We start from the raw sequence: 55,941 nt of genomic DNA, 5'->3' as shown, positions 1-55,941 counted from the left end.
GGTGGTGCCGCCACCGATCGGACGGGCGGCGGTCTCGGTGTACCCGAGGGAGTCGCCGGGGCGCAGGCTGTCGCTGCGGCTGATGATGTGGTGGGCCCCGGCAGAGGTGGCCACCGAGACGATGTCCGGGTCGATGGCGCCCTCGACGGGCCAGGCGAAGTCGGTGCTGGGCTGGACGCCCAGGACGGTCTCCACCGTGAGGGCGGAGACCTCGGTGGCGGTGCGCAGCTGGCCCAGGGCGCCGGGGACATCCTTGCCGCGGTGGGCGAGCGAGGCGAGATCGGGGTCGCCGAAGGGCAGCGCGATCACGTCCTGGTCCCGCACGGCGTCATCGAGGGCGGCGAGCCAGCTGCGGGCGGCCTCCTGGCCGGTACCGGGCTGGAGACCGTCCGGGGTGTGGATGCGGTAGTCCTCGGTCATGGCGTCCACCGAGGCGAGCAGGTCGGCGTCGATGACCCAGGTGACGGGGAGGTCGGCGCCGAGCGTCACCATCTCGTGCAGCCGGCCGCCGGGGGAGATGTCGGTGAGCAGGGAGTTGTCGCGGAAGGCCGGGGTCTGCTCCTCGTCGGCGTCGGTCTCGGCCGTGAGGTGGGTGGAGGAGATCAGCGGCCACAGCACGGTCAGCTGGGTGCTGGAGCCCGCGTCGCCCGACCCTTCCTGCCAGGGCAGCAGGCTGCGGCCCACGCCGAGGATCTGGTCCCAGGACTCGGCCTCGGTCTGGCCGGTCAGGGTGACCGCCAGCTGGTAGACGCCGTTCGCGCCGAGGTCGAGATCGGCGACCGGCAGCTGGAGGTCGAAGGTGGCGGACATGCCCGGGGCGATGGTGCCGATGTCCTGACCGTGCTCGTTGACCAGCCGGCCGTCCAGCGCGGAGTCGAAGCCGGTCCGCGCCAGCGCCTCGCTCAGACCCTCCCGGGAGTCCAGGAGAGTGCCGGTGCGGGGAGCCAGCCGACTGCCGGTGATGGCGGAGTCGCCCTCATTGGTGATGGTGCCGCGCAGGGTGAGGGTGTCGCCCTGCGCCGGGACATCGGGGGTGATCTCGGTGAGGGAGATGCTGGCGGTGCGCTGGCCGCTGCCGACGTCCTGGGCTGGTGCGGCCTGCGGCGCCTGGCTCACGGCGGTGACCAGGGGGAGCACGACCAGCAGACTGAGCAGCGAGGCCAGGATCAGCTGGGCACGGCGCAGAGCGGGGCCCCGGCTCCGGTCCGGGTGGGCACGGGAGATCATCGCCGGCACCTCTGTCACGCGATTGCCCCGTTCCCTCGTCCCAGAACCCGCACTCATGGTAACGATGCCTGACGGGGCTCCGTGCCGGGGAGCGGGCCGGGGAAGCGGCGGTTCGGTGAGGGTGGGCCACGTACCCTGTGATGTTGTGCCGAACGACAGGAAAGACACCCACGCCCCGCAGTCCCTCCCCGTGCTGAGCCAGGTGCAGCAGCAGGCCGTGAGTGAGTTGTTGCGGGTCTCCCCCATCGCCGATGATCTCGCCAGGCGGTTCGAGGCAGCGGGCTTCTCACTGGCCCTGGTGGGCGGCTCGGTGCGCGACGCGCTGCTGGGGCGGCTGGGCAACGATCTCGACTTCACCACGGATGCCAGGCCGCAGGACGTGCTGCGCATCGTGCGGCCCTGGGCGGACGCGGTGTGGGAGGTGGGGATCGCCTTCGGCACGGTCGGCTGTCGCAAGCGGGCCCCTGAAGCGGGGCAAAACGCCTCGGGCGATGGTCATCGTGACTATCAGCTGGAGATCACCACCTATCGGTCGGAGGCGTACGACCGGGACTCCCGCAAGCCGGAGGTCGCCTACGGGGATTCCCTGGAGGAAGACCTGCTGCGCCGGGACTTCACCATCAACGCGATGGCGGTGGCGCTGCCGCGCAAGGAGTTCATCGACCCGCACCACGGCCTGGAGGACCTGGCCCGCAGGGTGCTGCGTACCCCCGGGACCCCGGAGGCGTCGTTCTCCGACGATCCGCTGCGGATGCTGCGGGCCGCCCGGTTCGCCGCCCAGCTGGACTTCCAGGTGGCCGACGAGGTGCGCGCCGCGATGACGGCGATGGCGGACCGTATCGCCATCGTCTCCGCCGAGCGGATCCGGGACGAGCTGAACAAGCTGGTGCTGGCGGACCGCCCGCGCCGGGGACTGACCCTGCTGGTGGACACCGGGCTCGCCCGCCATGTGCTGCCGGAGCTGCCGGCGCTGCGGCTGGAGCGGGACGAACACCACCGGCACAAGGATGTCTACGAGCACAGTCTGACGGTGCTGGAGCAGGCCATCGCGCTGGAGACCGAGGGCCCCGATCTGACGCTGCGGCTCGCGGCGCTGCTGCACGACATCGGCAAGCCGAAGACGCGACGCTTCGAGAAGGACGGCCGCGTCTCCTTCCACCACCACGAGATGGTCGGTGCCAAGCTGACCAAGGCTCGCATGATCAAGCTGAAGTACCCCAATGAGCTGGTGAAGGACGTCTCCCGGCTGGTGGAGCTGCATCTGCGCTTCCACGGCTACGGCACGGGCGAGTGGACCGATTCCGCGGTGCGTCGCTATGTACGGGACGCCGGCCCGCTGCTGGACCGGCTGCACAAGCTGACCCGCTCGGACTGCACCACCCGGAACAAGCGGAAGGCGCTGGCACTCTCCCAGTCCTACGACGGACTGGAGCTGCGGATCTCCCAGCTTCAGGAGCAGGAGGAACTGGACGCGATCCGTCCGGACCTCAACGGCAACGAGATCATGAAGATCCTGGACATCGGCCCGGGGCCCGAGATCGGTGAGGCCTACCGCCACCTCCTGGAACTGCGCCTGGAGCACGGCCCGATGGAGCACGAGGCGGCCGTGGCCGCACTCAAGGAATGGTGGGCGTCTCGGGGCTGACGGGCGGCAGCGGCGGTGTTTCACGTGAAACAGTGCCGCGATGCAGCCGGAAGATGAGGGCCGCGGTGATGGCGAAGAGGGCGGACACCAGCAACAGCAGTTGTGCGGAGCGTCCGTCGGGCGGGAGCATCAGCGCGGCCAGCCCGGCGGAGCTGACGAAGGCGATGTTGAACAGCATGTCGTAGAGGGCGAAGATCCGGCCCCGGTAGACATCGTCGATCGAGGACTGCACCACGGTGTCCGTGACGATCTTCGCGCCCTGCGAGGTCAGCCCGAGCACGAACGCGGCGATCAGCATGGGCACCGGGTGGAAGGGCAGCCCGAGGGGAGGCAGCAGTACGGCGGCGGTGGCGGCGCAGAGGGAGAACCAGCCCAGCCGTCCCCACCGCGCCACCGCGCCGGGTGTCAGCACAGCGGCGGCGAAGAAGCCGGCGCCGGTGCTGCCGACCGCGAGTCCGAGCAGCGTCATGCCGTTGCCATTGCCGTCGTTGCCCCAGGAGTTGCGGGCCAGCATCAGCAGCATCACCAGCAGCGCGCCGTAGCCGAAACGCATCAGCACCACTCCGGCCAGAGCCCAGGACGCCAGTCGGCGCTGGGTGAGATGCCGCAGCCCGGCGGCCAGTCCCCGCGCGGTGGAGGCGACCGCGGCCACCACCCGCGGCTGAATCTCAGCCGGGTTCGGCCCCAGCAGATCCCGGCCCATCCGCAGGGCGGCGACGCCGGCGGCGCCGTAGATCAGCGAAGCCGCGATCAGCGCCAGCGCGTCCTCACTGACGGCGGTGTGGGTGAGTACCTGGGTCACCAGGGTCACCCCGCCGCCCACCGTGGCGGCAAGGGTGCCAGCGGTCGGGGACAGCGCGTTGGCGACCACCAGACGGTCCGGATCCACCACCCGTGGCAGCGAAGCGGAGAGTCCGGCCAGGATGAAGCGGTTGACCCCGGTCACCGAGAGCGCCGAGAGATAGAAGAGCCAGTTGGGCACGCCGTGGATCACCAGGGCACAGGTGACGGCCGCCATCACCGACCGCAGCAGATTCCCGTAGAGCAGCACCTGGCGCCGGCGCCAGCGGTCCAGCAGGACACCGGCGAACGGGCCGAGGAGTGAGTAGGGCAGCAGCAGGACGGCCATGGCCGCCGCGATATCGCCCGGGGTGGTCTGCTGCTCGGGGGAGAAGACCACATAGGTGGCCAGCCCGACCTGGAAGGCGCCATCGGAGAACTGGGAGAGCAGCCGGACGGTCAGCAGCCGCCGGAAGTTGGGGAAGCGCCACAGCGTCCGGAGATCGGTGACGACAGTCACGCGTTCCGCCCTTCATGTTTCACGTGAAACGCCCCAGTCGATGGCGGAGGGCCGGCGGCGCAGGGTGAAGACATCGGGCGCACCGTCCAGGACACCTCCTCCTGGGTCGTCGGACCCACCGCGGCGGATCACATCATGATCGGGCCGTAGCGCATCGCGAACGATCATCACACAGAGATAGAGCGTGCCCAAGAGATGTGCTGCGATGGCCAGCTGGTAGCCGCCCACTGGAAGCCCCTCATTGCCGTCGCCGGTGATGTACGCGAGATACATCCAGATGCCGAAGAAGTAGAGCACCTCACCGGCCTGCCAGATGAGGAAGTCCCGCCAGCGGGGGCGGGCCAGAGCAGCGAGGGGGATCAGCCAGAGCACGTACTGCGGTGAGTAGACCTTGTTGGTGAGGATGAAGACGGCGACGACGAGGAAGGCCAACTGCGCCAGCCGGGGCCGGCGCGGCGCCCGGAGAGCCAGCAGCGCGATCCCGGCGAAGCCGAGCAGCGTCAGCACCGTGGCGTAGGTATTGACCGAGTCCAGCGGGAAGTCGGTGCGCTGGGCGAGGATGAGCCAGAACGAACCGAAGTCGACGGGCCGCTCCTCGCTGAAGGCGTAGAAGGTCGCCCAGCCCTCCCAGGCCAGCAGCATCACCGGACCGTTCACCACCAGCCAGGCCCCGGCGGCGCTCAGCAGCGTGGTCGCGAACTCCCGCAGGCGCCCGGCCCGCCAGCACAGCAGGAACAAGGGGCCGAGCAGCAGCAGCGGATAGAGCTTGGCGGCGGTGGCGAGCCCCAGGAGCACCCCGGTGGCGAGCGGCCTGCCGCGCGACCACATCAACAGCGCCCCGCACAGGAGCGCCCCGGCCAGCAGGTCCCAGTTGATGGTGGCGGTCAGCGCCAGCGCGGGGGCGAGCGCCACCAGCAGCCCGTCCCAGGGCCGGTCCCGGTGGATGCGGCTGACACAGCCCGCGATGACCGCCGCACAGATCAGCAGCATCCCCGCATTCACGAGCCAGTACAGCTGTGCGGGCGCCGGGGTGGTGATGGCGGCCGGGGTGAGCCAGGCGGCGACCTCCATGAACAGCCCGGTGAGTACCGGGTATTCGAGGAAGTTTTTGTCAGGGGAAAGGGTGTCGGGGATGCGGTCGAAGTAGGGGATGAGCCCGTCCGCGAAGCCCCGCCCGTAGTAGAGGTGCGGGATGTCCGAGTAGCACGCCTGGGTGTACTGGGCGGTGGGCCCGCCGACCCAGCTGTCCGTGTAGCAGGGCAGCTTCTGCACCATGCCGAGGGCGAACATCCCGATCATCACGAGCACGATGACCCGGGCCGGGTTCCACCATCCCCGCCCCGGGGCGACCCGCTTCCCCGCGGGCCCCCCGATCAGCTCACTGCCGGCGGCGGCCACCTCATCATGCGTGGTGGGCCGTACGGGCACGGGTGGGGTGGTCGGTGCCATGCCCACAATCCTGCCGTACGACCCACCAGGGTCAGCCGATGACTCGGCTAGCTGTCGGAACCGCTAACCGGTTCCTCCGCTCCACCAGCCTGAGGCTCCGCTGTCGGAATCCCCGCTGGAGTCGGTTTCTCCGGAGCCCGCGTCCGCTCCGGCGTCCGCTCCCGCGTCCGCTCCGGAGTCGGTGCCGCTGCCGCCCTCGATATTGCCGGCGTTGCCCCCGCCCGGGAGGCCGTTCCCTCCGCTGTCGCCGCCCTGGGAGCTGCCACCGCTGGCGCAGTTCTGGTCTCCGGGCTGACAGGAGTCGGTCGGGTCCGGGTCCGGGTCGGCCGGCGGGTCGGGCTCCGGGTCGGTCTCCGGCTCCTCGCTCTCGTCGACCTCGGGCTCGTCCTGCTCCTCGGTCTCCTCGACCGGCGGCGGGTCGGGCAGCTCGGGCTCGGTGCCGATGCCGCGGTACTCCTCGCCGACCTTGCCGGGCTTGGGGAAGTCCTCGACGGGGTCGTTCTTGGTGGCTTCCTTCATGAAGCCGAGCCAGATGTCGGCGGGGAGCGACCCACCCGTGATCTTCTCCATCCCGGCGGTGCCGCGCATGGAGAGGAACTTGCGGTCCGCGGGGTCGATGTCCTCGGAGTCCGGGAAGCGCCACATGCCGATCGCCGTGGAGAGCTGCTTCGTGTAGCCGACGAACCAGGCGCTGTTGTTGCCGTCCGTGGTGCCCGTCTTGGCGGCGACGGGTCGCCCGAGCGCCTGTACCTTCCGGCCACTGCCCTGTTCACCGGTCACCACATTGACCAGCACATCGGTGACGTTGTCGGCGATGTTGGCTTCGAAGTGCCGTTCGGGCTTCGTCTCGTGTTCGTAGACGGACACGCCTTCGCGCTCCGCGTGGGTCACGAAGTACGGGTCGGCCTGCTCGCCGCTGGCCGCGAAGGTGGCGTACGCGGTGGCCATCCGGATCGGGCCCGGGGTGGAGACACCGAGGGCGAAGGAGGGAACGCTGTCGTCCGCCGGGCCCAGGGTGCTTTCCAGCAGCCCCGCGTCCATGGCGGCCTCTTTGACCTTGGCCGGGCCGACGTCCATGCCCAACTGGACGAAGGGGGAGTTGGAGGAGATCTCCATCGCGCGGCGAATGGTGATGTCTCCCTCTTCACCGGCCTCGAAGTTCGGCTGATGCCATTCCTTGTCCTCGCCCGTCTCGGGGTCCTCGCCGTACCAGATCTCCCCGTCGTAGTTGCGGATCAGCAGATTGTTCTCGCTGGAGTAGACGCTCTCCGGCGAGATCGGGGTGCGGTCCTTGTCCGGCTGATCGGCCGGCTTCTGCGGATCCCGCACGCCGTCGCGCATCGCCGCCGCCAGGACGAAGGGCTTGAAGGTCGAACCGACCTGGGCCCCTGCGTTGTTGGCGTTGTTCAGGTAGTGCTCGACCGCGTTGTGCCCGCCGTAGATGGCGACCACCGCACCGTCACCGGGGACCACCGCCGCGCCGCCGAACTGGACGTGCTCGTCCTCCTCGCGGTTCTCCGGGTCCAGATTGTCGTCGATGACCTGCTGGACCGCCTCCTCCATCTGGCGCACCATCTCCTGGTTGAAGGTGGTGTGGATGGAGTAGCCGCCCATGGCGAGCTTGTCCGCGTCGACGTCGATGTCGTCGTTGTTGATCAGGTAGTTGTCGGCCAGTTCCTTGAGGTAGCCGATCTGGCCGGCCAGGTTGGTGGCCGGCTTGAGCTCCTGCGGCATCGGGAACTCGGTGTACTCGTCGCGTTCCGACTTGTCCATGTTGCCGACCGCGACCCGGCGGTCCAGGACCGTCACCCACTGGTTGGTGGCCCGCTCGATGTTGGCGGGGGCGCGCTCGGCGCCGCCAAGACCGCCCGAGGTGTCGTAGAGGTCGGCGCCCTTCAGCAGGGTCGTGAGGTAGGCACACTCATTGGCGTTGAGGTCCTTGGCGTCCTTGTCGTAGTACGCCCGGGCCGCCGCCTGGATGCCGTAGGCCCCCCGGCCGAAGTACGCGGTGTTGAGGTACCCGGCCATGATCTCTTCTTTGGGTACGTCGGAGGACACCTTGACCGAGATCAGCAGTTCCTTGAACTTACGGCTCAGCGTCTGGCTCTGGTCCAGGTACATGTTCTTCACGTACTGCTGGGTGATGGTCGAGCCGGACTGGGTGTCCCCGCCCTGGGCCATGTTCACCACGGCGCGGGCGATGCCCTTGAGGTCGACGCCGGGGTCCTCCCAGAACGTCGCGTTCTCCGCGGCGACCACCGAGTCCACCATGTCGGTGGGGATCTCGGTGAACGGGATGATCTGCCGGTTGTAGTCACCGCCGCCCGCGACGACCATCTCCGTGCCGTCGTCCCAGTAGTAGACGTTCTTCTGGCTCTCGGCGGCCCTGTTCGGGTCCGGGATGTCGACCATCGCGTACGCCAGGCCGACCAGACCGACCAGCATGCCCATGAAGATGATCGCCGAGCCCAGGACCTGCTTCCAGGAGGGCAGCCAGCGGCGCGCGCCCGTGTGCTGGGCGCGCGGGTAGTCGATGAATCGCTTTTTCGGGGGGGGCTCCGGCCGACGCCTGGCGGCGCGGCGGCCCGCGCCTTCGGCCGCGTTCGCGGCTGCCTCGCGCCGATGCCCGCTCCCGCCGCTCTCCTCGCGCGGCGGCGGCGGCGCGGCCCGGCGGCCGGAAGGCGCCGCGGCGCGGCGGCCGCGCGATTGCGGCGGCTTGCGACGGTGCTCGCTCATGGACAGCTACTCCTCGGACAGACGTGAGACGTCTGCTGCGGCAATGACGTGTGGTGTCTTGCAGTCCCCCCGTTGTGCGCGGCCCGGCCAATGGCCTGGACGCACGTCACCGTGAACGAGGACGCTGAATTCGGCCCCAGGGTTCCCGGACAGTGATCCGCACACGGGGTTCAGGGTACGCAGCCCCAAAGGCCAATTTTCCTGGCATAACAGCCACTTCGGTCATTTAACTTTCAGTGAAGCGAAGATGTGATCCCCTTCACCAGGACCCCTCTTGCAGCACCTCTCGGGCCGTTCTATCGTGGCGATGTATCGGGCCGATACATCGACCCAATACATCGCATGAGCGATACAGACCGTTCAGACACAGCACGACACGACAGGCAGTCCACCCGGGAGGTGATTCCAGCCGTGAGCCGACGCTCCGGAGTCCTGGAGTTCGCCGTACTCGGGCTCCTGCGGGAATCCCCGATGCACGGGTACGAGCTGCGCAAGCGGCTCAACACCTCGCTGGGCGTCTTCCGGGCGTTCAGCTACGGCTCCCTCTACCCCTGTCTCAAGACGCTGGTCCAGCACGGATGGCTCGCCGAGGAGCCCGGCAGCGACGCGGAGGACCCACGGGCCACCGCGCTGTCGGGGCGGCGCGCCCGTATCGTCTACCGGCTCACGGGCCCCGGCAAGGAACGCTTCGAGGAGCTTCTGACCCAGACCGGCCCCGACGCCTGGGAAGACGACAACTTCGGTGTCCGGTTCGCTTTCTTCGGCCAGACCTCACGTGATGTACGGATGCGGGTGCTGGAAGGCCGCCGCAGCCGCCTGGAGGAGCGTCTCGCCAAGATGCGCGCCTCCCTGGCCCGTACCCGGGAGAAGCTGGACGACTACACGCTGGAGCTGCAGCGCCACGGCATGGAGTCCGTGGAGCGCGAGGTCCGCTGGCTCAATGAGCTGATCGAGAGCGAGCGGGAGGGCCGCGAGCGCGGCACCGCTCCGCCGGGTGGTTCCGGTCCGCCGGGTGGCTCCGGCGACAACGACACCACCACTTGACCATCACTTGACAATTCCGGGCCCCGCGACGGCGTGGGGCCATGCCGAAACACACACAGGGAGCAACCGGAATGGGTTCGGTTCGCGTAGCCATCGCCGGCGTGGGCAACTGCGCCGCCTCGCTGGTACAGGGCGTCGAGTACTACAAGGACGCCGCCCCGGACAGCCGGGTGCCGGGTCTGATGCATGTCCAGTTCGGCGACTACCACATCTCGGACATCGAGTTCGTGGCCGCCTTCGACGTCGACTCCAAGAAGGTCGGCCTCGACCTGGCGGACGCCATCGGCGCCAGCGAGAACAACACCATCAAGATCGCCGACGTGCCGGCCACCGGCGTCACCGTCCAGCGCGGCCAGACCCTGGACGGCCTGGGCAAGTACTACCGCGAGACCATCGTGGAGTCCGAGGCCGAGCCCGTCGACATCGTGAAGGTCCTCAAGGACACCAAGGCCGACGTCCTGGTCTGCTACCTGCCGGTCGGCTCCGAGGACGCCGCCAAGTACTACGCGCAGGCCGCCATCGACGCCAAGGTCGCCTTCGTCAACGCGCTCCCGGTCTTCATCGCCGGCACCAAGGAGTGGGCGGACAAGTTCACCGAGGCCGGTGTCCCGATCGTCGGTGACGACATCAAGTCCCAGGTCGGCGCCACCATCACGCACCGCGTCATGGCCAAGCTGTTCGAGGACCGCGGGGTCATCCTGGACCGCACCATGCAGCTGAACGTCGGCGGCAACATGGACTTCAAGAACATGCTGGAGCGCGACCGGCTCGAGTCCAAGAAGGTCTCCAAGACCCAGGCCGTCACCTCCCAGATCCGCGACCGCGAACTGGGCGAGGGCAACGTGCACATCGGCCCCTCCGACTACGTCGCGTGGCTCGATGACCGCAAGTGGGCGTACGTCCGCCTCGAGGGCCGCGCCTTCGGCGACGTGCCGCTGAACCTGGAGTACAAGCTGGAGGTCTGGGACTCCCCCAACTCCGCCGGTGTGATCATCGATGCGCTGCGCGCCGCGAAGATCGCCAAGGACCGCGGCATCGGTGGCCCCATCACCTCCGCGTCCTCGTACTTCATGAAGTCCCCGCCGGTCCAGTTCTTCGACGACGAGGCCCGCGACAACGTGGAGAAGTTCATCAACGGCGAGTTGGAGCGCTGAGCGACGCTCACGCGACACGCTCCCCCATGACGGCGGCCCGGGCATCTGCCCGGGCCGCCGTCATGGTTCAGGAGATGCGTCCGCTCACTCGTCGACGACCCGGTCCACCTGCGTGGTGGTGTGCCGCAGGATCGCCCGCAGCTCGTCCCCGACCTTGGGCCCCTTGGACTCGGCCGGCACGAACAGGATCGACACCTGCATGTGCGGCGGCTCCGCGAACCACCGCTGCTTGCCGTCCCACACGAACGGCGACAGGTTGCGGTTCACCGTGGCCAGCCCGGCCCGCGCCATCCCCTTCGCCCGCGAGGACATCCCGTGCAGCGCCTTGGGCGCCTCCAGGCCCACGCCGTGCGAGGTGCCACCGGCCACCACCGCCAGCCAGCCGTCCCCGGGTGCCTTCTGCTGCCGGTACCCGAAGCGGTCCCCCTTGGCCACCGGCGTCACATCGAGCACCGCGCCGCGGTATTCCGTCGCCGTGTGGTCCCCCAGCCACAGCCGGGTGCCGATCCGCGCCCGGAACCGGGTCTGCGGGAACTGCTGGCGCAGCCGGTTCAGCTCCTCGGCGCTGAGGTGGCTCACGAACATGGTGTCCAGCGGCAGCCGGGCGGCCCGCAGCCGGTCCATCCAGCCGATGACCTCCTCGACCCCGTCGGTGCCGTCGGTGCGGTCCAGCGGCAGGTGGATCGCGAAGCCCTCAAGCCGCACGTCCTCCAGCGCCGCGCTCAGCTTCCCCAGATCCGCCGGTGTCACCCCGTGCCGGCGCATCGAGCTCATCACCTCGACGACCACCCGGGACCCCACCAGCCCGTACACCCCGTCCACCGAGGAGGCCGAACGAATCACCCGATCGGGGAGAGGAACCGGCTCCTCGCTTCGCCGGTAGGGGGTCAGCACCAGCAGGTCGCCGCTGAAGCGGTCCTTCATGGCCTCGGCCTCGTACGCCGTGCCGACCGCCAGCGTCTCGATGCCCAGCTCGGTGACCTCCTCGGCGAGCCGGTCGTGACCGAAGCCGTAGCCATTGCCCTTGCAGACCGGCACCAGGTCGGGGAAGTCGGCGACGATCTTCCGCTGGTGCGCCCGCCAGCGGTCGGTGTCGACGTAAAGGGTGAGCGCCATGGCCGGGAGGGACCCTTCTGTTGGGGTTGTACGAGGTGGGAAGGGGTGTGGGGGGAGGGAACGCGGTGGGGGCGGGGTGCGGGTCGGCGTCGTCAGCGTCGCGACATGTAGATGTCGAGCGCCTTGTGCAGCAGCTTGTTGAGCGGGAAATCCCACTCGCCCAGGTACTCGGCCGCCTCCCCGCCCGTACCCACCTTGAACTGGATCAGGCCGAAGAGATGGTCCGTGTCCTCCAGCGAGTCGCCGATGCCCCGCAGGTCGTACACGTGGGCCCCCAGCGCCTGGGCGTCCTGGAGCATGCGCCACTGCATCGCGTTGGAGGGCCGCACCTCACGCTTGTGGTTCGCGGAGGCACCGTACGAATACCACACATGGCCGCCCACGATCAGCATGGTGGCGGCGGCCACCGCCTCTCCCTCGTGCTTGGCGATGTACAGCCGCATGCGGTCCGGGTCCTCGGAGTTGAGCGCCTTCCACATGCGCTCGAAGTACGCCAGCGGGCGCGGCCGGAACTTGTCACGGACCGCGGTGACCTCGTACAGCTCCTGCCACAGCGGCAGATCGTCGTAACTGCCCCGCACCACCTCGACGCCGGCCTTCTCGGCCTTCTTGATGTTGCGGCGCCACAGCTGGTTGAAGCCCTTGTGGACATCCTCCAGGGAGCGGTCCTTGAGCGGGATCTGGAAGACGTAGCGGGGCTGGACGTCGCCGAACCCGGCGCCCTCCTCCTCGCCCTGCTGCCAGCCCATCCGGCGCAGCTTGTCGGAGACCTCGAAGGCACGCGGCTCCAGCTCGCTGGCCTCGACGTCGCGCAGCCGCTTGACCTCGGGGTTCTGGATGCCGGCCTTGATGGCGGCGGCGTTCCAGCGGCGGATGACCACCGGCGGGCCCATCTTGACCGAGAACGCACCCTGCTTCTTGAGGTGCGCGAGCATCGGCCGCAGCCACTCCTCCAGATTGGGCGCGAACCAGTTGATGACCGGGCCCTCGGGGAGGTACGCGAGGTAGCGCTTGACCTTGGGCAGCTGCCGGTAGAGGACGAGGCCCGCGCCCACGCAGACACCGGATGTGTCGAACCAGCCCAGGGACTCCGTCCGCCACTCGGCCTTGACATCGCCCCAGGCCGGCACCTGCATGTGGCTGGCGGCCGGCAGGGAGCGGATATACGCCAGATGCTCCTCGCGGCTGATGGTCCTCAGGGTCAGGCTCATTCGGGGCGCTCCTTGGGCGTCAATCGCGGCGTCTGGCGGGAAGCCTAGCGGCGCGGTGGACGCCGGGGGCGCGGCGGCCTGCCCGGGGGGCCGGATCGGGGCGGCTGCGGGCGCGGGGCGGAGGGCGTTCCCGTACCGGCCCGGCGCACGGGCGGAACAGCGCCGGGCCGTGGCCGCAGCGCCCGGTCAGCCCAGGACACCGCCGAACAGGCCGCCGTGCGCCATACCGAGATAGAAGCCGGTGGCGGCGGCGCCCAGGCCGATGACCAGCACGAAGCGTTCGGCCGTGGTGGCGGACACCAGCTGGCCCCAGCCGCCGGTGGCGATGCCCGCCAGGCCGGCCCAGGAGGCCGCCAGGTGCATGCCGGGCCACAGGGAGAGAAGGAGCGCCGCCGGGCCGAGGACCGCGGTGACGGCGGCGAGGATGTTGGGGACGGGGTGGGGGTGGCCGTCGGAGTTGAAGACGCTGCTGAGCGTCATGTGGGCCATGGGGAACCTCCTGCGGAGCGCTGCGGAAGCCGTGTACCCGATCTCTCCAGGTTGCTCGGGTCGGGGCCGGATTTCAACCGGAAGGTGCTCGCCGGGTACGGTGTACTGTCCCGTGCTTCGTCACTGACGGCAGGGGACACGCATCACGACCCTCCTGCCACGGATCGCCCGTGGCCGCCTGAGTCCAGAGGAGGTGGGTTCCACAATGCGTCAGTACGAACTGATGATCATCCTCGATCCCGATCTTGAGGAGCGCTCTGTCGCCCCGCTGATCGAGAGCTTCCTTGCTGTCGTCCGTGAGGGCAACGGCAAGGTCGAGAAGATCGACACGTGGGGTCGCCGTCGGCTCTCCTACGAGATCAACAAGAAGCCCGAGGGCATCTACTCCGTCATCGACCTGCAGGCAGCCCCCGAGACCGTCAAGGAACTCGACCGGCAGCTGAACCTCAACGAGTCGGTTCTGCGGACCAAGGTCCTCCGTCCCTCGACCCACTGAGCATCACGCTCCGCGGGATCAGCGGGACACCGAGTAGCGATGTCAGTGCCATAAGTAATCATCGCAGCAACAGCAGTTAGCACCCCGCCGAGAGGTTCACCATGGCAGGCGAGACCGTCATCACGATTGTCGGCAATCTGGTCGACGACCCCGAGCTGCGCTTCACCCCCTCAGGTGCGGCGGTCGCGAAGTTCCGTGTCGCGTCCACGCCGCGCATCTTCGACCGGCAGAGCAACGAGTGGCGGGACGGCGAAGGCCTGTTCCTGACCTGCTCCGTCTGGCGGCAGGCGGCGGAGAACGTCGCCGAGTCCCTGACCAAGGGGATGCGTGTCATCGTGCAGGGCCGCCTCAAGCAGCGGTCGTACGAGGACCGGGAGGGCATCAAGCGCACGGTCTACGAGCTGGACGTCGAGGAAGTCGGCCCCAGCCTGAAGACCGCGACTGCCAAGGTCACCCGGGGCGCGAGCGGCGGCGGCCGCGGCGGTCAGGGTGGCGGCAGCGGCTGGGGCGGTGGCCCCGGTGGCGGCCAGGGCCAGCAGCAGGGCGGTGGCGGCGCTCCCGGGGGTGACCCGTGGGCGACCGGCGCGCCGGCCGGTGGTGGCCAGCAGGGCGGCGGTGGTAACGGCTGGGGCGGCGGTGGCTCCGGCGGCGGCTACTCGGAGGAGCCCCCGTTCTGAGGCCCGCTCCGGCGGGCTGAAGGGAACGGCCGGGCTCGGCTATTCACTTCTTATTGAGATCAACGGAGAGAGACCATGGCGAAGCCGCCTGCTCGCAAGCCAAAGAAGAAGGTTTGCGTGTTCTGCAAGGAGAAGATCTCCTATGTGGACTACAAGGACACGAACCTGCTGCGGAAGTTCATTTCCGACCGCGGGAAGATCCGTGCCCGCCGGGTCACCGGCAACTGCACCCAGCACCAGCGTGACGTCGCCACGGCCGTGAAGAACAGCCGTGAGATGGCGCTGCTGCCCTACACCTCGACCGCGCGCTAAGGAAGGATGGTTCAGCATCATGAAGATCATCCTGACGAGCGAGGTCTCCGGCCTGGGCACGGCCGGTGACGTTGTCGAGGTGAAGGACGGGTACGCCCGTAACTACCTGCTTCCCCGCGGTGTCGCGATCCGCTGGACCCGGGGTGGCGAGAAGGACGTCGAGCAGATCCGGCGCGCGCGCAAGATCCGCGAGATCGCCACGATCGAGCAGGCGAACGACATCAAGGCGCAGCTGGAGAAGGTCACGGTCCGCCTGAAGGTCCGTGCGGGCTCCGGCGGCCGGCTGTTCGGTTCGGTCACCCCCGCGGACATCGTCTCCGCGGTGAAGACCTCCGGTGGTCCCGATGTCGACAAGCGTCGCATCGAGCTCAGCAACCCGATCAAGAGCCTGGGTACCCACCAGGTCTCGGTCCGGCTGCACCCGGAGGTCGTGGCGAAGGTCGGACTGCACGTCGACTCGTCCGCGAAGTGAGCGGTCCGCGGTGATCCTTCGGTGATCCGCGGCACGCGGTAGGCAGTACCGGTACGGCGCCGGTCGCGTCCCCGTCCCAGCAGGGCGGGGTCCGCGACCGGCGCCGTTTCCGTTGCCGTCCTGCGTCGCCGTCCTCCGGTCCGGCCGGAAGCGGCTGTCAGGCGCGCTCGGCGCCGGTGATCAGCCAGCGTCCGGTGCGGGTGCGCAGCCCCAGGGTGACCAGGCGGGTGGCCATCATCAGTCCGGCCACCGCCCACCACAGGGTGCTGACGCCGCCGCCGATGGTGGGGACCAGCAGTGCCACGGGGGCGAAGACGGCGAGGGTGAGCAGCATGGCGGCGGCCAGGTAGGTGCCGTCGCCCGCGCCCATCAGGACGCCGTCCAGGACGAAGACCACCCCGGCGATGGGCTGGGTGACGGCGATGATCAGCAGGACAGGCAGCAGCCGCTCGTGCACGGCGTCGTCACCGGTGAACAGCGGCATGCCGAGCGGGCCGAGCACGGCGACCAGGGCGCCGAGCACGATCCCGGAGACGACGCCCCAGCCGATCATGCGGCGGCAGATCGCCCGGGCGCCGGCCGCGTCGCCCGCGCCCAGATAGCGGCCGATGATGGCCTGGCCCGCGATCGCGATGGCGTCGAGGGCGAAGGCGAGCAGCGTCCAGATGGTCAGGGCGATCTGGTGGGCGGCGACATCCGCGTCGCCGAGCCGGGCGGCGACCAGGGTGGCGAGCAGGGTGATGGCGCGCAGTGACAGGGTGCGGACCAGCAGCGGGGCGCCGGCCCTGGCACTGGCGCGGATGCCGGCCGGGTCGGGGCACAGGGCGACGTGGTGCCGGCGGGCGCCGGCCAGGACGGTGCGCAGATAGACGGCGGCCATGCCGAACTGGGCGATGACGGTGCCCCACGCGGAGCCGGCGATGCCCCAGCCGAGGCCGTAGATGAACAGTCCGTTAAGGGCGACGTTGGAGGTGAAGCCGCCGATGGCGACGTAGAGCGGGGTGCGGGTGTCCTGGAGGCCGCGCAGGACGCCGGTGGCGGCGAGCACGATGAGCATGGCGGGGATGCCGAGGATGCTGATGCGCAGGTAGGTGGTGGCGTGCGGGGCGGCCGTGGCGGAGGCGCCGAGGGCGTCGACGAGGGCGGGGGCGGTGGGGACGCCGATGAGGACGACGGCCAGGCCCAGGAGCGCGGCGAGCCAGATGCCGTCGATGCCCTGGCGCAGGGCGGCGGGCAGATCGCCGGCGCCCAGGCGGCGGGCGACGGCGGCGGTGGTGGCGTAGGCGAGGAAGACGAAGACGTTGACCGCGGTGGTGAGGATGGCGGCGGCGATGCCGAGGCCGGCGAGCTGGGGGGTGCCGAGGTGGCCGATCATGGCGCTGTCGGCGAGGAGGAAGAGGGGTTCGGCGACGAGGGCGCCGAAGGCGGGGAGGGCGAGGGTGAGTATCTCGCGGTCGTGGCGGCGGTGCGTGGCGCTCTGCTGGGACACGAGGAGATCCAAACATCCACAGGTAATAGACGCAATGGTTTTGTGATCCTTACCTCGGTCGGCCTCCGGTGTGATGTTCTGCGGGTGTTGACGTGAGCCCGGCGAGTGAACGGGTGTTCCCGTAATCGGGGGTGGGCGGACAGTGAACGCCCAGGTCAGAGGGGGTGCGAAGTGGATCATGGACGTGTGGTGGCGGGAGGGTGCCGCGCCCTGTCCACAGGAAGTCCCGACTTATCCACAGGACGCGATCTGAAATCCACATAGCCTGTGGATAACTTGTCCGGCGGAGCCCTCCCCCGGCTGTCCCGACCACCGGCCGACTGCCGTAGCGTAGGTCCGCGCTCGGTACGGAAATGTCGGAGCCGTGCCGTACAACGGGTCCGGGAGGAGGTGGGGTCAGTGGCCGATTTCGAGCACGGTGAACCCCCCTGGGACGACGCGGCGTCGGGCGACGGGCCGCCGCCGGCCCGCGGCGGCCCCGGGGCCGGGCAGGGCCATGGCTCCGGCCCGGACGACGGCGCGTCGTCCACCGCCTTCGAACGCGTCCCGCCGCAGGACGTCCGCGCCGAACAGTCGGTGCTGGGCGGCATGCTGCTGTCCAAGGACGCCATCGCCGACGTGGTCGAGACGCTGCGGGGCGCGGACTTCTACAAGCCCGCCCACGAGACGATCTACGCGGCGATCCTCGACCTGTACGCCAAGGGCGAGCCGGCCGACCCCATCACCGTCGCCAACGAACTGACCAAGCGCGGCGAACTCGCCAAGGTGGGCGGCGCGGGCTATGTGCACTCCATCGTGCAGATGGTGCCCACCGCCGCCAACGCCCTGTACTACGCGGAGATCGTCCACGACAAGGCGGTGCTGCGCCGCCTGGTGCAGGCCGGCACCCGCATCACCCAGATGGGATACGCGGCGGACGGCGACGTCGACGACATCGTCAACACGGCGCAGGCGGAGGTCTACCAGGTCACCGAGCAGCGGACGTCGGAGGACTACCTGCCGCTCAGCGACATCATGGAGGGCGCCCTCGACGAGATCGAGGCCATCGGCGCCCGCAGCGGCGAGATGACCGGCGTCCCCACCGGCTTCACCGACCTGGACTCCCTGACCAACGGTCTCCACCCCGGCCAGATGATCGTCATCGCGGCCCGGCCGGCCATGGGCAAGGCGCTGGCGCTCGACACCCCGCTGCCCACCCCCACCGGGTGGACCACCATGGGAGAGGTGCGTCCGGGTGACCACCTGCTCGACGCGTCGGGCCGGCCGACGCGGGTGGTGGAAGCCACCGAGGTGATGACCGGACGGCCGTGCTACGAGGTGTCCTTCGACGACGGCACGACCGTGATCGCCGACGCGGACCACCAGTGGCTCACGGACACCAGGGCCTCGCGCAGGTCCGCACACGTCCCGGCGGCGGTCAGAACCACCAAGGAAATCGCCGAGACCCTCCACTGCCTCACCGCCGACGGCCGCCACAACCACACCGTACGGAACACGGCCCCGCTCGACCTGCCTCAGCGGGACCTGCCCATTCCTCCGTACGTCCTGGGCGCCTGGCTCGGCGACGGTCACAGCGCCGCCGCCAGGATCACCTCGGCGGACGCGGAACTCGTCCGCCGCATCGCCGACGAGGGCTTCGACGTCCGCCGGGTCGGGTCCTCGATCACCTACGCCCTGCGGTTCGCCGTCCACGCACCCGAGCCGGTCGAGCGGACGTGTGTCGTCTGCGGCAAGCCGTACGCGCCCAAGCTCGCCCACGTGCGGACCTGCGGCCGCTCCTGCGGCGGCAAGGCCCGGTTCGTCTCGGACCCCCAGCCCCGCACCACCTGCGTGGACTGCGGCGAGACGTGCTTCTCGGCCTCGCCCGAGCCGCGGTGCGCCTCCTGCCACCGGAGGCACGGCAGCCTCCTGGTGCAGTTGAGAGAGCTGGGTGTGCTGGGGGACAAGCACATTCCGCTCAGCTATCTGCGCGGCTCCGTCGCGCAGCGCAGAGCACTCCTGGCCGGGCTGCTGGACACGGACGGGACGGTCACGAACACCGGATCGGTGCAGTTCGCGGTGGTCAGCCGACGGCTGGCCGAGGGATTCCGTGAGCTGGTCGTCGGCCTCGGCTACCGCTGTGGAGTGCGGACCAAGGCGGTCAACGGGCGCTCCGTGGGGTCGTCCACCGCGTACGTCATCACGTTCACCCCCACGGATGAGGTGTTCGCGCTGGGACGCAAGCGGCGGATGCACGCGGAGCGCAGGCGTCCCGGGACGGCGAAGCTCGGGCAGCGCGTCATCACCGCTGTCCGGGAGGTCGCGAGCGTTCCGGTCCGCTGTGTCCAGGTGGACAACCCGGATCACCTGTACCTCGCCACCCGTTCGATGGTGCCCACACACAACTCGACGCTCGCGCTGGACTTCGCCCGCGCGTGCTCCATCAAGCACAAGCTGCCGAGCGTCATCTTCTCGCTGGAGATGGGGCGCAACGAGATCGCCATGCGTCTGCTGTCCGCCGAGGCGCGGGTGGCGCTGCACCACATGCGGTCGGGCAGCATGACGGACGAGGACTGGACCCGGGTGGCGCGGCAGATGACGGAGGTCAACGACGCGCCGCTGTACATCGACGACTCTCCGAACCTGTCGATGATGGAGATCCGCGCCAAGTGCCGGCGGCTCAAGCAGCGCAACGATCTGCGGCTGGTCGTCATCGACTATCTCCAGCTGATGCAGTCCGGCGGCAGCCGCCGGCCGGAGAGCCGGCAGCAGGAGGTCTCGGAGATGTCCCGGAACCTGAAGCTGCTGGCGAAGGAGCTGGAGGTCCCGGTCATCGCGCTCTCCCAGCTGAACCGTGGCCCCGAGCAGCGCACCGACAAGAAGCCGATGGTCTCCGACCTGCGTGAATCGGGCTGTGTCACGGCCGAGACCAGAATTCTGCGCGCCGACACCGGTGCGGAGGTGACCATCGCCGAGTTGATGGAGAGCGGCGAACGCGGCTTCCCCGTGTGGTCGCTGGACGAGCAGCTGCGACTGGTCCGCCGGCCGATGACCCATGTCTTCTCCAGCGGAGTCAAAGAGGTATTCCGGCTCACGCTCGCCTCGGGGCGGGAAATCGACGCCACCGCGAATCACCCGTTCCTGATGTACGACGGCTGGCGGCCGCTGGGCGAGCTGTCACCCGGTTCGCGGATCGCGGTGCCGCGCGGGACGGGCGTGCCGCAGCACACGAGGGAATGGCCCGAGGCTGAGCTGATCATGCTCGCCCACCTGATCGGTGACGGCTGTGTCGCGCCGCGCCAGCCCGTGCATTACACGAGCAACGACGAGGCCAATCTGACCGCGGTGAAGGAGGCCGCGGCGCATTTCGGTATCACTCCGCGGCTGGTGCGGCAGGACAGCTGGTGGCATCTGTACCTGCCCTCGCCGCACCCGACCGGGCGTGGGCGCCGCAACCCGATCGCGGAGTGGCTCGACGGCTTCGGTCTCTACGGCAAGCGTTCTCATGAGAAGTTCCTGCCGGGCGGGATCTTCGCCCTGCCGGACGAGCAGCTGAGGCTCTTCCTGCGCCACCTGTGGGCCACCGACGGCTCGGTGACCGTGTCGCGGTCGGGAGCGGTGCGCGTGTACTACGCGACGACGAGCGAACGACTCGCCCGTGACCTGCAGTTGCTGCTGCTGCGGCTGGACATTCGCGCCCGGCTGCGCTCGGTGACCGGTTCCCCCGGCCGTCCGGGCTGGACCCTGGACATCTCCGGAGTGGAGGACCAGCGCCGCTTCCTGGAGCGGGTGGGAGTCCACGGGGCCCGGGCACGGCATGTCGTGACGGCCGCCGAGCGACTGCGCAACGTCCGGATGAACACCAACATCGACACGGTTCCCAATGAGGTCTGGGGGACCGTCCGCGCGCTGATGGGCGTCGAGCACATGAGCACCCGTGCGTTCCAGAGCGCCCTGGGGGTGCGCTACAACGGCTCGGCGCTCTACCGCAGTGCCCCGAGCCGGGGCAGGCTGGGCCGGGTCGCGGAGGTGCTGCGGGCCGAGGATCTCGAACTGCTGGCCACCAGTGATGTGTTCTGGGACGAGGTCGTCTCGGTGCGGAGCCTGGGGGAACGGGAGGTCTTCGACGCGACGGTGCCCGGGACCCACAACTTCGTCGCCAATGGCATCAACATCCACAACAGCATCGAGCAGGACGCGGACATGGTGATCCTGCTGCACCGGGAGGACGCCTACGAGAAGGAGTCCCCCCGGGCGGGCGAGGCGGACCTGATCGTGGCCAAGCACCGTAACGGCCCCACGGCCACCATCACGGTGGCGTTCCAGGGCCACTACTCGCGCTTCGTCAACATGGAGGGCGGGTTCTGAGCCCGGCGGCCCCGGCGGCCCCGCCCGCCGTGGCCGGTGGCTACCGGCCGTCGAGTTCCCGGAGCAGGCGCTGCTTGCTGCGGGCGCCCACCAGGGAGGTCACGGGTTCGCCGGCGCGGAAGAGGATCAGGGTGGGGACCGACAGCACGCCGTAGGTGGTGGCCGTCGCGGGGTTGTGGTCCACGTTCAGTTCGGCGACTTTCAGTTCCCCGGCCCGTTCGGTGGCGATCGCGGCCAGGACCGGGCTCAGCTGGTGGCAGGGCGGGCACCAGTCGGCGGTGAATTTCAGCAGAACGGGAAGGTCCGCCGCCAGGACCTCCTCGGCGAAGGTGGCGTCGGTGACGTCGGCGAGCCGGGTTTTCATGGTGAGCCTCCCAGGTGGCATTTCGGTTCCGTCGCGGAGCGCAGCAGCCGCTCGCTCACCTCGGCGCGTACCGCCCGCAGCCGCTCCATGAGCGCGTCGATCTCGGCGAGCTTCCTGCGGTACACGTCGAGCGAGTCGGGGCAGGAGTCGCCGCGCGGATGGCCTGCCCGCAGGCACTCGACGAACGGGCGGGTCTCCTCCAGGCCGAAGCCGGAACCCTGGAGGGTGCGGATCTGGCGCACCACTTCCAGGTCGGCGTCGTCGTAGACGCGGTATCCGTTGGCGGCGCGCGGGGCGCTGAGCAGGCCGCGCGCTTCTCCCCCAGCCTTCGGCCGGGAGGTGCCCCCATCGCGCAGGGTGCGGGTGCTGACCCCGGCCCGTTCGGCGAGTTCACTGATGCGCATGTCGGTGACGGTAAACGTTGACGTCGGCGTCAGGGCAAGGGCCGGGTGTCGTGGTGCCGGGGTTTGACCTTCGGGTTGGCTGAAGGCTCAGCATGAGCGGCATGGACGAGGACCAGGACGAGATGTTGCTCGGGATCGGGGCGTTCGCCCGGCTGGCCGGGCTGAGCCCCAGCGCGTTGCGCTTCTACGACGACTGCGGGGTGCTGCCGCCGGCCGAGGTCGACGCGGTGACGGGCTACCGGCGGTACGCGCCGGGCCAGGCGGAGCGCGCGGTGCTGTTGCGCCGGCTGCGCGGTGCGGGGCTGCCGCTGGTGGAGGCCGCCGTGGTGCTGGACGGTCCGGCCGAGCGGGGGCGTGCGGTGCTGGAGGAGTGGCAGCGGCGTACCCGGGAGGAGGCGCGGGCGGCGGGCGCGGTGTTCGCCGAGGTGTTGCGGGAGTGGCCGGGGGCGGTGCCGGCGCGGGTCGTGCTGGGCGGTGCGGAGTTGGCCGGTGCGGTGCGGCAGGTGGTGCCGGCGACCGATCCCGGACATCCGCTGTTGCGGTGTGTTCTGGTCGAGGCGGCCGGGGAGGAGGTGCGGCTGGTGGCGACGGACCGGTACCGGCTGTCGGTGCGGACGTTGCGGGCCCGGACGGTGCCCGGTGCGTGGCCGGGGCCGCTGCTGGTGGAGGCGGTGGAGCTGCGGGAGGTCGCGGAGTGGGCGCGGGGTGCCGGTGAGGTGGTGCTTGAGGTGTCCGGTGCGGGCCGGGCGCGGGTGCGGGACGGGGAGCGGGTGCGTGAGGTGTGCCTGACGGAGGGGGAGTTCCCGGCGTACCGGCTGGTGCTGGAGGGTCTGGAGCCGGTACGGCACCGGGTGATCGCGGACCGGGTGGCGCTGTGTGCGGCGCTGGAGCGGGATTCGGGGCCGGTGGTGGTCCGTACGGCGGGGGATGAGGGGCTGACGGTCGGTGGGGTGCGGGTGCCGGCGCTGGTCACGGGGCCCGGGGTGCGGGTGGCGTTCGATCCGGTGGTGCTGGCCGGGGCGGTGGAGTCGGCGGTGGGGCCCGATGTGCTGCTGGAGCTGGGGGAGCCGGGGTGCGGGCCGGTGCTGGTGCGCTCGGCGGATCAGGGCAGTTTCACGACGCTGGTGATGCCGGTGCGTGATGGATCCTGAGAACCCGGTGGTGCGGCTGTGTGCGCGGGGCATGGCGGACGATGACGGGGAACTGTTCCTGCGTGCCTGGGAGGTGGCGTCGGACGACTATGAGCGGTGCGTGGCCGCGCACTATGTGGCGCGGACGCGGGCCACGGCCGGGGAGCGGGAGTGGGCTTCCGCGCGGGAGGTGGTGGCGGCGTTGGGCGGGTAGGGCGGGTCAGGTCAGGCCGCCGGTGGCGTGGAGGTTCTGGCCGGTGATCCAGCGGCCGTCGGGGCCGGCGAGGAAGGCGATGACGTCGGCGACGTCTGCGGGGGTGCCCAGGCGGCGCAGTGGGGTGAGGGCGGCGACGTGTTCGAGGGCCTCGGGCGGGTTGGTGCCGCGCAGCATGTCGGTGTCGGTGGCGCCGGGGGAGACGGTGTTGACGGTGATGCCGCGGGGGCCGAGTTCCTGGGCGGCGACGGCGGTGAGCTGTTCGAGGGCGCCCTTGCTGGCGGCGTACGCGGCGATGCCGGGTGCGGGTCGGGTGGTGTTGAGGGAGGAGACGCTGATGATCCGGCCGCCGTCGGGCATGTGGCGGGCGGCGTGGCGCAGGGTGCGGAAGACGGCGGTGGTGTTGACGGTCATGACCGCGTCGAAGGCGGCCGGGTCGGTCTCGGCGAGCGGGGTCGGGGGGAAGGAGAGGGCGGCGTTGTTGACGATGATGTCGGGGGTGCTGTGCAACCTTGTCGCTTGGTCGAGGAGTTCCTCGGCGGCTCCGGGGCTGGTGAGGTCGAGGAGGACGCCGTGGGCGCTGCCGGGGCCGCCGGAGCGCTGGACGGCGGCGACGACCTCGGCGGCGGCTGCCTCGCTGCGGGCGTAGTTGAAGACGACGTGGGCTCCGTCGCGGGCGAGTCGTTCCACGACGGCCCGGCCGATGCCGCGTGAGCCTCCGGTGACGACGGCGGTTTTCCCTTGGAGTGCGGTCATGCGGTGCACTGTAATGCGGTGGTGTGCGGTGGGATGGGCTTGATCGCGGCGTGGTACGGGGTGGGTGCGGGGGTGGTGGTGCGGGCTGCGGAGCGGGGCCGGTGGGGTCAGCCGAGGGGGGCGAACAGGTCGATGTGGTTGCCGTCAGGGTCCAGGACGGTGGCGTAGCGCTGGCCCCACACGGCGTCCCAGGGCGGGGTGGCGCCGGGGTGGCCGGCGGCGGTGAGTTCGGCGTAGAGGGAGTCGACCTCGGCGGGGTTGTCGCACAGGAAGGCGAGGCTGATGCGCTGTCCGCCGCGGGGTGGGGTCCAGTCGGGCTGGAAGGAGGTGATGGTGGCGACGGAGTCCCAGGCCAGGCGCAGTCCACCGGGGAGCAGGGCCTCGACGTGGGGGGTGTCGGGGGCGGTGTCGGGGATGTCGAGGCCGAGTCGCCGGTAGAAGGCGAGGGAGGCGCTGAGGTCGTCGGTGATCAGTCCGATGAGGTCGCATCGTGGTGCCATGCGGGCAGCGTAGGCGGGGGTGTGGCGGGGGTCTTGAAGGAAACGGACGGGTGCGGGCGGGGCGCCAGGCCGGTCTGATTGTCCACAGAATTCGGGGTCCTGTGGATAACTTTTCGGCTGCCTGGCCGGGTTGTCAGTGCGTCGCCCTACGGTCTGGGGCATGACCGCTGCCCCGACGTCCACCGCGCCCGGTGCCACCGATCCCGCCGATCCCGCCTGTGCCGCTCCCGCCGTGCGGTTGCCCGGGGTGTACCGGATGTGGCTGGCCGGTGCGCTGGTGTCGATGCTGGGCACGAGTGTGATGTTCTTCGCGCTGGGGTGGGCCGCTTCGGCGCACGGGGGGATGGTGGCCGGTGCGGTGCTGACCGCCGTCAATCTGCCGCGCTTCGCGCTGTTGCTGGTCGGGGGCGCGCTGGGGGACCGGGCGGGTGCCTGGCGGGTGATGGTGGCGGGGGATCTCGCCATGGTGGTGGTGTCGCTGGGGGTGGCGCTGTCGGCGTGGCGGTTCGGGTCGCCGGTGTGGCTGCTGCTGGCGGCCGCGCTGCTGACGGGGGTGGTGGACGCGTTCTATCTGCCGGCCTCGGGGTCGATGCCGCGGCGGCTGGTGGGGGCGGCGGTGCTGCCCCGGGCGCTGGCGCTGCGGCAGACGGGGGTGCAGTTGACGATGTTCGCGGGCGGCTCGCTGGGCGGGGTGCTGGTGTCGCGGGCGGGGCTGGGCGGGGCGGCGCTGGTGCAGGTGGGCACGTTCTCGCTGATGCTGGCGGTGCTGGTGGGGATACGGGGCCGGTTCGCGGGGGAGGGTGCCGGGCGCGGGGCCGGGGGTTCGATGCTCGGGGACATCGCGGACGGGCTGCGGCTGGTGTGGCGGGACCGGCTGTTGCGGGTGTCTTTGGGGGTGGTGTCGGTGGCGGCGGCGTTCCTGCTGCCGGTGGTGTCGCTGCTGGTGCCGCTGCTGGCGCGGGAGCGGGGCTGGGGCGCGGAGCCGGTGGGTCTGGTGAGTGGTGCGCAGGCGCTGGGGATCGTCGCGGTGTCGCTGGTGGTGCTGCGGCGCGGGAGTGCGGAACGGCCGGGGGTCGCGGCGGGGGTAGGGCTGCTGGTGGCGGGCGGGGGGATCGCCGTGCTGGGGCTGGTGGCGTCGCCGGTGGTGGCGGTGGCATCCGGGTTGCTGGTGGGGGCCGGGAACGGGCTGTTCGCGGCGCATGTGGCGCCGCTGATTCTGACGGCGGCGCCGGAGTCCCATCTCTCCCGGGTGCAGGCGATTTTGACGATGGTGCAGACCGGGTCGCTGCTGCTGATGCATCTGACGCTGGGCGCGGCGGCCGAGCGGATACCGGTGGGGGTGGTGCTGGCCGGGTGTGCGCTGGCGGTGGCCGCGACGGGTGTGGGGACGCTGTGCTCGGCCCCGCTGCGCGAGGTGCGGCGCGTCGGCGCTCGGGAAGGGGCGGGGGCCGGGGTGGTGCGGCGCCGGGCGCCGGGGCTCAGGCCGGGGTGGCGGCCCTGGTGACGCACCGGGTCGGGGAGCCGGCCGGCGGCGGAGCACCGGCCCCGGCACCGGTCGCCGGGCTGCGGGGCGAGCCGGCCGCGCTGCGCGAACCCGAGGTGCTGCCGGCGAAGGCCATGACCGCGCTCGGCTTCGGCGGGGACCTCGCCGTCACGCTGGAACGGCGTTCCGCCGTCGTCCGGTTCAGCCCAGCGCCACCGAGTACGGTGCGAACCGGCGGCTGATGTCTCCGGGCAGGTCCGTGGCGCCGCGCACCATGAGGGTGCACCGGAAGTCGCCCGACAGTCCCCGGGAGCGCAGCCAGCCGGCCAGCTCGGGGTGGCGGTCGTCCACGTCGTACCGCAGCGGCAGCGTGGCCGCCGCGCCGAGGTGGGAGATCAGGGCTCGCGCCGTGCGGAGGTCCTGCGCCACGACCGGGCCGATCACCGTGGTGGTGACGTTCGGCCAGGAGGCCGCGTAACCGGTCAGCTGCCCGTCCGGCGCCTGCGCCACCGCCAGCCGGTCGGCGAACGACGGCAGCCGGGCGAGCAGTTCGGTGCGGTCGGTACCGAACACCGGCCGGTCCAGGGCCAGCAGTCCCGGCATGTCGGCCGCCGTGGCCGGCCGGACCCGTACCCCGTCCCGGCCGTGCCCGTCGTCCTGGAACGTGTCGCCCTGGCCTGGGTCCGCCCCGGTGAACGGGCCCTGGAGCGTCGTCACCGCGCCCACCGCCGTGAAGCCCAGCTTCTCGTACAGCGGACGGCCGTTGTCGGTCGCGCTCAGGAAGACCACCGCGTCCCCCGACTCGGCGATCGCGTGCCGCATCAGCCGCTCCCCGAGCCCGCGCCGCTCGTGGCGCCGCGCGACCAGCACCATGCTGACGCACCGGTACCCGGGGTAGGGGGTCAGGACGAACGCCCCGATCAGACCGCCCACCGGGTCATCGGCCGGGGCGTCGATCCCGTACCCCGTTCCCGCGCTGAGCAGCAGCCGCCACTTGTGCGCCTCCCGGGCCCAGGACCGGTCGGCGGCCAGGTCCAGGGCCGCCGGCAGATCGGCGCGGGTGAGACGGCGGACGGGCAGCGTGAGTGATGAGGTCGGCACGCCGTCCAGGCTTACCCGCCGCACGCGTTCGCCGCGACCGGTTTTCCCGTCGCGCACCCGGCTCCGGGGCGACCCGCCCCGGAGCCCCCTTAGCGCGGCAGGTCCGGCGTACTACTCCCCGGGCCGGGCCGGTGGCAGGGTGACGCCATGACTGATGATCACCAGCTGCTGCCCGAGACCCGCCGCGCCCTGCGTCACCGGGTCGCCACCGCCCAGGCCCGGGGCAGGGCGCCCTCGGTGGTCGCCGGTGTCGTACGGGAGGGCACCCCGGTGTGGCACGGCGCGCACGGCGAGGGCGCCGCCGACGCACACCGGCAGTACCGCATCGGGTCGATCACCAAGACCTTCGCCGCCGTCCTCGTCCTGCGGCTGCGCGACGCAGGGCTGCTGGACCTCGGCGACCGGCTGCGCACTCATCTGCCCGACGCCCCGTACGGCGGCGACGCCACCCTCGCCCAGCTGCTCTCGCACTCCGCCGGCCTCGCCGCCGAGGCGCGCGGCCCCTGGTGGGAACGGACCGAGGGCGCCCTGCGTCCCGCACTGGCCGACATCTTCGGCGACACCCCGGACAAGCACCCCGCGGGCCGCCTCTACCACTACTCCAACCCCGGGTACGCGCTGCTCGGCGCCCTGGTGGAGCGGCTGCGCGGCGCGCCGTTCGAGGACGTGCTGCGCGAGGAGGTGCTCCGGCCGCTGGGCATGACCCGCACCACCGCGCTGCCGCAGGCCCCGTACGCGCGCGGCTGGGCGGTGCACCCGTACGCCGACGCCGTGCAGCCGGAGCCGCTCACCGACACCGGGCGGATGGCCCCGGCCGGACAGCTGTGGTCCACGGTCACCGATCTGGGCCTCTTCGGCCGCTTCCTGCTGGAGGGCGACGAGCGGGTGCTGGACGCCGGTACCCTCGCCGAGATGCGCGTCCCGGCCGTCGCCCCGCAGGACCCGCAGTGGGAGTCCTCCTACGGCCTGGGCCTGCAACTGGCCCTGGACGACGGCCGGGTGCTGGCCGGACACAGGGGCTCCATGCCGGGGTTCACCGCCGGGCTGTGGACCTGCCCCGAGGAGCGCCTGGTGGCCGTCGCGTTCGCCAACGCCACCTCGGGCGTCGGGGCCGGCGCGCTCGCCGCCGCGCTGCTGGCGGAGGTCGCCGACCGCGAGCCGGTCCTGCCCGCCCCCTGGCGGCCGATGCCGGCCGCCGACGCCGAGCCGTGGCTGCTCGACCTGACCGGCACCTGGTACTGGGGCACCATCCCCCACACCCTGCGGCTGCTCGCGGGGCGCACCCTCACCCTCGCTCCGGTGAACGGCGGCGGGCGCGGCTCGCGCTTCCGGCCGGTGGACGGGGACAGCCGGCGCTGGAAGGGCCTGGAGGGGTATTACGCCGGGGAGACGTTGCACGCCGTTCCCGAGGGCGCCGCACCCCATCTCGACCTGGGCAGCTTCATCTTCACCCGCACCCCCTACGACCCCGGCGCCCCCACCCCCGGGGGCGCCGATCCCGGCGGCTGGGGCGGGCTGTGAGCCACGCCCGGTCCCGCCGCATGGGGGTGGTCCCGGTGGTCCGGGTGGTCCGGGTGGTCCGGGTGGTCCGGGTGGTCCGGGCGCAGGCGGCAGGCGCGCCGGGTCAGCCGCCCAGCGTCATCTTGAAGCCCAGGTGGCTCGCCTCGAACCCGATCCGCTCGTAGAACCGGTGCGCGTCCACCCGCGTGGCGTCGGAGGTGAGCTGCACCACAGCGCACCCCTGGCGCCGCGCCTCCGCCACCGCCCAGCCGATCATCTCGGTCCCGAGCCCGCCGCCGCGCTGCGAGGCGTGCACCCGTACCGCCTCGATCAGCGCCCGTGAGGCGCCCCGGCGCGAGAGCCCGTGGATGACCGACAGCTGCAGGGTGCCGACCACCTGGCCCGCCGCGTCCGCGGGTTCGGCCACCATCAGATGCTGATTCGGGTCGGCGGCAATGCGTTCGAAGGCCGCCTCGTACAGCTTGAGGTCGTCCGGGCTCTCGCGGGCCGCACCCAGCGGGTCGTCGGCGAGCATCGCGACGATCTCCGGAATGTCCTCGCTCGTCGCGTATCTCATGGTGACGTTCATGCCACCGAGTCTAGAAAATCCCTGCGGACGGGCCATCGCGGCACAGGAAGGGGGTTGTGTCTCGTCCCTATAACGGTAGGGTCGGTGTCGCCTGCTGGGCGACGGCCAGCCGCTCAGTTCATGAGGTTCGGGGGCTCGAAGCCGGAATTTCCGGCTCATCACCCGGCCCCGGTGCGTACACCGACACGCTGTGCCACCGGGAGTTGATCGAGGCGAGGCAGAGCAGATGACCGCGATACCGGCCGAGGACGGCACCGCCGCCGCAGGATTCCAGCAGGGGCGCCGACCGTCCCCCGACGCTGTGGTGATCCGGCGCACTCTGGCGGAGATCGAGCCGGCGGCCGACGAGGTCACCTCGTACTTCTACGCGCTGCTCTTCGTCAACCACCCCTATCTGCGGCAGATGTTCCCGCCCGCGATGGACGCCCAGCGCGACCGGCTGTTCGGCGCGCTGCTCAAGGCGGCGGAACACATAGACGACACGGTCACCCTGACCGACTACCTGATGCAACTGGGCCGCGGCCACCGCAAGTACGGCACCCGGGCCACGCACTACCCGGCGGTCGGCGAGTGCCTGATGGCGGCCCTGGAGCGGTTCGCGCCGCGCACCTGGGGCCAGGAGGCGGAGGCCGCGTGGGTGCGCGCCTACACCGCCATCTCCCAGATCATGATCGACGCCGCCGCCGACGACGAACTGCGCGCCCCCGCCTGGTGGCAGGCGGAGATCGTCGCCCACGAGGCGCGCACCTCCGACGTCGCGGTGGTCACCGTACGGCCCGACCAGCCCTACCCGTACCGCGCCGGCCAGTACGCCGCCATGGAGACCCCGTGGTGGCCGCGCGAGTGGCGGCAGTACTCCTTCGCCTGCTCGCCGCGGCCCGACGGGCTGCTGATGTTCCATGTGAAGGCGGTGCCCGCGGGCTGGGTCTCGCGGGCCCTGGTGCACCGGGCGCAGTGCGGCGACGTGATCCGGCTCGGGCCGCCCGAGGGCGCCATGACGATCGACCACACCTCCGACAGCGGGCTGCTGTGCGTGGGGGGTTCGACGGGCATCGCCCCGATCAAGGCACTGGTGGAGGACGTCGCCGAGCGCGGCAGACAGCGCCGCATGGAGGTGTTCTTCGGCGCCAACCGGGACACCGACCTGTACGAGCTGGACACCTTCCTCGAACTGGAGCGGCGGCACCCCTGGTTGTCGGTGCGCCCGGTCGTCGCGCAGTACGCGACCCGCGGCTTCGCCGGGCAGTTGCCGGAGGCGGTCAAGGAGTACGGTCCGTGGCCCGAGTTCGACGGCTATCTGTCGGGACCGCCGCAGATGATCCGGCACAGCGTCGCCGCGCTGGTGTCCGCCGGGATCGAGGAGCGGCGGATACGGCACGACTTCACGGGTACGTTGGCCGCCGCGGGGATGTCCCCGGGGGCGTGACCACGCCAGCAGTGACCAGCACGACGCAAGGTCGGATCGATCATGAATCACGGGGATGACGGCGCGCGCCTGCCCGGCAGCGACGGAGAGCACGAACTGCAGCGGCAGCTCGGCAGCGAACACCGGGCCGACCGGTTCTACGAGGAGCAACTCCTCGATCATCTCAATGAGCGGATGCGGGAGTTCGTGGCCAGGGCGGAGATGTTCTTCCTGGCCACCGCCGACCGGCACGGTGAGTGCGACAGCACCTTCCGGGCCGGGCCGGCCGGGTTCATCCACGTACTGGACCACCGGGCGGTGGCCTACCCGGAGTACCGGGGCAACGGGGTGCACGCCTCGATGGGCAACATCACCGAGAACCCGCACGCCGGAATGCTGCTGATGGACTTCGACCGGGCGCGGATCGGGCTGCACATCAACGGGCGGGCCACGATCGTGCCGGACGCCGAACTGCGGGCGCTGCACCCGGAACTGCCCCGCGACACGGCACCGGGGCGGCGGGCGGAGCTGTGGGTGCGGGTGGACGTGGAGGAGGCGTACATCCACTGCGCCAAGCACATCCCGCACCTGGTGAAGGCGCCCAAGCGCACGGCGCGGGCCTGGGGGAGCGACGACTACCGGCGCAAGGGCGGCGATTTCTTCGGGGCCGCCCGGCAGGCGCGCGAGGCCCGCGGGGCGGCGGAGCCCAGGGGGGCCGGGGCGGACCCGGGTACGGGGCCGGGCGCGCCGGCGTCCGTACCGGCGGCGCCCGCCACTGCCGCGCCCGTACCGCCACCGGCACCCGTACCGCCGCCCGCCACCGGTCCCGTCCCTCCTGCTGTGCCGCTGCCGCTGCCCGCCGCCGTACCGCCGCCGTTCGTCCCGGCGGATTCCGAACTGCCGCTGCCGCCGCCCTCGGTGCCCGTCCCGCCGCCACGCCCCCACGACTGGCAGGAAGCGGCCGAACGCGCGCTGGCCGAGGCTGAGCGGCGCGCCCCGCAGGACCCGGGCGCGGGCTGGTTCGGCTAGGACGTCCCGCCGCTCAGCCCAGGTCGCGGGCGAGGAGTGCCCGCATTCCGGCGATGTTGCGGGTGAGATAGGCCAGCAGGGTCGCCGGGACGAGGTTGACGGCGGCGAGCCCTTGCGGGGTGAACGGCAGCCGGACGATCTCGTACCGGCCGCACGGATCGGTCACTTCGGGTCCGTGCCGCAGTGCCGGGTCCATGGAGGCCAGCCGGCAGACGAAGAAGTGCTGCACCTTCAGCCCCGGCGTGGTGGTCTTCCCCGGATCGGGCAGGTGCGGAACGGTGTCGACGAACGCGGGCACCACATCGGTGATCTTGGCGCCGAGTTCCTCGAACACCTCGCGGTGCAGGGCGTCGAGCACGGTGGCGTCGGAGGACTCGACGCCACCGCCCGGGGTGATCCAGTACGGCGGCTGCCCCGGCTTGGTGCGCTTGATCACGATCAGCTCGGTGTCGTCCGCGGTCAGGAGGATGGCGCGGGCGGTGCGTTTGACCACAGGCCGTGCATCGGTCATGCGGGTACTTGTCGCCCGTACCGCCCGGTACGAAACCTCAGCCGGTGGCGTGGTCCAGGGCCGCCGTCAGATCGGCCACCAGGTCCGCGGCGTCCTCGATGCCCACCGACAGCCGGATGAAGCCCTCGGGGACGTCGTCGCCGCCCCAGCGGGCCCGCCGCTCGGCGGTGGACCGTACGCCGCCGAAGCTGGTGGCGTTGTCGACGATGCGCAGGGCGGCGAGGAAGCGTTCGGCCGTGTCACGGTCGGGGAGGGTGAAGGAGACCACGCAGCCGAAGCGCCGCATCTGGCGGGTGGCGAGGGCGTGCGCCGGATCGTCGGGGAGCCCGGGGTGGCGCAGTCCCGTCACCTCGGGGCGGGCGCGCAGCGCGGTGGCGACGGCCAGCGCGTTGCTCGCCTGCCGGTCCACGCGCAGCTGGAGGGTGGCCAGGCTGCGGTGCGCCAGCCAGGTCTCCATGGGGCCGGGGATGGCGCCGATGGCGGCCCGCCAGCCGCGCAGCGCCTCGGCGGCCTGTGCGTCGCGGGTGACCACGTAGCCGAGCAGCAGGTCGCCGTGGCCGCTGAGCGCCTTGGTGCCGCTGGCCATGGAGAAGTCCGCGCCGAGTTCCAGGGGGCGCTGACCGAGCGGGGTGGCGAGGGTGTTGTCGACGGCGAGCAGCGCGCCGTGCGCGTGGGCGGCGTCCGCGAGCGCGGCGAGGTCGCACACGTCGAGGCCCGGGTTGGAGGGCGACTCGGTCCACAGCAGCCGCGCGCCGTCGAGCGCCGCGTACTGCCGCGGGCCGCCGGTGGGCACGGTGGTGACGCGGATGCCGAACGCCTCCAGGCGCGGGATCAGGCCCGAGGTGCCGTGGTAGCCGTCGGTGGGCAGCACGGCGGTGTCGCCGGCCCGCAGCTGGGTGAACAGCACGGCGGAGGTGGCGGCCATCCCGGAGGCGAAGACGACGGCGTGCGCCTCCTGGTCGGGCGACTCCAGCGCGGCCAGGGCGGTTTCGAGGGCGGTCCAGGTGGGGTTGGCGTTGCGGCCGTAGCCGTAGGTGGCGTCGGCCGGGTCGCCCGGCAGGTGGTAGTGGGCGGCGAAGACCGGCCCCGGCAGCGCGGGCTTGCCGGGCCGCGGGGCGGGCAGGCCGGCGTGGACGGCGCGGGTTCCGTCGCCGGGTCCGGTGACTGGGGGGTGGCTCATGGGTGGTGCTGCTTTCCGTGGAGTGCTGTGCCGACCTCGGTCGGCGGGTGGGGCGCGGCGGGCACGGGGGTGGCGCCTTCGTACACCCCCTGTCGCCCGCGGTCCTGGTTGGGGACCGGTTGGGGACCGGTTCGAGGGCTGGTTCCGGGGCGCTTCCAGGACCTCGGACCGGCCGGTGCCGAAGGCCCGGGCGGCGGCATCCGCCCCCGCCTCCGTCACCGGCGTTCCGCGCGGCGCCCGTTCCCGGGCCGCCCCGGGAAGCCCCGGCCATCGGCGAGGGGCGGATGCCGCCGCGCGGACGGAGCGGATGGGCGACCGCGCGCGGTGCGCGCGGTCATGGCCGGTTCGTCAGTCCCGGTCCAGGACGAGATTGACGGCCCACGACACGATGGAGATGATCAGACCGCCGAGCACGGCTGATCCGAAGCCGTTGACCTCGAAGGAATCCCCGGCGATCCAGCCGGTCAGCATCAGCATCAGCGCGTTGATCACCAGGGTGAACAGGCCCAGGGTGACGACGAGCAGCGGAAAGGCCAGGATCTTCACGATCGGCTTGACGACGAGGTTGACCAGGCCGAAGATCAGCGCGACGAGGACGAGGGTGAGGGCCTTGCCACCGGTGGTTGTCTCCCCGTCGCCGAGAGTGATGCCGCTGACCAGCCATACCGCCACCAGGAGCGCCAAGGCGTTGGCGATGAACTTGAACAGGATGCTCTTCATGCAGGAGATCGTTGCAGACCGGGCCATGGGCCGGGCAAGGGGTGCGAGGCGATGAAGCAATTCCGGCTGGATCAGCTGGAGGCGGAGCGAACCGCCCACAACGGCGCCTACCTGCGGTTTCTCCGTGAGCGCACCATGTCGGCCGGGCTGTACGCGCTCAATGTGGGTGACACGGATTCGCAGGGGCCGCAGCGGCAGGACGTGCTGAACTTCGTGGTGAGCGGTCATGCCGAGGTCACGGTGGGCGGGGAGACCACCCGGGTGGCGCGCGGCAGCATCGTCTACGTACCGGCGCACACCCCGTGCAAGTTCCACCACATCACGGAAGATCTGCGGGTGATGGTCATCTTCTCTCCGCCCGAAGGGTGACCTCCGGGCCCGTGGACCTCAGGGTTCCCTCGGGGGACGGTCAGGGGAGGACCGGGGCCGCGGGACCTCCCGCCCGCCCACGGGCCCGCTTAGCATCGACATGACGGTGCCGGGGGATGTCGGAGAGCGGATGTGAGGAGCCGTGCGTCATGAAAGAACTGTTCAGGTCACTGCCGTGGTGGGTGCGCTGGGTCGCCATCCCCGCCATCGTGCTGGTGGTCTTCGGCGGGCTGATCACCTCGGTGCTCACGTGGCTGATGAGTCTGATGTTCAAGATCCTGGTCTGCGCCGCACTCATCGCGCTGCTGATCTTCATCGTGCGGAAGTTCACCTCTTCCTCCTCCTCCGGCGGCGGTTGGTAGGAGCCGTACCGCCGCCCGGCCCGTCCCCCGCGGGCCGGTCGGCGCTCACCACCAGCGCCGCGAGCACGGTGGTGACGGGTACCGAGGCGACCAGACCGATCGAACCGACCAGGGTCCGTACGATCTCCTCGGACACCAGCTCGCTGAACGCCACGGTCCCCACGCTCGCGTTGGCCACCGTGAACAGCAGCAGCAGGGGCAGCGCGGCTCCCGCGTACGCCAGCACCAGGGTGTTGACCACCGAGGCGATGTGGTCGCGGCCGATGCGCATGCCCGCCCGGTAGAGCTTGAGCCAGCCGGCGTCCGGCTCGGCCGCCTTGAGTTCCCACACCGCCGAGGTCTGGGTGACGGTGACGTCGTCGAGGACGCCCAGCGATCCGATGAGGATGCCGGCCAGCAGCAGCCCGCGGATCTCGATACCGGGGTAGAGGGCGTGAATCAGGCCGGTCTGGTCGTCGGTGTTGCCGGACAGATGCGCCCAAGCGGTGAACAGCGAGCCCAGCAGGCCGATCAGCACCAGCGAGATGAGCGTGCCGAGTACCGCCACCGAGGTGCGGGCGTTGACGCCGTGACACAGGTAGAGCGTCACCAGCATGATGGCGCTGCCGCCGACCACCGCCACCAGCAGCGGGTTCGAGCCGTGCAGGATGGCCGGGAGGATGAACAGCGTCAGCAGCCCGAAGCTGACCACCAGGCCGATCAGGGCCAGCAGCCCGCGCATCCGCCCCACCAGGACGACCGCGACGGCGAAGACAGCGGCCAGCAGGAGGATGGGGAACTTCCGGTCGACGTCGGAGACGCTGTACTGGAGTTCCTCGGGGGCGTTGGGCGCGAACGCCACGATCACCTTCTGCCCGGCGTGGAACTTCTGGGTGGCGTCCGGGGGCACCACCTCCTGGAAGGTCCGGCCGGTGTGCGGACCGGTGGTCACCTCGATGGTGGCCTGGGCGCACGGGCCGTCCACACCGCGCGGGACCTGCACCCCGAGCTGGGCGCAGTCCCGCTCCTCGACGCCGGTGACCTTCGCCTCCTCGAACTGCTGGTCGAAGCCGACGCCGGTGTGCTCGTCGCCCGCGGTGGGGGCGCCACCGGGCCACAGCAGGAGCAGACCGCCCGCCACCGCCACCGCGAACGGGATCAGGACGGCCGCTATGACCCGCCGCAGATGCGCCGAGACCGGGGGCGGCGGCCCGTGGCTGTGGCTGTGGCCGTGGCTGTGTCCATGGGTGTCTGTCACGCGCCGATCATCGCAAGAGAATCCCGGGCGCACTGTTCAGCCGGGCCGGGGAACCGTTAGCGTAGGCGGCGATTATGTGATCGCGGGAGCTCCGAGCACGGGGCTGAGAGGGCGCTGAACGAGCTGCGCCGACCGCCGAACCTGGTACCGGGTAATGCCGGCGTAGGGAGTTGGGTCGTCATGACCAAGCAGGACACACGTGTGCTCGGATCGCACAAGGGATATGTCACGGGATCGCGCCCGGACTTGCGGGTGCCGGTGCGGCGCGTGCACCTCACCGACGGGCGGGACGTGACGCTGTACGACACCTCGGGTCCGTACACCGACCCGGAGGTCACCACGGACGTACGGCGCGGACTGCCGCCGCTGCGCGCCGGATGGCTGGCCGAGCGCGCGGCGCGCCGGCGCCCCGCGGACGGGCTGACGCAGCTGGCGTACGCCAGGCGCGGGGAGATCACCGAGGAAATGGAGTACGTGGCGATCCGGGAGGACCGCGCCCCTGAGTTCGTGCGCGAGGAGATCGCGGCGGGCCGGGCGGTGCTGCCGGCCAACGTGAACCACCCGGAGGCCGAGCCGATGATCATCGGCAAGAACTTCCTGGTGAAGGTGAACGCCAACATCGGGAACTCCGCCGTCACCTCCTCCATCGAGGAGGAGGTGGAGAAGATGCGCTGGGCGACCCGCTGGGGCGCCGACACCATCATGGACCTGTCGACCGGCAAGGACATCCACACCACCAGGGAGTGGGTGCTGCGCAACTCCCCGGTGCCGGTGGGCACGGTGCCGCTGTACCAGGCGCTGGAGAAGACCGGCGGCCGGGCGGAGGAGCTGAGCTGGGAGATCTTCCGCGACACGGTGATCGAACAGGCCGAGCAGGGCGTGGACTACATGACCGTGCACGCCGGGGTGCTGCTGCGGTACGTACCGCTGACGGCGCGCCGTACGACGGGGATCGTCTCGCGCGGCGGCTCGATCATGGCGGCGTGGTGCCTGGCGCACCACGAGGAGAGCTTCCTCTACACCCACTTCGCGGAACTGTGCGAGATCCTGCGGGCGTACGACATCACGTTCTCGCTCGGGGACGGGCTGCGGCCGGGTTCGATCGCGGACGCCAACGACGAGGCGCAGTTCGCGGAGCTGCGGACGCTGGGCGAGCTGAACCGGATCGCCAAGTCCCATGACGTGCAGACCATGATTGAGGGCCCCGGGCATGTCCCGATGCACAAGATCAAGGAGAACGTCGACCTGCAGCAGGAGATCTGCGGGGAGGCGCCGTTCTACACGCTCGGGCCGCTGACGACGGACATCGCGCCCGCGTACGACCACATCACGTCGGCGATCGGGGCGGCCATGATCGGATGGTGGGGCACGGCGATGCTGTGTTACGTGACGCCGAAGGAGCACCTGGGGCTGCCGGACCGGGACGACGTGAAGACCGGCGTGATCACGTACAAGATCGCGGCGCACGCGGCGGATCTGGCGAAGGGCCATCCCGGGGCGCAGCGGTGGGACGACGCGCTGTCGCAGGCGCGGTTCGAATTCCGCTGGGAGGACCAGTTCAATCTGGCGCTCGACCCGGACACGGCGCGGGCCTTCCACGACGAGACGCTGCCGGCCGAGCCGGCGAAGACGGCGCATTTCTGCTCGATGTGCGGGCCGAAATTCTGCTCGATGAAGATCTCGCACGACATCAGGGCCGAGATGGACCGTAAATCGGAGGAGTTCGCGCAGGCGGGGAACCGGGTGTACCTGCCGCTGGCGGAGACCGACGGGAGCTGACGGCAACGGCGCGTTCCGGCCGGCGCCGGTCAGTGCAGCGCGTACACGGGTGCGTTGTGCAGAATGCCGATCTGGCGGATGCAGTGCCGCCTGAGCAGAAAGCGCAGACTGTCGTGCACCCGGGCCGAGCTGAGGCCGGTGCGGGCCGCGATCTCGTCGACGGACCAGTTGACCTGGCCGTCGGTGACGAGGGCGGGGGCGAGCAGCACGGCGACGGCCCACACGTCGTCGGTGACCGTGAGCCGCTCCCGCCAGCCGGCCAGCAGTTCCTCGGCGCCCCGCCCCTGCGCGTGGGGCGCCGTACGCTGCCGGGGCACCCGCGGTGCCGGTGCGGGGCCGAGCCGGTCACGGATGCCGCCGAGCACGTCGGCGACGGACCGCAGGGCATCCGCCATCTCCCGCCGTGCGGCGTTCGCCTCGCGCTGCAGGGCGGCGAGCGCCGCGTCATCGCGCAGGGCGCGCTCCTCCAGCCGCACGATCGCGTCGGCGACCTGGGGTGGCACGGCGTACACGACGGTGGCCCCGGGGGCGGCGGGCTGGAGCTCGGCGGCGGGCAGGGAGTAGGAACCCTCGCGCTGGATGGTGACGATGACGTCGAGCATCCACTCCTTGAAGGGCCCGCAGGCGGGCTTGGTGCAGCCGGTCACCAGGAGCAACAGCCCCTGGAGGTTCACCATCTGCAAATTCCTCCGCCAGTTCTGACCTGCGATTTTGCGAGAACTGTGACCTCCAGTCACAGTTTCCAGCGGCTGGCGGAACCGCTCGGGAACGTGATCGTTCAGGGCCTTGCGCGTCGTGGTGTACCCCAGCTCCCGGCACACGTCTGCCGCCGGGAACCAGTGCTCGCCCTCCGGGGTGGTCAGCCGCCGGACGCGGGCGCCGGTCGCCGCGAAGACGAAGTCGCCGATGTCGATGGCGTCGTGGCGCGGGACCGGCTGACGCTGCTGATCATTCATGTTTGTACGGTAAGCGTGCCTTTCCGCCATGTTGCTCCGAACGAACTGAAGTTCACCCGGGAGTGGGATATTCAGCCGCAATTCCGAGATAAGCCATGGCATTCATCGTTTCATTAATAAATAAACTGGACATTCACTCCAATGCCACGCATCGAGGCCAAATGCAGTGTCGTTGGCGGAGTATGACTCCACAGAATCCCTCGGCCCACCCCGAACCCCCTTACGGATCGGTCCTGTACGAGGCGGAGGACACCCAGCACCTGCTGCGGAACGGCGAAGGGAACTGGCAGTTCGACGGCGATCTCGCCCAGCTCCTCCAGGCAGCCGCCGCCCCCCAGCCGACCCCCCGCCACCCGGCACCGGCGCACGCCGCCCCCGTACCCGACGCGGCCGACCCCAGCGCCCGCCACCGGCGGCCCCGGCGGCGCGTTCCGCTGCCCAGCCGGCCCGGCCCGGTGCAGTGGCTGCGCTGGAGCAGTCTCCTCATCGCCGCCTGTCTCACCGTCATCGCCGCCATGCTCAGCATTCTCGGCGGTCTCATCTCGTACGTGCCGCTGCGCGAGATGGTCTCCCCGACCGCCGCCAGCGGGCTCACCGGCTGGTGGCCGGTGCTGATCTACGGGCCGTGGCTGGTCGCGTCCCTCTCGATCGTGCGGGCCGCCCTGCACCAGCGCCGGGCCGCCCACTCCTGGGCCGTGGTGATCTTCTTCTCCGGTCTCGCCGTCTATCTCTGCGTCGAGCAGGCTCCCAACACGGTCACCGATCTGGCCGTCGCCGGGCTGCCGCCGATCTCCGCGCTGGTCGCCTTCCACCAACTGGTGCGCCAGATCACCCTGATCAACCCGCCCCGGCACGCCGTCCCGCAGCCCCGCCCCGCCCGGTGACCACCCGCATGTCCGGGAACCGGCAGATCCTCCGATGGCGCGCGGGACGGTCCCGCCGGCCGTGACCGCACCCCTCCCGCCCCAGCCTGCTCAGCATTAAGCTGACGGTCACTCACCACAACGGCGGCGGAGGGGCACTGCGATGAGCGACGAGGTCATCCCGGGGATCGACCTGAGCCGGCCCAGCATCGCGCGGACCTACGACTACCTCATCGGCGGCAAGGACAACTACGCCGTGGACCGGGAGTTCGGCGACGAGTTCATCGTGAAGCTGCCCGGCGCCGTCCAGATCGCCATCGACAACCGGCAGGCACTGGTGCGGGCTGTCGGGGACATCGCCGCTACGACGCGGATCCGGCAGTTCATCGACTTCGGCAGCGGCCTGCCCACCGCCGACAACGTGCACCAGGTCGCCGAGCGGCACGCCCCCGAGGCGCGCGTGGTGTACGTCGACAACGACCCCATCGTGCTCGCCCACGGCCGGGCGCTGCTCGCGGAGAACGAGCACACCGTCGTGATCCAGGCAGACCTGCGCCGTCCCCGCGCCATAAGGGAGGACCCCGCCCTCCTGCGGCTCATAGATTTCGACCGGCCGGTCGGCGTCATTCTCTCCGCCGTGCTCCATCACCTCAACGACGACGAGGACCCGTACGGCGTCATGCGGTTCTGGCGGGAGGCGGTGCCCTCCGGCAGCCACTTCTTCATCAGCCACTTCCGCAGCCGCCGCGACCCGGAGTCGGCGAAGCTGGAAGGGCTGCTCCAGGGCTCGCTCGGCCGGGGCCGCTGGCGCACGGACGAGGAGATAGCCGCGCTGTTCGAGGGCCTGGACATCCTGGAGCCCGGCATCCGGCCCGCCGCCGAGTGGCGGCCCGCGCTGGAGCACCGCTCGTCGCTGACCGTCTGGCAGCAGCTGCTGGTCGCCGGCCTGGCGGTCAAGCCCTAACGACCGCGCTCCGCACCGCCGTTGACCTGAATGACCTGGGCGGTGATGTGCCCGGCCGCGTGCGAGGCCAGCCAGAGCAGGGTCTGCGCCACATCACCGGGCTCGCCCGCCCGGCCGTTGAGGGTCTCGGCCACCCGTGCCCGGCGCCGTTCCTCCGACAGGCCGCCGCCGAAGAACTCCGTGTCGTCGATCAGCCCCGGCGCCACCACATTGACCGTGATGCCGCGCGGTCCGAACCGCCGTGCCAGGTCGAAGGCGTAGGGGTGCAGGGCCGCCTTGCTGCCGCCGTAGCCGCCGGCCCCCGAGCCGCGCAGGGCGGCGATCGAGGACAGGAACAGCACCCGTCCGCCCGGTGAGGCCAGCCGGTCCCGCAGGGCCTCGGTCAGCAGCACCGCCGTCAGCGTGTTGATCCGGAAGGACTCGGTCCACTCGTGGGCCGCCGCCACCAGCGGGTCGCTCCCGTCACCGGGAGGAGCCGGGGCGAGCCCGCCCGCGTTGTGGATCAGCACGTCCACCGTGCCGAACCGTTCCCCGATCACCGCGGAGGCCCGCGCCACCTGCTCCGGGTCCGTCAGGTCGGCCGGTACCGGCACCGCCCCGTCGATCCGCTCCGCCGCCCGTTCCAGTACGTCCGCGCGGCGCCCGATCAGTACCGGGGTGTCGCCCCCGCGTGCGAACGCCTCCGCCGTGGCCAGGCCGATGCCCGTGCCGCCGCCGCTGACCACCACTGTGCGCCCGCTCACCATGGACGCGACCGTACCCGCACGGGTGCTCGGCTGTCACTCACAGCGGCACCTGCCACACCAGGGCGAGGCCCCGGTCGAACAGGCCCGGGCCGAGGTCGGCCGAGCCGCCCAGCGCGGTGGCCCGGTCGGTCAGATTGCGCAGCCCGCTGTACCGGGGGGCGCCCTCGGGCGGGAGGCCGACGCCGTCGTCCGCGACCGTCAGCCGGACCGCCTCCCGGCCGTCCGGCAGGGTGACGGTGGCGTCCACCGTCACCTCCACCCGGCCGGCCCGCGCGTGCCGGGCCGCGTTCGACAGCGCCTCGCGCAGCGCGGCGACCAGGTTCTGCGCGACGCCCTCCCCCACCCGGGTGTCCACCGGCCCGGTGAAGGACACCGACGGCGCGAAACCCAGCCCCTGGGCGGCGGTGCCGGTCTCCCGCAGCACCCGGGTGCGCAGTCCGGCGTGCGCCTCGTCCGGGTGCTGCTGGAGCGCGAAGATGGTGGTGCGGATCTCCTGGATGGTCGCGTCGAGTTCCGAGACCGCCTTGGCCAGCCGTTCGTCGGTGTCCTGGGAGGCCCCCTCGGGTGCGGCGCGCCGGGCTCCCTCCAGCAGCATGCCGACCGCGAAGAGCCGCTGGATCACCAGATCGTGCAGGTCGCGGGCGATCCGGTCGCGGTCCTCGTACACCGCCAGCGCCTCGCGGTCCGAACGGGCCTGTGCCAGCACCAGGGCGAGCGCCGCCTGCTGCGCGAACTGGGTGGCCATCGCCCGCTCGGGTACGGAGTAGACGTCGGCGCCGGGGGCCCGGGGCAGGCCGAGGGCGCCCAGGGTCTTGTCGCCGCTGGTGAGCGGCAGCAGCATGCAGGGGCCGAAGTGCTCTGCGAAGCGGGGGGCGGTGAGCCGGGGGTCGGTGGCGGCGTCGTCGATGAAGACGGGTTCGCCGGAGAGCAGGCCGGCGACGGTCTCGGCGTCGACGGGCAGCGCGCTGCCGATCAGCGGCGGGCCGCCGGGTGAGGCGCTGGCGGCGACCACCTCCAGGACCGTCCCGGGTTCTTCGGTGGGTACCAGCACCAGTCCCGCGTCGGCGTCGGCGAGCCGTCTGGCCTGCTCGGCGACGACCGCGAGCGCGTTGTCCACGTCCTCGGCCAGCAGCGAGGCGGACAGTTCCACGCTGCCGTCCATCCAGCGGGCCTGCTGGCGCACCGCCTCGTACAGCCGGGCGTTGCCGACCGCGATGCCCGCCTCGGTGGCCAGGATGCGGAGCATCTGGAGGTCCTCGGGAGTGAACGGCTCCCCGCCGGGCTTGTCCGCCAGATAGAGGCCGCCGAAGCCGGCCCCGTGCACCAGGATGGGGACGCCGATCATGGGGGCGTTGCCGTCGGGCTCCGCGCGCTGCAGGGGCCGGCCGCCGCGTTCCAGCAGTTCGGACAGGAGCTGGTCGCGGCCGGGGATGCCGGGGTCACGGCCGTGGGTGACGAACTCGCCGACGCGTTCGCCGTCGTCGGTCAGCACGGCCAGCGCGGCGTACCGGGCGCCGGCCAGTTCGGCGGCGGTGCCCACGATCCGCTCCAGCAGGGTGGGCAGCTCCACATCGCCGCCCAGAGAGGTCATGGCGGCGAGCAGCCGGGGCATCCGGCGGGCCAGCTCCGGGCTGAGCGGTGGCGCGGGTGCCTCCTGCTGTGTCATAGCAGTGAGAGTAATTAGTCCGGCTTTGCGGCGAAAGTCGGGATCGGTGATCGCGGCTGCCGCTCCGCCCCCGCCTCCGCTTCGGCCTCCCGCTCCAGCATCCGGCGGAACGGACCCTCGACGGCGGCCAGCTCGGCGTACGGGCCGCGCTGTACGGGGCGGCCGGCCGCCAGGACCAGCACCTCGTCGACGGCGTCGAGTCCGGCCAGCCGGTGCGTGATGAGCACGGTGGTGCGTCCCTCGGTGGCCGCCAGCAGGTCCTGGGTGAGCGCGTCGGCGGTGGGCAGATCGAGGTGTTCCGCAGGTTCGTCGAGGATGAGGACGGGGAAGTCCGCGAGCAGCGCGCGGGCGAGGGCGAGCCGCTGGCGCTGGCCGCCGGAGAGCCGCGCGCCGTGTTCGCCGACCTCGGTGTCCAGGCCCTCGGGCAGCGCGTCCACCCACTCCAGCAGCCGGGCGGCGGCCAGCGCGGCGCGCAGCGCCTCGTCGTCGGCGGTGGGGGCGGCCAGCCGGAGGTTCTCGCGCAGGGTGCTGTCGAAGAGGTGGGCGTCCTGGGCGCACAGGCCGATGTGGCGCCGTACGGTGTCGCCGTCCAGCGCGGCGGCCGGGGTCCCGTGCAGGGTGTAGCCGCCGGGGTCGGTGGGGTCCAGAAAGCGCAGCAGCACCTGGGCCAGAGTGGTCTTCCCGGCGCCGGAGTGGCCCACGACCGCGATCCGGTGGCCGGGGGTGAGGTCCAGGTCGAGTCCGCCCAGGGCGGGCGGGGTCCCGGGGGCGGCGCCCGGGTAACGGGCGGTCAGTCCGCGCAGCCGCACGGGGAACGGGGTGGTGGGGGCGGCGGCCGGCCGGGCCGGTTCCCGGACGGGGGCGGGGGCGTCCAGCACTTCCCGGATCCGTTCGGCCGCACGGCGGGCCCGCTGCCGGTGCTGCACGGCCAGCGGCAGGCCGAGGACCGCCTCGAAGGCGGCCAGCGGGATGAGAACGACGGTGGCCAGCCAGACGCCGTTCAGGTCCCCGACGGTCACGGCCGGGACGCCGGCCCAGGCGGCGGCGGTGACGGTGAGGCCGGTGGTCAGGGCGAGCAGTCCGCCGGCCAGGCCGGTGACGGCGGCCGAGCGGGCGGCGATCCGGGTCAGCCGGGAGTCGGCCTCGCGGACGGCGCCCAGCTGGGCGGGGAGCGCCCCGGCCACGGTGAGTTCGGCGGTGCCGGTGAGGAGATCGACGGTGCGGGTGGACAGTTCGCCCCGGGCGGGGGCCAGCCGGCGGTCCGTGCGGCGGGCGAGGGCGGCGCTGAGGGCGGGGACCGCCACCCCGGCGAGCAGCAGTCCGGCGGCGAGGATGGCACCCGCGAGGGGCAGCAGCCAGGTGGTGAAGGCCACGGCGGCGACCGATACCGCGCCCGCCGCGACGGCGGGCAGCAGCCAGCGCAGGAAGTATTCCTGGAGGGCGTCGACATCGGAGACGACCCGGGAGAGCAGGTCACCGCGCCGGGTGGTACGCAGCCCGGCGGGGGCGAGCCGCTCCAGACGTTGGTAGACCGAGACCCGGAGCCCGGCGAGGATCCGCAGCACCGCGTCGTGGCTGATGAGGCGTTCGGTGTAGCGGAAGACGGCCCGGCCGATGCCGAACGCCCGGGTCGCGGTCACGGCGACCATGAGGTAGAGGATGGGCGGCTGTTCCGAGGCCCGTGAGATCAGCCAGCCGGAGACGGCCATCAGTCCGGTGGCGGAGCCGAGGGCGAGGGCCCCGAACGCGGCCCCGAGGACGAGCCGGCCCCGCCATCCGGCCCCGGTCCGCCGCACCCACGCCAGCGGGCCGAGGGTTCCGGACGCGGGGGTGGCCCCCACGGTGTCCGCCGCATCCGGCGCTTCGGCCGTAGCCGCCGGGGCGGGGTGTCCGGCCGCCGCGCGGTGCTGGTCCGGGTCGGCGCCGACCGCACCGGTCGGCCGGGCCGGCCGGGCGTGCCGCTCCCTCTGGTCCGGTGCGCCGCCGGGGTGTTGTTTCACGTGAAACACCCGATCGGCCGCAGCCAGCAGAGCGGGGCGATGGGTGACCAGCAGAACCGTACGGTCGGCCGCCAGAGCGGTGATCGCCGCGACCACCTCCGCCTCCGTGGCCCCGTCCAGGGCCGCGGTGGGTTCATCCAGCAGCAGGATCGGGCGGTCGGCCAGCAGGGCCCGCGCCAGGGCCACCCGCTGGCGCTGACCGGCCGACAGCCCGCTTCCCGAATCGTCCAGTCGGCGCCCGGGATCCAGGTCACCCGCTGCCGCCGCCCGCAGTGCCGCGAGGACCTCCTCGTCGGTTGCCTCGGGCCGGGCCAGCCGTACGTTCTCGGCGATCGTGCCGGCGAACAGCCGGGGATGCTGCGGCACCCAGGCGATCCGGCGGTGCCAGGCGGCCAGGTCCACCGTGGACAGGTCGGTGCCGCCGACCAGCACCCGCCCCCGTACCGGCTGTGCGAAGCCCAGGACGGCGTTCAGCAGGGTGCTCTTGCCGGCCCCCGAGGGGCCGGTCAGCGCCACGGTCTCGCCGGGGGAGAGCGTCAGGGTGGTGGCTGCCAGGGAGTCCTGCTGCCGGCCGGCATGGCGGATCACCACGCCGTCGAGCGCGATCGCCGCGTTCTCCGGCGGCGCCACCGTGCCGCTGCCCCGCTCCGGCTCGGTCTCCAGGACCTCGAAGACCTCGGCCGCCGCCGACAGGCCCTCCTGCGCGGCATGGAACTGGGCCCCCACCTGGCGCAGCGGCAGATACGCCTCCGGCGCCAGGATCAGCACCACCAGACCGGTGTAGAGGTCGAGTTCGCCGTGCACCAGCCGCACGCCGACGCTGACGGCGACCAGGGCCACGGAGATGGTGGCCAGCAGTTCCAGTGCGAAGGAGGACAGGAACGCCACGCGCAGCGTGCGCAGGGTGGAGCGACGGTAGTCGGAGGTGATGGCCCGGATGTTCTCGGCCTGCGCTGTGGCCCGGCCGAACACCTTCAGGGTGGTCAGTCCGCCCACCACATCGAGGAAGTGTCCGGACAGCCGGGCCAGTTGCCGCCACTGGCGGTCCATCTGGGCCTGGGTCGCCCAGCCGATGAGGACCATGAACAGCGGGATCAGCGGCAGCGTGCCCGCGATGATCGCCGCCGAGACCCAGTCGTCCGTGACGATCCTGGCCAGCACCGCCACCGGCACGACCACCGCCAGGCCGAGCTGCGGCAGATAGCGCGCGAAGTAGTCGTCCAGCGCGTCCACGCCCCGGGTGGCCAGCGCGGTCAGCTCCCCGCTGCGCTGTCCGCTCAGCCAGCCGGGCCCGAGCCGGGTGGCGTGGCCGAGCAGCCGGAGCCGCAGTTCGGACTTGACGGCCGCGCCCGCCCGGTGGGCGGCCAGTTCGGTCAGCCAGGCCACCAGGCCGCGCCCCAGTGCCGCGGCACCGAGCAGCAGCAGCGGGGTGCGCAGCTCCGCCAGTTCCCTGCCGTCCTGGAAGGTGCCGGCCACGATCTCGGCGATGAGCATGGCTTGCCCGATGAGCAGGACCGCGCCGGCCAGCCCCAGGACGACCGAGGCGGCGAGAAAGCCCCGGGTCGCCCGGGCGTGCTGGAGCAGTCGCGGGTCCACGGGCTTCATCGGTCCACTCCCTCGCTGCCTCGGCCGTCGCCGCGCACGTCAGTGTGCCGCCGGCGCGATGTGCTGGGTGCCGATGCGCTTGCGGAACACCCAGTACGTCCAGCCCTGGTAGAGCAGGACCACCGGCGTGGCGATGGCCGCGCACCAGGTCATGATCTTCAGGGTGTACGGGCTGGAGGCGGCGTTGTCGATGGTCAGGGTGCCCGCCGGGTCCCCGGTGGAGGGCATGACCTCGGGGAACAGCGCCAGGAACAGCATGGCCACCGCGGCCACGATCGCCACCCCCGACCAGGCGAAGGACCAGCCCTCGCGTCCCCTGGCGTTGGCCGCCAGCGCGGCGCCCAGCGCCACCGCCGCGACCACCATGGCGACCAGGGTGCGGCTGTCGCCGCTCTCGCTCTGGGTCCACAGCAGGAAGCCGGCGGCCAGGGCCAGGGCGGCCAGGCCGAGGCCGGTGGCCAGCCGCCTGGCCCGTACCCGGATGTCGCCGACCGTCTTGAGCGCCGTGAAGACCGCGCCGTGGAAGGTGAACAGCACCAGGGTGAGTGCCCCGCCGAGCAGGGCGTACGGGTTGAGCAGGCCGAAGACGTCGCCGGTGTACTCGTGGGCGGCGTCCAGCGGTACCCCGCGCACGATGTTGGCGAAGATGACGCCCCACAGGAAGGCGGGGATCGCCGAGCACCAGAAGATGGCGTGCTCCCAGTTGCGCTGCCAGCGCTCCCCGGGCCGCTTGGCGCGGTACTCGAAGGCGACGCCGCGCACGATGAGGCTGAGCAGCACGGTGAGCATGAGGAGGTAGAAGCCGGAGAAGAGCGTGGCGTACCAGTCGGGGAAGGCGGCGAAGGTGGCTCCGGCGGCGGTCAGCAGCCAGACCTCGTTGCCGTCCCAGACCGGCCCGATGGTGTTGATGAGGACGCGCCGCTCGGTGCGGTCGCGGGCCAGCGTCCTGGTCAGCACGCCGACGCCGAAGTCGAAGCCCTCCAGGAAGAAGTAGCCGATCCACAGGACGGCGATGAGCGCGAACCAGAGGTTGGGGAGTTCCATCACATGCTCCTGACGGACACCTAGTAGGAGAAGGCCATGGGACGGTCCACCGGCTTCGGTCGGTCCGGGTCGTCCGGGTCATCGGTACGGTCGTGGCCGCCGATCCGGGTCGGCGGGTTGCGGTCCGCGTCGGTCAGCTCCGGCGGTCCGGCCTTGGCGTACTTGGCCAGCAGCCGTACCTCCACCACGGCGAGAATCGCGTACAGCAGCGTGAAGAGCGTCATGGAGGCGATGACCTCGCCCTGGGAGACGCCGGGCGAGACCGCGTCGGAGGTGCGCAGCACCCCGTACACCACCCAGGGCTGCCGGCCGGTCTCGGTGAAGATCCAGCCCCAGGCGTTGGCGATCAGCGGGAAGAGCATGGTGAGCAGGGCCAGCCGCCAGTAGCCGCGGGTGAGGGTGGGGCCGAGTTCGCGGTCGCGGGTGAGGGCGAGGCGCGGGACGGTCTCCTCGTCGGTGCGCAGCCGTTCGGAGAGCCACAGCCGGCGGCGGGTGAGCCACAGTCCGGCGGCGCCGAGCGCGAAGGAGGACATGCCGAACCCGATCATCCAGCGGAAGCTCCAGTAGGCCACCGGGATGTTGGGGCGGTAGTCACCGGGTCCGTACTGCTCCTGCATCGCCTCGTTGGTGTCGTTGATGCCGGGGACCGGTTCGCTGAAGTTGTCGTGGGCCAGGAAGGACAGCAGTCCGGGGATCTCGATGGCGACGTCGTTGTGGCCCCGGGCGACGTCACCGATGCTGAACAGCGAGAACGGTGCCGGTGCCTGGGTGTCCCACAGGGCCTCGGCGGCGGCCATCTTCATGGGCTGCTGGTCGTACATGATCTTGCCGAGCCGGTCGCCGGAGAAGGCGGTCAGCATGCCGGCGACGACCATGGTGATCAGGCCCAGCCGCAGCGAGGTGCGCATCACCGGGATGTGCTGCCTGCGGATGAGGTGGTAGGCGGCGATGCCGACCATGAAGGCGCCGCCGGTGAGGAACGCGGCGGTGATGGTGTGCGCGAACTGGGCGACGGCGGTGTTCTGGGTGAGGACGTGGACGATGTCGGTCAGTTCCGCCCGTCCGGTCTCCTCGTTGATGCGGTAGCCGACCGGGTGCTGCATCCAGGAGTTGGCGGCCAGGATGAAGTACGCGGAGAGCACCGTGCCGATCGCCACCATCCAGATGGTGGCGAGGTGGATCTTCTGCGGCAGCTTGTCCCAGCCGAAGATCCACAAGCCGATGAAGGTGGATTCGAAGAAGAAGGCGATGAGGGCCTCGAAGGCCAGCGGGGCGCCGAAGACATCCCCGACGAACCGGGAGTAGTCCGACCAGTTCATGCCGAACTGGAATTCCTGGAGAATCCCGGTCACCACGCCGAGCGCGATGTTGATGAGGAAGAGCTTTCCCCAGAACTTCGTGGCCCGGAGGTACTTCTCCTTGCCGGTGCGTACCCAGGCGGTCTGCAGGCCGGCCGTGAGGGAGGCGAGCGAGATCGTCAGCGGTACGAAGAGGAAGTGGTAGACGGTGGTGATACCGAACTGCCACCGTGCCAGTGTCTCGTCGGCTAGCGCCAGATCCACGGGGGTCTCCTTCCCTGCGCCCCGTACCTTGTGAACGTATTCACATTCACAAGTACGATGATGGCACACCGCTCCCGGGGTCCCCCAGGGGGGCCCGAAAGCGGTGCGGCACGATAAAAGCGCAGGTCAGAGGGGTGATATCAAGTGGAGGCGAGGTCGCGGAAGGCCGCCGCCGTGGCCAGCACCACATCGTTGGCCTCGGGCTCGGCGACAGTGATCCGTACGCCCTCCCCACCGAACGGCCGCACCATCACCCCGGCCTCCTCACAGGCCGCGGCGAAGCGCGCGGTGTCCGCGCCCAGGCGCAGCCACACGAAGTTCGCCTGGGACTCCGGCACCGTCCAGCCCTGGTCCCGCAGGCCCCGCGTCACCCGGGTGCGCTCGGCGACCAGCGCGGCCACCCGCTCCAGCAGGGCGGGCTCGGCACGCAGCGAGGCGATCGCCGCGTTCTGCGCGATCTGGCTCACCCCGAACGGCACCGCGGTCTTGCGCAGCGCCGCCGCCACCGGCTCGTGGGCCACCGCGAAACCCACCCGCAGCCCGGCCAGCCCGTACGCCTTGGAGAAGGTGCGCAGGACACAGACGTTGGGCCGGTCCCGGTACAGCGCGATGCCGTCGGCCGCGGCGTCGTCCCGGACGAACTCCCGGTAGGCCTCGTCGATGACCACCAGCACGTCGCGGGGCACCCGGTCCAGGAAACGCGTCAGCTCGGCATGGCCCAGGGCGGTGCCGGTGGGGTTGTTGGGGGTGCAGAGGAAGATGAGCCGGGTGCGGTCGGTGATGGCCTCGGCCATCGCGTCCAGGTCGTGCTCCTCGCCGTCCGTCAGCGGCACCTGTACCGAGGTCGCCCCCGAGATGCGGGTGATGATCGGATAGGCCTCGAAGGAGCGCCAGGCGTAGATCACCTCGTCCCCGGGGCCCGCCGTCGCCTGCAACAACTGCTGGGCCACGCCCACCGAGCCGGTCCCGGTCGCCAGATGGCTCACGGGGACCTCGAAGTGCGCGGCCAGTTCGGCCAGCAGGGCGCCCGCCGTCATGTCCGGGTAGCGGTTGAAGGCGCCGGCCGCGCCGACGACGGCTTCCAGCACGCCGGGCAGCGGCGGGTACGGGTTCTCGTTGGAGGACAGCTTGTACACCGCACGGCCGTCGGCGCGGTCGGCGGCGGGACGGCCCGGTACGTAGGCCGGGATGTCCTCCAGTACGGCGCGCAGCCGGGGGCCGGCCACCTCCGCGGCGGCGGACTCGGGTGCGGCGTCCCGCGGGGTGCCCTGGGAAGATACGGTCATCCTCCACACTGTATGAGGAAAGCCGCGCCAGGCGTATCCCCCGGGCGTTCACGGTGACCGAGGTACGGCGCCCACGCGAAATTTCGCGCCGGTGGCGAGCGCCCTGGCGCGCCTCACTCGTGAGAGTGAACCGGCGCCCGTTGAATTCGAGTGAAGTGTTCGGAAGTAAGCGCCCGCACATCGGTTCTATCGCAGGGGAAGTGGCCGAATACTCCTGCTGATCCAAGGCAGAACGCCTAGTTGACCATGCAGAAACGTAATCGCGCCCCCCATGCTCCGTCGGCTCAGTAGGCCCCGCCCCCGGGCCTACCATCAGGTCGCCATGACAGCAGCGAAGCATCAGGTGACTCGGTCCGCCGGGCGCCGGCCGAGCGGGCGGGCCGGCATCCGAGATGTCGCCGCGGCAGCCGGTGTCTCGATCACGACTGTCTCCGACGCGCTCAACGGTAAGGGCCGGCTGCCCGACGCCACCCGCCGTCACGTGCGCAGCGTGGCGGACCGCCTCGGCTACCGCCCCTCGGCCGCCGCCCGGACGCTGCGCACCGGGAAGTCCGGGCTCATCGGGCTCACCGTCACCACCTACGGCGAAGAACCCTTCACCTTCACCGAGTTCGCCTACTTCGCCGAGATGGCCAGGGCCGCCACCTCCGCCGCCCTCGCCCGCGGCTACGCCCTGGTGATCCTCCCGGCCACCTCCCACCACCGTGACTTCGACGTCTGGTCCAACGTGGCGCTGGACGGCACCGTCGTCATCGACCCCGCCGACCACGACCCGGTCGTCACCGAACTCGTCCGGCAGGGCATCCCGGTGGTCTCCGACGGCCGCCCCGACGCCGCGCTCCCCGTCACCGCCTGGGTCGACAACGACCACGAGGCCGCCGTACTGGGCCTGCTGGACCACCTGGCCGGCTCGGGCGCGCGCCGCATCGGCCTGCTCACCGGGACCAGCACCGACACCTACACCCGGCTGTCCACCACCGCCTACCTCAGCTGGTGCGAGCGGGTCGGCCAGGAGCCCGTCTACGAGGCCTACCCGGCGCACGATCCGTGCGCCGGGGCAGTGGCCGCCGACCGGCTGCTGGCCAGGCCCGACCGGCCCGACGCCGTCTACGGCCTGTTCGACCCCAACGGCACCGATCTGCTGGCCGCCGCCCGCCGTTACGGCCTGCGGGTGCCCGACGACCTGCTGGTGGTGTGCTGCAGCGAGTCCCCCGTGTACGCCACCACCGAACCGCCCATCACCACCCTGTCCCTGAAACCGGGGCGGATCGGCTCCACCGTCGTCCAGCTGCTCATCGACGCCATCGAGAGGGCCGGGGAGCGCGGCCGTGAGCACGACCGCGACCGGGTGCGGACGGCCGCCCGGGTGCCCTCGCACCAGCTCATGCCGACCGAACTCATCGTCCGTGCCTCCTCCCAGCGCACCGCCCACAGGATCGCGCGCACCACGGTCACGGCACCGCGTACGCCGCCTCCGGGCGATCGCTAGTTTCCGGCCGCCGCTTCCGGCAATATCGTCTTACGACAGAACCTCGGCGCCCCGGCGAACCATGCCGGGGGATCGTCACACCCGGGTGTGTCACAAGTGAGCGGCTGGATTCCTATGATGGGCGAATGAGACCGGGATCCGGCCGAAACGGCAGGTCCCGCAGGTGAAGGCGGCGTGTGATGGTGGAGGGGTCGATGACTCACGGGGCCGACGAGGGACCCAAGACGTGGCAGGGCGCGACCGAGGGCGGTCCGGCCATTCCCCCGCGGCCCGCGCAGGAGCCCGATCTGTACACCCCCACCGTGCAGGACCTGCCGGTGCTGGAGGGCGCGGGGCCGCTGTACGTGGTCGGTGACGTCCACGGCTACCTGGACGAGCTGCGCGCCGCCCTGCGGGCGGCCGGGCTGACCGACGCCGAGGACCGCTGGGCGGCCGGCAACTCGCGGCTGTGGTTCCTGGGGGACTTCACCGACCGCGGCCCGGACGGCATCGGCGTCATCGACATGGTGATGCGGCTGTCCGCGGAGGCCGCCGCCGCCGGCGGGTACTGCAAGGCGCTGCTCGGCAACCACGAACTGCTGTTCCTGGGCGCGAGCCGGTTCGGTGACACCCCGGTCGAATCCGGCGCCGGCACCGCCTCCTTCCACGCCGCCTGGATGCTCAACGGCGGTCAGCGCGCCGACATGGAACGGCTGCGCGACCACCACATCCAGTGGATGTCCCGGCTGGACTCCATGGCCGTGGCGGACGGCCACCTGCTGCTGCACTCCGACACCACCGCCTATCTCGAATACGGCGAGAACGTCGACGACGTCAATGACGCCATCTGGCAGGCCCTCGCGCGCAATGACGCGGAGGAGACCTGGGACCTGTTCCGTAAATTCACCAAACGCTTCGCCTTCCGGGACGAGGACGGGCCGCAGGCCGCCCGCGAACTGCTGGACGTCTACGGCGGTCTGCGCATCGTGCACGGCCACAGCCCGATCCCGTATCTGACCGGCGAGCCCGCCGAATCCGAGTCGGGCGACCCCGACGCGCCGGACGCCGCTCCCCGGATCGACGGCCCGCACGTGTACGCCGATTCCCTCGCCATCGCGATGGACGGTGGCGTCACCATGGCCGGAAAGCTGCTGGTCGCCCGACTTCCCCTGGATGATTGAGCGTTCGCTCCCTGTTGTACGGAGTGCGCGGCCTTGAGGGCGGGCAGGTGAGAGACGGGGCCCACAACGCCCCGGGGTGCCAGATATCCCTCTGGCGAGGGTGGTGGAGAGAAAGATTCCGGCGATCTCCGATGACGAGGCGCCGGAAGCCCTTTACCATCAGTCCCTCACCAGCTCTCTGCCCACCCTGGCCGCTCGGTCGGCAGGAAGGCCCTTCGGAGCATCTGGGGACTTATATGAACAGCGCTCAGGATGTGCTGCCAGAGGATCGCGCTGAATTCGAGCGCGTCCTCGACGAGGCGTTGCGCGCGGCCCGGCCGGGTGACGGCGGCGCGGACGCCACCGTCGTGCGCCGGGTACGGCAGGCCGCGCTGGAGGCGCGGCCGCAGCTGACCGCCACGGCGGCCGACGAGTACCACCGCTATGTCCGGCTGCGCGAGCAACTGCGGGCCCCCGACGGGGCGCTGGGCGCCCCCGAGCGTTCCGGGGGTGGCAACCTCGCGGTGATCTCGGTGCTGATCCCGGTGCTGGCGGGCATCGCGGCCTTGGTGTTCCTGCTGGTCGGCTACGGCATGGGGCTCTCCGACGACGAGGCGGGGGTGGCCGGATCGATGCGGGACATCGGCTGGGTGTTCGCGCTGTTCGCCGCGTTCGGACTGCTGCTCGCGGTGGCGGGTCTGGTCGTCACCGCGGCCCGCAACGGCTCCGCCTCCGCCATCAGGGCCGGTGACCGGGCGCCGGGGCGCGGCGGTCTCGCCGGTGACGTGGCGGAGGCGCGCGAGGACTGGCGGCGGGCCCTGGCGGAGCGCGGCATCGGGCCGTTCCTGCGCGAGGTGGCGGTGCTGCGCGACGGCGGCCCCGGCGCGGACGGCGGACACGGGGACGGCGGGCGGAAGACGCCGCAGCTGCGGTTCTCCAGCCCCGACTTCTCCAGCCCGACCGGCGGCGCACCCCGTACCACCCCGCGCGCCGGCCGCGCGGAGTTCTCCCAGCCCCGCTTCTCCAGCCCGGAGTTCTCCACCCAGGGCAACCCGGAGGAGGGCGCGCGGGCCAAGGGGTACGCGGCGCCCGACTTCTCCTCGCCCGAGCGCGGCGGCGGCGCGAGCCGCGGTTACTCCGCCGGTGACTTCTCCGCCGGCGATTTCTCCGCGGGGGAGTACTCCGCGGGGGACTTCGCCAGCCCGGACTACTCCTCGGGCGGCCAGGGCGACGGCGCGGAAGGCGAGCGTCCCGGGAAGGGGTACGCGGCCCCCGGTTTCGGCAGCCCCGACTACGCGGGGCCGCGCCGCAGGGGCGAGGCGGGCGACGGCGAAGGCACCACGGAGGGCGCGGGCGGCGAGAACCGTCCGTAGTCCGCGGCCCGGCCCGGCTCAGAACCGGGCGAGGAGCCGCTCGATGACGACCGCCACCCCGTCCTCCTGGTGGGAGGCGGTGCGCCGTGCGGTGCCCGCCAGCACCGCCGGGTGGGCGTTGGCCATGGCGTAGGCGCGGCCCGCCCAGCCGAGCATCTCCAGGTCGTTGGGCATGTCCCCGAACGCCACCACCTCCTGCGCGGTGACGCCCCGCCGGGCGCAGTGCAGGGCCAGCGTGCTGGCCTTGCTGACGCCGGGGCCGCTGATCTCCAGCAGGGCGGTGGGCGAGGAGCGGGTGATCTCGCCGCGCCCGGCGGCCACCGAGCGGGCCAGGGCGAGGAAGGCGTCCGGGTCGAGTGTGCGGTGGTGCGCCAGCAGCTTGAGCAGCGGCTGGCGGGCGTACGGGCTGTCGTCCGCGAGCAGTTCCTCGACGGGGGTGACGCCGACGACGGTCGGGTCCTCCTCGTGCAGCGGTGGGTAGCCGGTGGCGTAGTGGATGCCGCCGGTGCGTTCGACGGCGAAGGTCACCCCGGGGGCGACGGCCCGCAGGGCCGCGATCAGGGCGAGCGCGTTGCCGACCGGCAGCGGGCGGGCCGCCAGCAGCGCGCCGCCGCGCCGCAGATCGATGAGCGAGGCGCCGTTGCCGCAGATGGCGAGGCCGCCGTGGGCGTGCTCACGCAGCGGGGCGACCCAGCGGGCGGGGCGGCCGGTCACGAACAGCACCTCGATGCCGGCGCGGGCGGCGGCGGCCAGCGCGGCGGCGGTGCGGGGCGAGACGGTTCCGTTGGCGCGCAGCAGGGTGCCGTCCAGATCGGTGGCGATCAGCCGGGGGAGCGCGGCCCTGCTGGGCTGACGGGGGAGGAGGGTGAGGGTGCGGGCAACTGGCGGGGGCACAGAGTCAGGCACAGTCATGCAGCATATGCCCGCCCATGCGTGCAGGGGGCCCGCCCGGATGAGCCATTGCCCGGAAGCGGTGAATTCCTGACCGGAAAGGGCCTAGGCTTCCCCGCATGGCTGTTTCCCCCGCCCTCCCCCTGCGGCTCTCCACCGTGATCCTTCCCGTCTGGCGATGGCAGGAAGGGGGCCGGCGAAGCTGGCAGCACGCCGAGGAACTGGGCTTCCACACCGCGTACACCTACGACCATCTGTCCTGGCGCAGCTTCCGCGACCAGCCCTGGTTCGGCGCGGTGCCCACGCTGACCGCGGCCGCCGCCGTCACGGAGCGCATCCGGCTGGGCACCATGGTGATCTCGCCAAATTTCCGGCACCCCGTCACGCTGGCGAAAGAACTCATCACTCTCGATGACCTGTCCGGGGGGCGGATCACTCTGGGCATCGGCGCCGGCGGCTCCGGGTTCGACGCCACCGCGCTCGGCCACGACGCGTGGACGCCACGGGAGCGCGCCGACCGGTTCGCCGAGTTCGTCCCGCTGCTCGACCGACTGCTGAGC

Annotated in this window: 50 protein-coding genes (2 of these 50 cut by a window edge); 24 read left to right on the top strand and 26 right to left on the bottom strand. The window is 71.4% G+C overall.

Annotation, left to right across the window (positions count from 1 at the left end):
* Positions 1-1,227 carry the 5' portion of a DUF6049 family protein gene (locus tag SXIM_RS13210; RefSeq protein ID WP_053116185.1) on the bottom strand. Its footprint begins 1,077 nt before the window's first position, so the window shows 1,227 of its 2,304 coding nt (coding positions 1-1,227); the start codon lies at positions 1,225-1,227; the stop codon falls past the left edge of the window.
* A gap of 64 nt (positions 1,228-1,291) precedes the next feature.
* Here SXIM_RS13210 and SXIM_RS13205 point away from each other — a divergent pair, with 64 nt between their 5' ends.
* Positions 1,292-2,872, top strand: a complete 1,581-nt coding sequence (locus tag SXIM_RS13205; RefSeq protein ID WP_425473461.1) for a CCA tRNA nucleotidyltransferase — start codon at positions 1,292-1,294, stop codon at positions 2,870-2,872.
* On the opposite strand, the gene SXIM_RS13200 is transcribed toward SXIM_RS13205, so the two are convergent.
* The 3 genes from SXIM_RS13200 to SXIM_RS13190 form a co-directional block, all read right to left on the bottom strand.
* Complete coding sequence (locus SXIM_RS13200; protein WP_046724100.1) at positions 2,844-4,172, bottom strand: MFS transporter; 1,329 nt, start codon at positions 4,170-4,172, stop codon at positions 2,844-2,846. The two genes, SXIM_RS13205 and SXIM_RS13200, sit on opposite strands and share 29 nt — an antisense overlap.
* A 12-nt stretch (positions 4,173-4,184) precedes the next feature.
* Positions 4,185-5,621 carry a glycosyltransferase family 87 protein gene (locus SXIM_RS13195; RefSeq protein ID WP_030732544.1) on the bottom strand — a complete coding sequence of 479 codons (1,437 nt, stop codon included), beginning with the start codon at positions 5,619-5,621 and terminating at the stop codon, positions 4,185-4,187.
* Positions 5,622-5,684: 63 nt separating this feature from the next.
* Positions 5,685-8,357, bottom strand: coding sequence for a transglycosylase domain-containing protein (locus tag SXIM_RS13190; RefSeq protein ID WP_046724098.1), 2,673 nt, complete (start codon positions 8,355-8,357; stop codon positions 5,685-5,687).
* A 411-nt stretch (positions 8,358-8,768) separates the two neighbouring features.
* On the opposite strand from SXIM_RS13190, the gene SXIM_RS13185 reads away from it, so the two are divergent.
* Both SXIM_RS13185 and SXIM_RS13180 read left to right on the top strand, forming a co-directional pair.
* On the top strand, positions 8,769-9,401 hold the full coding sequence (locus SXIM_RS13185; RefSeq protein WP_030732538.1) for a PadR family transcriptional regulator: 633 nt from the start codon (positions 8,769-8,771) through the stop codon (positions 9,399-9,401).
* Between the two features lie 71 nt (positions 9,402-9,472).
* The gene (locus SXIM_RS13180) at positions 9,473-10,555 is read left to right on the top strand and encodes an inositol-3-phosphate synthase (RefSeq protein ID WP_030732536.1); all 1,083 of its coding nucleotides are present in this window, start codon (positions 9,473-9,475) and stop codon (positions 10,553-10,555) included.
* Positions 10,556-10,639: 84 nt separating this feature from the next.
* Here the strand turns inward: SXIM_RS13180 and SXIM_RS13175 are convergent, their stop codons facing one another.
* The 3 genes from SXIM_RS13175 to SXIM_RS13165 form a co-directional block, all read right to left on the bottom strand.
* Positions 10,640-11,671, bottom strand: a complete 1,032-nt coding sequence (locus SXIM_RS13175) for an alanine racemase (protein WP_030732533.1) — start codon at positions 11,669-11,671, stop codon at positions 10,640-10,642.
* 92 nt (positions 11,672-11,763) lie between these two features.
* Positions 11,764-12,882 (bottom strand): lipid II:glycine glycyltransferase FemX, encoded by a 1,119-nt coding sequence (locus SXIM_RS13170; protein WP_030732531.1) that lies wholly within the window; start codon positions 12,880-12,882, stop codon positions 11,764-11,766.
* A 186-nt stretch (positions 12,883-13,068) separates the two neighbouring features.
* Positions 13,069-13,371 carry a hypothetical protein gene (locus SXIM_RS13165; RefSeq protein ID WP_030732529.1) on the bottom strand — a complete coding sequence of 101 codons (303 nt, stop codon included), beginning with the start codon at positions 13,369-13,371 and terminating at the stop codon, positions 13,069-13,071.
* A 205-nt stretch (positions 13,372-13,576) separates the two neighbouring features.
* Here SXIM_RS13165 and rpsF point away from each other — a divergent pair, with 205 nt between their 5' ends.
* From rpsF to rplI, 4 genes are all read left to right on the top strand, one after another.
* Positions 13,577-13,867, top strand: a complete 291-nt coding sequence (gene rpsF, locus SXIM_RS13160; protein WP_030732527.1) for a 30S ribosomal protein S6 — start codon at positions 13,577-13,579, stop codon at positions 13,865-13,867.
* Between the two features lie 101 nt (positions 13,868-13,968).
* Complete coding sequence (locus tag SXIM_RS13155) at positions 13,969-14,544, top strand: single-stranded DNA-binding protein (protein ID WP_030732525.1); 576 nt, start codon at positions 13,969-13,971, stop codon at positions 14,542-14,544.
* A gap of 75 nt (positions 14,545-14,619) precedes the next feature.
* Positions 14,620-14,856, top strand: coding sequence for a 30S ribosomal protein S18 (gene rpsR, locus SXIM_RS13150; RefSeq protein WP_003978893.1), 237 nt, complete (start codon positions 14,620-14,622; stop codon positions 14,854-14,856).
* Positions 14,857-14,875: 19 nt separating this feature from the next.
* A complete protein-coding gene (gene rplI, locus SXIM_RS13145) occupies positions 14,876-15,328 on the top strand; it encodes a 50S ribosomal protein L9 (RefSeq protein WP_030732522.1) in 453 nt (150 codons plus the stop codon).
* 157 nt (positions 15,329-15,485) lie between these two features.
* Here rplI and SXIM_RS13140 read toward each other — a convergent pair whose 3' ends face one another.
* Entirely contained in the window at positions 15,486-16,817 is a 1,332-nt protein-coding gene (locus SXIM_RS13140; protein WP_046725630.1) for an MATE family efflux transporter, read from the bottom strand.
* Between the two features lie 588 nt (positions 16,818-17,405).
* Between SXIM_RS13140 and SXIM_RS13135 the strand changes: the two genes are divergently transcribed.
* The gene (locus SXIM_RS13135; protein WP_168222808.1) at positions 17,406-21,164 is read left to right on the top strand and encodes a replicative DNA helicase; all 3,759 of its coding nucleotides are present in this window, start codon (positions 17,406-17,408) and stop codon (positions 21,162-21,164) included.
* Positions 21,165-21,204: 40 nt separating this feature from the next.
* On the opposite strand, the gene SXIM_RS13130 is transcribed toward SXIM_RS13135, so the two are convergent.
* Together SXIM_RS13130 and SXIM_RS13125 are read right to left on the bottom strand one after the other, a co-directional pair.
* Positions 21,205-21,528 carry a thioredoxin family protein gene (locus SXIM_RS13130; RefSeq protein WP_046724091.1) on the bottom strand — a complete coding sequence of 108 codons (324 nt, stop codon included), beginning with the start codon at positions 21,526-21,528 and terminating at the stop codon, positions 21,205-21,207.
* Entirely contained in the window at positions 21,525-21,932 is a 408-nt protein-coding gene (locus SXIM_RS13125) for a MerR family transcriptional regulator (protein WP_046724089.1), read from the bottom strand. The genes SXIM_RS13130 and SXIM_RS13125 overlap by 4 nt, the downstream gene beginning before the upstream one ends.
* 101 nt (positions 21,933-22,033) lie before the next feature.
* Between SXIM_RS13125 and SXIM_RS13120 the strand changes: the two genes are divergently transcribed.
* Together SXIM_RS13120 and SXIM_RS13115 are read left to right on the top strand one after the other, a co-directional pair.
* Positions 22,034-23,083 carry a DNA polymerase III subunit beta family protein gene (locus tag SXIM_RS13120; protein ID WP_030732509.1) on the top strand — a complete coding sequence of 350 codons (1,050 nt, stop codon included), beginning with the start codon at positions 22,034-22,036 and terminating at the stop codon, positions 23,081-23,083.
* Positions 23,070-23,276, top strand: coding sequence for a hypothetical protein (locus SXIM_RS13115; protein ID WP_046724087.1), 207 nt, complete (start codon positions 23,070-23,072; stop codon positions 23,274-23,276). Before SXIM_RS13120 ends, SXIM_RS13115 begins: the two co-directional genes overlap by 14 nt.
* 6 nt (positions 23,277-23,282) lie before the next feature.
* On the opposite strand, the gene SXIM_RS13110 is transcribed toward SXIM_RS13115, so the two are convergent.
* Together SXIM_RS13110 and SXIM_RS13105 are read right to left on the bottom strand one after the other, a co-directional pair.
* Positions 23,283-24,032, bottom strand: a complete 750-nt coding sequence (locus SXIM_RS13110; protein ID WP_030732504.1) for an SDR family NAD(P)-dependent oxidoreductase — start codon at positions 24,030-24,032, stop codon at positions 23,283-23,285.
* A 107-nt stretch (positions 24,033-24,139) separates the two neighbouring features.
* On the bottom strand, positions 24,140-24,532 hold the full coding sequence (locus tag SXIM_RS13105) for a VOC family protein (protein ID WP_030732501.1): 393 nt from the start codon (positions 24,530-24,532) through the stop codon (positions 24,140-24,142).
* 160 nt (positions 24,533-24,692) lie between these two features.
* Between SXIM_RS13105 and SXIM_RS13100 the strand changes: the two genes are divergently transcribed.
* Complete coding sequence (locus SXIM_RS13100; RefSeq protein ID WP_078846907.1) at positions 24,693-26,036, top strand: MFS transporter; 1,344 nt, start codon at positions 24,693-24,695, stop codon at positions 26,034-26,036.
* Positions 26,033-26,257 carry a hypothetical protein gene (locus SXIM_RS13095; RefSeq protein WP_148236107.1) on the top strand — a complete coding sequence of 75 codons (225 nt, stop codon included), beginning with the start codon at positions 26,033-26,035 and terminating at the stop codon, positions 26,255-26,257. The genes SXIM_RS13100 and SXIM_RS13095 overlap by 4 nt, the downstream gene beginning before the upstream one ends.
* On the opposite strand, the gene SXIM_RS13090 is transcribed toward SXIM_RS13095, so the two are convergent.
* On the bottom strand, positions 26,217-27,116 hold the full coding sequence (locus SXIM_RS13090) for a GNAT family N-acetyltransferase (RefSeq protein ID WP_046725629.1): 900 nt from the start codon (positions 27,114-27,116) through the stop codon (positions 26,217-26,219). The two genes, SXIM_RS13095 and SXIM_RS13090, sit on opposite strands and share 41 nt — an antisense overlap.
* A gap of 147 nt (positions 27,117-27,263) precedes the next feature.
* Here SXIM_RS13090 and SXIM_RS13085 point away from each other — a divergent pair, with 147 nt between their 5' ends.
* The gene (locus SXIM_RS13085; RefSeq protein WP_046724083.1) at positions 27,264-28,637 is read left to right on the top strand and encodes a serine hydrolase domain-containing protein; all 1,374 of its coding nucleotides are present in this window, start codon (positions 27,264-27,266) and stop codon (positions 28,635-28,637) included.
* 103 nt (positions 28,638-28,740) lie between these two features.
* Here SXIM_RS13085 and SXIM_RS13080 read toward each other — a convergent pair whose 3' ends face one another.
* Complete coding sequence (locus SXIM_RS13080; RefSeq protein WP_078846906.1) at positions 28,741-29,205, bottom strand: GNAT family N-acetyltransferase; 465 nt, start codon at positions 29,203-29,205, stop codon at positions 28,741-28,743.
* Between the two features lie 226 nt (positions 29,206-29,431).
* Between SXIM_RS13080 and SXIM_RS13075 the strand changes: the two genes are divergently transcribed.
* Both SXIM_RS13075 and SXIM_RS28105 read left to right on the top strand, forming a co-directional pair.
* Positions 29,432-30,631 carry a globin domain-containing protein gene (locus SXIM_RS13075; RefSeq protein WP_030732486.1) on the top strand — a complete coding sequence of 400 codons (1,200 nt, stop codon included), beginning with the start codon at positions 29,432-29,434 and terminating at the stop codon, positions 30,629-30,631.
* A gap of 42 nt (positions 30,632-30,673) precedes the next feature.
* Positions 30,674-31,639 carry a pyridoxamine 5'-phosphate oxidase family protein gene (locus tag SXIM_RS28105; protein WP_030732484.1) on the top strand — a complete coding sequence of 322 codons (966 nt, stop codon included), beginning with the start codon at positions 30,674-30,676 and terminating at the stop codon, positions 31,637-31,639.
* Positions 31,640-31,652: 13 nt separating this feature from the next.
* Here the strand turns inward: SXIM_RS28105 and SXIM_RS13065 are convergent, their stop codons facing one another.
* The 3 genes from SXIM_RS13065 to SXIM_RS13055 form a co-directional block, all read right to left on the bottom strand.
* Positions 31,653-32,150 (bottom strand): NUDIX hydrolase, encoded by a 498-nt coding sequence (locus SXIM_RS13065; protein WP_078635482.1) that lies wholly within the window; start codon positions 32,148-32,150, stop codon positions 31,653-31,655.
* Positions 32,151-32,187: 37 nt separating this feature from the next.
* Positions 32,188-33,330: a cystathionine gamma-lyase gene (locus SXIM_RS13060; protein WP_030732479.1), complete on the bottom strand. Its 1,143-nt coding sequence runs from the start codon at positions 33,328-33,330 to the stop codon at positions 32,188-32,190.
* Between the two features lie 348 nt (positions 33,331-33,678).
* Positions 33,679-34,050, bottom strand: coding sequence for a phage holin family protein (locus SXIM_RS13055; protein ID WP_030732476.1), 372 nt, complete (start codon positions 34,048-34,050; stop codon positions 33,679-33,681).
* 51 nt (positions 34,051-34,101) lie between these two features.
* Here SXIM_RS13055 and SXIM_RS13050 point away from each other — a divergent pair, with 51 nt between their 5' ends.
* Together SXIM_RS13050 and SXIM_RS13045 are read left to right on the top strand one after the other, a co-directional pair.
* A complete protein-coding gene (locus tag SXIM_RS13050) occupies positions 34,102-34,419 on the top strand; it encodes a cupin domain-containing protein (RefSeq protein ID WP_030732473.1) in 318 nt (105 codons plus the stop codon).
* A 149-nt stretch (positions 34,420-34,568) separates the two neighbouring features.
* Positions 34,569-34,781 carry a DUF5326 family protein gene (locus tag SXIM_RS13045; protein WP_030732470.1) on the top strand — a complete coding sequence of 71 codons (213 nt, stop codon included), beginning with the start codon at positions 34,569-34,571 and terminating at the stop codon, positions 34,779-34,781.
* Here the strand turns inward: SXIM_RS13045 and SXIM_RS13040 are convergent.
* Positions 34,747-36,018: a YibE/F family protein gene (locus SXIM_RS13040; protein WP_030732467.1), complete on the bottom strand. Its 1,272-nt coding sequence runs from the start codon at positions 36,016-36,018 to the stop codon at positions 34,747-34,749. The two genes, SXIM_RS13045 and SXIM_RS13040, sit on opposite strands and share 35 nt — an antisense overlap.
* Positions 36,019-36,198: 180 nt before the next feature.
* Here SXIM_RS13040 and thiC point away from each other — a divergent pair, with 180 nt between their 5' ends.
* Positions 36,199-37,797, top strand: coding sequence for a phosphomethylpyrimidine synthase ThiC (thiC, locus tag SXIM_RS13035; protein ID WP_046724056.1), 1,599 nt, complete (start codon positions 36,199-36,201; stop codon positions 37,795-37,797).
* A 29-nt stretch (positions 37,798-37,826) separates the two neighbouring features.
* Here thiC and SXIM_RS13030 read toward each other — a convergent pair whose 3' ends face one another.
* Entirely contained in the window at positions 37,827-38,753 is a 927-nt protein-coding gene (locus tag SXIM_RS13030; RefSeq protein WP_046724054.1) for a BRO-N domain-containing protein, read from the bottom strand.
* A 182-nt stretch (positions 38,754-38,935) separates the two neighbouring features.
* Here SXIM_RS13030 and SXIM_RS13025 point away from each other — a divergent pair, with 182 nt between their 5' ends.
* Entirely contained in the window at positions 38,936-39,637 is a 702-nt protein-coding gene (locus tag SXIM_RS13025; RefSeq protein WP_053116183.1) for a hypothetical protein, read from the top strand.
* A gap of 142 nt (positions 39,638-39,779) precedes the next feature.
* A complete protein-coding gene (locus tag SXIM_RS13020; RefSeq protein WP_046724052.1) occupies positions 39,780-40,580 on the top strand; it encodes an SAM-dependent methyltransferase in 801 nt (266 codons plus the stop codon).
* Here SXIM_RS13020 and SXIM_RS13015 read toward each other — a convergent pair.
* The 6 genes from SXIM_RS13015 to hisC all read right to left on the bottom strand — a co-directional run bounded on the left by SXIM_RS13015 (position 40,577) and on the right by hisC (position 50,489).
* Positions 40,577-41,326: an SDR family NAD(P)-dependent oxidoreductase gene (locus SXIM_RS13015; RefSeq protein WP_030732452.1), complete on the bottom strand. Its 750-nt coding sequence runs from the start codon at positions 41,324-41,326 to the stop codon at positions 40,577-40,579. The two genes, SXIM_RS13020 and SXIM_RS13015, sit on opposite strands and share 4 nt — an antisense overlap.
* Positions 41,327-41,363: 37 nt before the next feature.
* Positions 41,364-42,992: a sensor histidine kinase gene (locus SXIM_RS13010; protein ID WP_030732449.1), complete on the bottom strand. Its 1,629-nt coding sequence runs from the start codon at positions 42,990-42,992 to the stop codon at positions 41,364-41,366.
* Between the two features lie 14 nt (positions 42,993-43,006).
* Complete coding sequence (gene cydD / locus SXIM_RS13005) at positions 43,007-46,597, bottom strand: thiol reductant ABC exporter subunit CydD (protein WP_046724051.1); 3,591 nt, start codon at positions 46,595-46,597, stop codon at positions 43,007-43,009.
* A gap of 39 nt (positions 46,598-46,636) precedes the next feature.
* Positions 46,637-47,641: a cytochrome d ubiquinol oxidase subunit II gene (gene cydB / locus SXIM_RS13000; RefSeq protein WP_030732444.1), complete on the bottom strand. Its 1,005-nt coding sequence runs from the start codon at positions 47,639-47,641 to the stop codon at positions 46,637-46,639.
* Between the two features lie 20 nt (positions 47,642-47,661).
* A complete protein-coding gene (locus tag SXIM_RS12995) occupies positions 47,662-49,203 on the bottom strand; it encodes a cytochrome ubiquinol oxidase subunit I (protein ID WP_030732441.1) in 1,542 nt (513 codons plus the stop codon).
* 140 nt (positions 49,204-49,343) lie between these two features.
* Positions 49,344-50,489, bottom strand: a complete 1,146-nt coding sequence (gene hisC, locus SXIM_RS12990) for a histidinol-phosphate transaminase (RefSeq protein WP_078635480.1) — start codon at positions 50,487-50,489, stop codon at positions 49,344-49,346.
* A 322-nt stretch (positions 50,490-50,811) separates the two neighbouring features.
* Here hisC and SXIM_RS12985 point away from each other — a divergent pair, with 322 nt between their 5' ends.
* The 3 genes from SXIM_RS12985 (at position 50,812) to SXIM_RS12975 (ending at position 54,490) form a co-directional block, all read left to right on the top strand.
* On the top strand, positions 50,812-51,978 hold the full coding sequence (locus SXIM_RS12985; protein WP_030732437.1) for a LacI family DNA-binding transcriptional regulator: 1,167 nt from the start codon (positions 50,812-50,814) through the stop codon (positions 51,976-51,978).
* Positions 51,979-52,157: 179 nt separating this feature from the next.
* The gene (locus tag SXIM_RS12980; protein ID WP_078635478.1) at positions 52,158-53,138 is read left to right on the top strand and encodes a metallophosphoesterase; all 981 of its coding nucleotides are present in this window, start codon (positions 52,158-52,160) and stop codon (positions 53,136-53,138) included.
* Positions 53,139-53,374: 236 nt separating this feature from the next.
* Complete coding sequence (locus tag SXIM_RS12975) at positions 53,375-54,490, top strand: hypothetical protein (RefSeq protein WP_052385259.1); 1,116 nt, start codon at positions 53,375-53,377, stop codon at positions 54,488-54,490.
* Positions 54,491-54,508: 18 nt separating this feature from the next.
* On the opposite strand, the gene SXIM_RS12970 is transcribed toward SXIM_RS12975, so the two are convergent.
* On the bottom strand, positions 54,509-55,402 hold the full coding sequence (locus SXIM_RS12970) for an HAD family hydrolase (protein WP_030732428.1): 894 nt from the start codon (positions 55,400-55,402) through the stop codon (positions 54,509-54,511).
* Between the two features lie 98 nt (positions 55,403-55,500).
* Between SXIM_RS12970 and SXIM_RS12965 the strand changes: the two genes are divergently transcribed.
* On the top strand, positions 55,501-55,941 hold the start of the coding sequence (locus tag SXIM_RS12965; RefSeq protein ID WP_046724050.1) for an LLM class flavin-dependent oxidoreductase. It continues 489 nt past the right edge of the window; 441 of the gene's 930 nt are visible here — the first part of the coding sequence; the start codon lies at positions 55,501-55,503; its stop codon lies beyond the right edge, outside the window.

Source organism: Streptomyces xiamenensis (genome assembly GCF_000993785.3).
Classification (GTDB): domain Bacteria; phylum Actinomycetota; class Actinomycetes; order Streptomycetales; family Streptomycetaceae; genus Streptomyces; species Streptomyces xiamenensis.
This window is presented reverse-complemented; position numbering and strand designations above follow the sequence as displayed.

What these genes read in the sequence shown, in the direction of transcription:
- SXIM_RS13125 (WP_046724089.1), bottom strand. Translation starts at nt 21,932, where the DNA reads ATGCGCATCAGTGAACTCGCCGAACGGGCCGGGGTCAGCACCCGCACC.
- rpsF (WP_030732527.1), top strand. Translation starts at nt 13,577, where the DNA reads ATGCGTCAGTACGAACTGATGATCATCCTCGATCCCGATCTTGAGGAG.
- SXIM_RS13080 (WP_078846906.1), bottom strand. Translation starts at nt 29,205, where the DNA reads ATGAACGTCACCATGAGATACGCGACGAGCGAGGACATTCCGGAGATC.
- SXIM_RS13110 (WP_030732504.1), bottom strand. Translation starts at nt 24,032, where the DNA reads ATGACCGCACTCCAAGGGAAAACCGCCGTCGTCACCGGAGGCTCACGC.
- SXIM_RS13020 (WP_046724052.1), top strand. Translation starts at nt 39,780, where the DNA reads ATGAGCGACGAGGTCATCCCGGGGATCGACCTGAGCCGGCCCAGCATC.
- SXIM_RS13100 (WP_078846907.1), top strand. Translation starts at nt 24,693, where the DNA reads ATGACCGCTGCCCCGACGTCCACCGCGCCCGGTGCCACCGATCCCGCC.
- SXIM_RS13075 (WP_030732486.1), top strand. Translation starts at nt 29,432, where the DNA reads ATGACCGCGATACCGGCCGAGGACGGCACCGCCGCCGCAGGATTCCAG.
- SXIM_RS13155 (WP_030732525.1), top strand. Translation starts at nt 13,969, where the DNA reads ATGGCAGGCGAGACCGTCATCACGATTGTCGGCAATCTGGTCGACGAC.
- SXIM_RS13180 (WP_030732536.1), top strand. Translation starts at nt 9,473, where the DNA reads ATGGGTTCGGTTCGCGTAGCCATCGCCGGCGTGGGCAACTGCGCCGCC.
- SXIM_RS28105 (WP_030732484.1), top strand. Translation starts at nt 30,674, where the DNA reads ATGAATCACGGGGATGACGGCGCGCGCCTGCCCGGCAGCGACGGAGAG.
- SXIM_RS13060 (WP_030732479.1), bottom strand. Translation starts at nt 33,330, where the DNA reads ATGAGCCACCCCCCAGTCACCGGACCCGGCGACGGAACCCGCGCCGTC.
- SXIM_RS13085 (WP_046724083.1), top strand. Translation starts at nt 27,264, where the DNA reads ATGACTGATGATCACCAGCTGCTGCCCGAGACCCGCCGCGCCCTGCGT.
- SXIM_RS13190 (WP_046724098.1), bottom strand. Translation starts at nt 8,357, where the DNA reads ATGAGCGAGCACCGTCGCAAGCCGCCGCAATCGCGCGGCCGCCGCGCC.
- SXIM_RS13205 (WP_425473461.1), top strand. Translation starts at nt 1,292, where the DNA reads ATGCCTGACGGGGCTCCGTGCCGGGGAGCGGGCCGGGGAAGCGGCGGT.
- hisC (WP_078635480.1), bottom strand. Translation starts at nt 50,489, where the DNA reads ATGACCGTATCTTCCCAGGGCACCCCGCGGGACGCCGCACCCGAGTCC.
- SXIM_RS13015 (WP_030732452.1), bottom strand. Translation starts at nt 41,326, where the DNA reads ATGGTGAGCGGGCGCACAGTGGTGGTCAGCGGCGGCGGCACGGGCATC.
- SXIM_RS13055 (WP_030732476.1), bottom strand. Translation starts at nt 34,050, where the DNA reads ATGAAGAGCATCCTGTTCAAGTTCATCGCCAACGCCTTGGCGCTCCTG.
- SXIM_RS13025 (WP_053116183.1), top strand. Translation starts at nt 38,936, where the DNA reads ATGACTCCACAGAATCCCTCGGCCCACCCCGAACCCCCTTACGGATCG.
- SXIM_RS13130 (WP_046724091.1), bottom strand. Translation starts at nt 21,528, where the DNA reads ATGAAAACCCGGCTCGCCGACGTCACCGACGCCACCTTCGCCGAGGAG.
- SXIM_RS13010 (WP_030732449.1), bottom strand. Translation starts at nt 42,992, where the DNA reads ATGACACAGCAGGAGGCACCCGCGCCACCGCTCAGCCCGGAGCTGGCC.
- rplI (WP_030732522.1), top strand. Translation starts at nt 14,876, where the DNA reads ATGAAGATCATCCTGACGAGCGAGGTCTCCGGCCTGGGCACGGCCGGT.
- SXIM_RS13045 (WP_030732470.1), top strand. Translation starts at nt 34,569, where the DNA reads ATGAAAGAACTGTTCAGGTCACTGCCGTGGTGGGTGCGCTGGGTCGCC.
- SXIM_RS12980 (WP_078635478.1), top strand. Translation starts at nt 52,158, where the DNA reads ATGGTGGAGGGGTCGATGACTCACGGGGCCGACGAGGGACCCAAGACG.
- SXIM_RS13120 (WP_030732509.1), top strand. Translation starts at nt 22,034, where the DNA reads ATGGACGAGGACCAGGACGAGATGTTGCTCGGGATCGGGGCGTTCGCC.
- cydB (WP_030732444.1), bottom strand. Translation starts at nt 47,641, where the DNA reads ATGGAACTCCCCAACCTCTGGTTCGCGCTCATCGCCGTCCTGTGGATC.
- SXIM_RS13170 (WP_030732531.1), bottom strand. Translation starts at nt 12,882, where the DNA reads ATGAGCCTGACCCTGAGGACCATCAGCCGCGAGGAGCATCTGGCGTAT.
- SXIM_RS12970 (WP_030732428.1), bottom strand. Translation starts at nt 55,402, where the DNA reads ATGACTGTGCCTGACTCTGTGCCCCCGCCAGTTGCCCGCACCCTCACC.
- SXIM_RS13175 (WP_030732533.1), bottom strand. Translation starts at nt 11,671, where the DNA reads ATGGCGCTCACCCTTTACGTCGACACCGACCGCTGGCGGGCGCACCAG.
- SXIM_RS13195 (WP_030732544.1), bottom strand. Translation starts at nt 5,621, where the DNA reads ATGGCACCGACCACCCCACCCGTGCCCGTACGGCCCACCACGCATGAT.
- SXIM_RS13165 (WP_030732529.1), bottom strand. Translation starts at nt 13,371, where the DNA reads ATGGCCCACATGACGCTCAGCAGCGTCTTCAACTCCGACGGCCACCCC.
- SXIM_RS13050 (WP_030732473.1), top strand. Translation starts at nt 34,102, where the DNA reads ATGAAGCAATTCCGGCTGGATCAGCTGGAGGCGGAGCGAACCGCCCAC.
- rpsR (WP_003978893.1), top strand. Translation starts at nt 14,620, where the DNA reads ATGGCGAAGCCGCCTGCTCGCAAGCCAAAGAAGAAGGTTTGCGTGTTC.
- SXIM_RS13135 (WP_168222808.1), top strand. Translation starts at nt 17,406, where the DNA reads ATGCTGCTGTCCAAGGACGCCATCGCCGACGTGGTCGAGACGCTGCGG.
- cydD (WP_046724051.1), bottom strand. Translation starts at nt 46,597, where the DNA reads ATGAAGCCCGTGGACCCGCGACTGCTCCAGCACGCCCGGGCGACCCGG.
- SXIM_RS13105 (WP_030732501.1), bottom strand. Translation starts at nt 24,532, where the DNA reads ATGGCACCACGATGCGACCTCATCGGACTGATCACCGACGACCTCAGC.
- thiC (WP_046724056.1), top strand. Translation starts at nt 36,199, where the DNA reads ATGACCAAGCAGGACACACGTGTGCTCGGATCGCACAAGGGATATGTC.
- SXIM_RS13065 (WP_078635482.1), bottom strand. Translation starts at nt 32,150, where the DNA reads ATGACCGATGCACGGCCTGTGGTCAAACGCACCGCCCGCGCCATCCTC.
- SXIM_RS12985 (WP_030732437.1), top strand. Translation starts at nt 50,812, where the DNA reads ATGACAGCAGCGAAGCATCAGGTGACTCGGTCCGCCGGGCGCCGGCCG.
- SXIM_RS12975 (WP_052385259.1), top strand. Translation starts at nt 53,375, where the DNA reads ATGAACAGCGCTCAGGATGTGCTGCCAGAGGATCGCGCTGAATTCGAG.
- SXIM_RS13030 (WP_046724054.1), bottom strand. Translation starts at nt 38,753, where the DNA reads ATGAATGATCAGCAGCGTCAGCCGGTCCCGCGCCACGACGCCATCGAC.